The 56,437-nt window shown below is 68.9% G+C and carries 48 protein-coding genes (2 of these 48 cut by a window edge); 19 read left to right on the top strand and 29 right to left on the bottom strand.

Annotation, left to right across the window (positions count from 1 at the left end):
* Positions 1–144 carry the final stretch of an Lrp/AsnC family transcriptional regulator gene (locus CS062_RS05400; RefSeq protein ID WP_233217915.1) on the top strand. Its footprint begins 324 nt before the window's first position, so only the last 144 of its 468 coding nucleotides appear in the window; the start codon falls outside the window, past its left edge; the stop codon is at positions 142–144.
* 58 nt (positions 145–202) lie between these two features.
* Here CS062_RS05400 and CS062_RS05395 read toward each other — a convergent pair whose 3' ends face one another.
* Positions 203–949: a GntR family transcriptional regulator gene (locus CS062_RS05395; protein ID WP_099860418.1), complete on the bottom strand. Its 747-nt coding sequence runs from the start codon at positions 947–949 to the stop codon at positions 203–205.
* Between the two features lie 332 nt (positions 950–1,281).
* Here CS062_RS05395 and CS062_RS05390 point away from each other — a divergent pair, with 332 nt between their 5' ends.
* The gene (locus tag CS062_RS05390) at positions 1,282–1,641 is read left to right on the top strand and encodes an H-NS histone family protein (protein WP_438270453.1); all 360 of its coding nucleotides are present in this window, start codon (positions 1,282–1,284) and stop codon (positions 1,639–1,641) included.
* Between the two features lie 48 nt (positions 1,642–1,689).
* On the opposite strand, the gene CS062_RS05385 is transcribed toward CS062_RS05390, so the two are convergent.
* From CS062_RS05385 to CS062_RS05370, 4 genes are all read right to left on the bottom strand, one after another.
* Positions 1,690–3,810: a M13 family metallopeptidase gene (locus CS062_RS05385; RefSeq protein ID WP_099860438.1), complete on the bottom strand. Its 2,121-nt coding sequence runs from the start codon at positions 3,808–3,810 to the stop codon at positions 1,690–1,692.
* 116 nt (positions 3,811–3,926) lie between these two features.
* Positions 3,927–6,065, bottom strand: a complete 2,139-nt coding sequence (locus CS062_RS05380; protein WP_099860416.1) for an esterase-like activity of phytase family protein — start codon at positions 6,063–6,065, stop codon at positions 3,927–3,929.
* Between the two features lie 233 nt (positions 6,066–6,298).
* Positions 6,299–6,745, bottom strand: a complete 447-nt coding sequence (locus tag CS062_RS05375; protein WP_099860415.1) for a BON domain-containing protein — start codon at positions 6,743–6,745, stop codon at positions 6,299–6,301.
* A gap of 176 nt (positions 6,746–6,921) precedes the next feature.
* On the bottom strand, positions 6,922–8,385 hold the full coding sequence (locus CS062_RS05370) for a CHASE3 domain-containing protein (RefSeq protein WP_099860414.1): 1,464 nt from the start codon (positions 8,383–8,385) through the stop codon (positions 6,922–6,924).
* A gap of 45 nt (positions 8,386–8,430) precedes the next feature.
* Here CS062_RS05370 and CS062_RS05365 point away from each other — a divergent pair, with 45 nt between their 5' ends.
* Positions 8,431–9,063 carry a response regulator gene (locus tag CS062_RS05365; protein ID WP_091729829.1) on the top strand — a complete coding sequence of 211 codons (633 nt, stop codon included), beginning with the start codon at positions 8,431–8,433 and terminating at the stop codon, positions 9,061–9,063.
* Here the strand turns inward: CS062_RS05365 and CS062_RS05360 are convergent.
* The 3 genes from CS062_RS05360 to CS062_RS05350 all read right to left on the bottom strand — a co-directional run bounded on the left by CS062_RS05360 (position 9,041) and on the right by CS062_RS05350 (position 10,182).
* On the bottom strand, positions 9,041–9,457 hold the full coding sequence (locus CS062_RS05360) for a response regulator transcription factor (RefSeq protein ID WP_099860413.1): 417 nt from the start codon (positions 9,455–9,457) through the stop codon (positions 9,041–9,043). The genes CS062_RS05365 and CS062_RS05360 overlap by 23 nt on opposite strands.
* A gap of 178 nt (positions 9,458–9,635) precedes the next feature.
* Positions 9,636–9,950 carry a BON domain-containing protein gene (locus CS062_RS05355; RefSeq protein ID WP_233217922.1) on the bottom strand — a complete coding sequence of 105 codons (315 nt, stop codon included), beginning with the start codon at positions 9,948–9,950 and terminating at the stop codon, positions 9,636–9,638.
* Positions 9,951–9,987: 37 nt separating this feature from the next.
* Entirely contained in the window at positions 9,988–10,182 is a 195-nt protein-coding gene (locus CS062_RS05350; RefSeq protein ID WP_099860411.1) for a hypothetical protein, read from the bottom strand.
* 281 nt (positions 10,183–10,463) lie between these two features.
* On the opposite strand from CS062_RS05350, the gene CS062_RS05345 reads away from it, so the two are divergent.
* Both CS062_RS05345 and CS062_RS05340 read left to right on the top strand, forming a co-directional pair.
* Positions 10,464–10,748 (top strand): hypothetical protein, encoded by a 285-nt coding sequence (locus CS062_RS05345; RefSeq protein WP_099860410.1) that lies wholly within the window; start codon positions 10,464–10,466, stop codon positions 10,746–10,748.
* An 84-nt stretch (positions 10,749–10,832) separates the two neighbouring features.
* Entirely contained in the window at positions 10,833–11,441 is a 609-nt protein-coding gene (locus CS062_RS05340; RefSeq protein ID WP_233217914.1) for a DUF2242 domain-containing protein, read from the top strand.
* Positions 11,442–11,472: 31 nt separating this feature from the next.
* Here the strand turns inward: CS062_RS05340 and CS062_RS05335 are convergent, their stop codons facing one another.
* Positions 11,473–13,695, bottom strand: a complete 2,223-nt coding sequence (locus tag CS062_RS05335) for a M3 family metallopeptidase (protein WP_099860409.1) — start codon at positions 13,693–13,695, stop codon at positions 11,473–11,475.
* A 227-nt stretch (positions 13,696–13,922) separates the two neighbouring features.
* Between CS062_RS05335 and CS062_RS05330 the strand changes: the two genes are divergently transcribed.
* Genes CS062_RS05330 through CS062_RS05320 form a run of 3 tightly spaced genes read left to right on the top strand, consistent with a single transcriptional unit; the run spans position 13,923 to position 16,247 of the window.
* Entirely contained in the window at positions 13,923–14,966 is a 1,044-nt protein-coding gene (locus tag CS062_RS05330) for a Gfo/Idh/MocA family protein (protein ID WP_158238671.1), read from the top strand.
* 47 nt (positions 14,967–15,013) lie between these two features.
* Positions 15,014–15,574, top strand: a complete 561-nt coding sequence (locus CS062_RS05325) for a GNAT family N-acetyltransferase (RefSeq protein ID WP_099860407.1) — start codon at positions 15,014–15,016, stop codon at positions 15,572–15,574.
* Positions 15,575–15,605: 31 nt separating this feature from the next.
* A complete protein-coding gene (locus CS062_RS05320) occupies positions 15,606–16,247 on the top strand; it encodes a glutathione S-transferase family protein (protein ID WP_091729797.1) in 642 nt (213 codons plus the stop codon).
* Positions 16,248–16,262: 15 nt separating this feature from the next.
* Here the strand turns inward: CS062_RS05320 and CS062_RS05315 are convergent, their stop codons facing one another.
* From CS062_RS05315 to CS062_RS05275, 9 genes are all read right to left on the bottom strand, one after another.
* Complete coding sequence (locus CS062_RS05315) at positions 16,263–16,664, bottom strand: hypothetical protein (protein WP_099860406.1); 402 nt, start codon at positions 16,662–16,664, stop codon at positions 16,263–16,265.
* A gap of 13 nt (positions 16,665–16,677) precedes the next feature.
* The gene (locus CS062_RS05310) at positions 16,678–17,391 is read right to left on the bottom strand and encodes a Bax inhibitor-1/YccA family protein (RefSeq protein WP_099860405.1); all 714 of its coding nucleotides are present in this window, start codon (positions 17,389–17,391) and stop codon (positions 16,678–16,680) included.
* A 108-nt stretch (positions 17,392–17,499) separates the two neighbouring features.
* Entirely contained in the window at positions 17,500–18,438 is a 939-nt protein-coding gene (locus tag CS062_RS05305; RefSeq protein ID WP_099860404.1) for a LysR family transcriptional regulator, read from the bottom strand.
* Between the two features lie 286 nt (positions 18,439–18,724).
* On the bottom strand, positions 18,725–19,930 hold the full coding sequence (locus CS062_RS05300) for a trans-sulfuration enzyme family protein (RefSeq protein ID WP_099860403.1): 1,206 nt from the start codon (positions 19,928–19,930) through the stop codon (positions 18,725–18,727).
* Positions 19,927–21,342, bottom strand: a complete 1,416-nt coding sequence (locus tag CS062_RS05295; RefSeq protein ID WP_099860402.1) for a pyridoxal-phosphate dependent enzyme — start codon at positions 21,340–21,342, stop codon at positions 19,927–19,929. Before CS062_RS05295 ends, CS062_RS05300 begins: the two co-directional genes overlap by 4 nt.
* A gap of 290 nt (positions 21,343–21,632) precedes the next feature.
* Positions 21,633–22,520, bottom strand: coding sequence for an ABC transporter permease (locus CS062_RS05290; RefSeq protein ID WP_099860401.1), 888 nt, complete (start codon positions 22,518–22,520; stop codon positions 21,633–21,635).
* A 10-nt stretch (positions 22,521–22,530) separates the two neighbouring features.
* Positions 22,531–23,427, bottom strand: coding sequence for an ABC transporter ATP-binding protein (locus CS062_RS05285; protein WP_099860400.1), 897 nt, complete (start codon positions 23,425–23,427; stop codon positions 22,531–22,533).
* 2 nt (positions 23,428–23,429) lie between these two features.
* Positions 23,430–24,413, bottom strand: a complete 984-nt coding sequence (locus CS062_RS05280) for an ABC transporter substrate-binding protein (RefSeq protein WP_233217921.1) — start codon at positions 24,411–24,413, stop codon at positions 23,430–23,432.
* 23 nt (positions 24,414–24,436) lie between these two features.
* Positions 24,437–25,372 (bottom strand): TauD/TfdA dioxygenase family protein, encoded by a 936-nt coding sequence (locus tag CS062_RS05275; protein WP_099860398.1) that lies wholly within the window; start codon positions 25,370–25,372, stop codon positions 24,437–24,439.
* Positions 25,373–25,610: 238 nt separating this feature from the next.
* On the opposite strand from CS062_RS05275, the gene CS062_RS05270 reads away from it, so the two are divergent.
* The gene (locus CS062_RS05270; RefSeq protein ID WP_099860397.1) at positions 25,611–26,423 is read left to right on the top strand and encodes a glycosyl transferase; all 813 of its coding nucleotides are present in this window, start codon (positions 25,611–25,613) and stop codon (positions 26,421–26,423) included.
* Positions 26,424–26,426: 3 nt separating this feature from the next.
* On the opposite strand, the gene CS062_RS05265 is transcribed toward CS062_RS05270, so the two are convergent.
* The gene (locus tag CS062_RS05265; RefSeq protein WP_099860396.1) at positions 26,427–26,825 is read right to left on the bottom strand and encodes a DNA-binding transcriptional response regulator; all 399 of its coding nucleotides are present in this window, start codon (positions 26,823–26,825) and stop codon (positions 26,427–26,429) included.
* Positions 26,822–27,325 carry a GAF domain-containing protein gene (locus CS062_RS05260; protein WP_099860395.1) on the bottom strand — a complete coding sequence of 168 codons (504 nt, stop codon included), beginning with the start codon at positions 27,323–27,325 and terminating at the stop codon, positions 26,822–26,824. The genes CS062_RS05265 and CS062_RS05260 overlap by 4 nt, the downstream gene beginning before the upstream one ends.
* A 519-nt stretch (positions 27,326–27,844) precedes the next feature.
* Here CS062_RS05260 and CS062_RS05255 point away from each other — a divergent pair.
* The 8 genes from CS062_RS05255 to CS062_RS05220 all read left to right on the top strand — a co-directional run bounded on the left by CS062_RS05255 (position 27,845) and on the right by CS062_RS05220 (position 38,672).
* A complete protein-coding gene (locus CS062_RS05255) occupies positions 27,845–28,897 on the top strand; it encodes a sulfate ABC transporter substrate-binding protein (RefSeq protein WP_099860394.1) in 1,053 nt (350 codons plus the stop codon).
* 52 nt (positions 28,898–28,949) lie between these two features.
* Positions 28,950–29,831, top strand: coding sequence for a sulfate ABC transporter permease subunit CysT (cysT, locus tag CS062_RS05250; RefSeq protein WP_099860393.1), 882 nt, complete (start codon positions 28,950–28,952; stop codon positions 29,829–29,831).
* 1 nt (position 29,832) lies between these two features.
* A complete protein-coding gene (cysW, locus tag CS062_RS05245) occupies positions 29,833–30,723 on the top strand; it encodes a sulfate ABC transporter permease subunit CysW (protein ID WP_099860392.1) in 891 nt (296 codons plus the stop codon).
* Entirely contained in the window at positions 30,720–31,793 is a 1,074-nt protein-coding gene (locus CS062_RS05240; RefSeq protein WP_099860391.1) for a sulfate/molybdate ABC transporter ATP-binding protein, read from the top strand. Before cysW ends, CS062_RS05240 begins: the two co-directional genes overlap by 4 nt.
* Positions 31,794–31,847: 54 nt before the next feature.
* Positions 31,848–32,771, top strand: coding sequence for a CysB family HTH-type transcriptional regulator (locus CS062_RS05235; protein WP_099860390.1), 924 nt, complete (start codon positions 31,848–31,850; stop codon positions 32,769–32,771).
* 173 nt (positions 32,772–32,944) lie between these two features.
* Complete coding sequence (locus tag CS062_RS05230) at positions 32,945–33,892, top strand: CysB family HTH-type transcriptional regulator (RefSeq protein WP_099860389.1); 948 nt, start codon at positions 32,945–32,947, stop codon at positions 33,890–33,892.
* A 178-nt stretch (positions 33,893–34,070) separates the two neighbouring features.
* Positions 34,071–36,854: a TonB-dependent receptor gene (locus CS062_RS05225; RefSeq protein WP_199174171.1), complete on the top strand. Its 2,784-nt coding sequence runs from the start codon at positions 34,071–34,073 to the stop codon at positions 36,852–36,854.
* A gap of 336 nt (positions 36,855–37,190) precedes the next feature.
* Positions 37,191–38,672: a hypothetical protein gene (locus CS062_RS05220; protein WP_158238670.1), complete on the top strand. Its 1,482-nt coding sequence runs from the start codon at positions 37,191–37,193 to the stop codon at positions 38,670–38,672.
* A 344-nt stretch (positions 38,673–39,016) separates the two neighbouring features.
* Here CS062_RS05220 and CS062_RS05210 read toward each other — a convergent pair whose 3' ends face one another.
* From CS062_RS05210 to CS062_RS05200, 3 genes are all read right to left on the bottom strand, one after another.
* Entirely contained in the window at positions 39,017–40,711 is a 1,695-nt protein-coding gene (locus CS062_RS05210) for a S8 family serine peptidase (RefSeq protein WP_099860386.1), read from the bottom strand.
* Between the two features lie 397 nt (positions 40,712–41,108).
* Positions 41,109–41,426: a contact-dependent growth inhibition system immunity protein gene (locus CS062_RS05205; RefSeq protein ID WP_099860385.1), complete on the bottom strand. Its 318-nt coding sequence runs from the start codon at positions 41,424–41,426 to the stop codon at positions 41,109–41,111.
* 3 nt (positions 41,427–41,429) lie between these two features.
* Positions 41,430–42,215 (bottom strand): RNase A-like domain-containing protein, encoded by a 786-nt coding sequence (locus CS062_RS05200; RefSeq protein ID WP_099860384.1) that lies wholly within the window; start codon positions 42,213–42,215, stop codon positions 41,430–41,432.
* A 687-nt stretch (positions 42,216–42,902) separates the two neighbouring features.
* Between CS062_RS05200 and CS062_RS05195 the strand changes: the two genes are divergently transcribed.
* A complete protein-coding gene (locus CS062_RS05195) occupies positions 42,903–43,862 on the top strand; it encodes a sulfate ABC transporter substrate-binding protein (RefSeq protein ID WP_099860435.1) in 960 nt (319 codons plus the stop codon).
* 345 nt (positions 43,863–44,207) lie between these two features.
* Positions 44,208–45,128: a TIGR02285 family protein gene (locus CS062_RS05190; protein WP_158238669.1), complete on the top strand. Its 921-nt coding sequence runs from the start codon at positions 44,208–44,210 to the stop codon at positions 45,126–45,128.
* 9 nt (positions 45,129–45,137) lie between these two features.
* Here the strand turns inward: CS062_RS05190 and CS062_RS05185 are convergent, their stop codons facing one another.
* The 6 genes from CS062_RS05185 to CS062_RS05160 all read right to left on the bottom strand — a co-directional run.
* Positions 45,138–50,564: a diguanylate cyclase gene (locus CS062_RS05185; protein ID WP_099860382.1), complete on the bottom strand. Its 5,427-nt coding sequence runs from the start codon at positions 50,562–50,564 to the stop codon at positions 45,138–45,140.
* A 136-nt stretch (positions 50,565–50,700) separates the two neighbouring features.
* Positions 50,701–51,363: a redoxin domain-containing protein gene (locus CS062_RS05180; RefSeq protein ID WP_099860381.1), complete on the bottom strand. Its 663-nt coding sequence runs from the start codon at positions 51,361–51,363 to the stop codon at positions 50,701–50,703.
* Between the two features lie 74 nt (positions 51,364–51,437).
* Entirely contained in the window at positions 51,438–53,669 is a 2,232-nt protein-coding gene (locus CS062_RS05175; protein ID WP_099860380.1) for a protein-disulfide reductase DsbD family protein, read from the bottom strand.
* Between the two features lie 468 nt (positions 53,670–54,137).
* Positions 54,138–54,584, bottom strand: coding sequence for an SRPBCC family protein (locus CS062_RS05170; RefSeq protein WP_099860379.1), 447 nt, complete (start codon positions 54,582–54,584; stop codon positions 54,138–54,140).
* 98 nt (positions 54,585–54,682) lie between these two features.
* Complete coding sequence (locus tag CS062_RS05165; RefSeq protein WP_099860378.1) at positions 54,683–55,804, bottom strand: L-dopachrome tautomerase-related protein; 1,122 nt, start codon at positions 55,802–55,804, stop codon at positions 54,683–54,685.
* Between the two features lie 119 nt (positions 55,805–55,923).
* Positions 55,924–56,437 carry the 3' portion of an RBBP9/YdeN family alpha/beta hydrolase gene (locus CS062_RS05160; protein WP_099860377.1) on the bottom strand. 107 nt of this gene lie beyond the right edge of the window, so only the last 514 of its 621 coding nucleotides appear in the window; its start codon lies off the right edge, out of view — the gene reads right to left on this strand; its stop codon occupies positions 55,924–55,926.

Raw genomic sequence — 56,437 nt, 5'->3', positions numbered from 1 at the left:
GACTACGTGCTGCGCCTGTCGGTGCGCGACACCCGCGACTACGAACGCCTGCTGCGCGAGAAGCTCTACAAGATCCCCGGCGTGCGCCACAGCAAGTCCAGCTTCGTGCTGCGCTGCCTGAAGGCGAGCTCCTTGCCCCTCTGAGCGGCACGGCACCCAGGCGGCAGCATCTGGGGCCGGCGCAGTCTCCGGTCGGGGTCGCTCATCCGTCGGCCGGCGCGTCGCCCGAGGTCGAACGCGACGCCACCGGCGCCCGCTCGGCCCGCGCCGGCAGTTCGGGCAGCCGCAGCAGGCGGAGCATGTAGGCCCGCGCGGCCGCGACATGGCGGCGCACCGCCTCGCTGGCGGTGGCCGGGTCGGCCTGCCGGATCGCCTCCACCATCGCCCGATCCTGGACGGCCAGCACATCCAGCTCCGAGGTCCAGAGGGCCATGCGCGAGCGCCGGACCGCCTCCAGCAGCCTGCCGCGCGAGGCCTGCATCCCGAGCGCCTGCGCATTGCCGCCCCATCGGGCGAGGTGGTCCTGCAGCGCCTCGTCGGCCGCCAGCAACTCGCGCGCGCGGCCCGAGCGCGCCGCCTCCTCCACCGCCCGCGCGAGCGCCTGGACTTGCGGCGCCCCCGCCGCCTCACGGGCCTCGGCACGCCGGCAGGCCCGGGTCAGCAGCATCGTGTGCAGCGCCTCGCGCACGTCGAAGTACTCCTCGATGAAGCGCGCATCCACCGCCCGCACGACCGCGCCCTTGTTCATCCGCATGTCGACCATGCCGTCCCCCTGCAGCTGCAGCAGCGCCTCCCGCACCGGCACGTTGCTCACCTGGTAATGCGCGCTCAGCTCGTGCAGCGTCAGGTGCTGGCCCAGGCGCCAGCAGCCGTCCTCGATGTCGGCACGGATCTGGTCGCGCAGGCGCAGATAGGTCGGCGCATTGATCGGGTGTGTGGATCGAACCATCGCGGCACTCCGTCCAGCAATTGCGGTGAATGAACGATTCACTCTAAGGAGGCCGCCCGCTGTCTATTCCCGGCGAATCGTGTCGACGATGGCGTTCTTGCCGAAGCGCAATGAATCGATGTCTCGGCCCGGCGCGAGCTGCTCAATCGACGTGTATGTGTTCTGCCGCACTACTGGAATCAGTCGAGATACCCCGCGTCAATGGGACAGGCTGTGTCGTTTCCGCATCGCCCTCGCGAGTGGCGCTACAGTCGCGCCCGGGAGGTCAGCGACGCAGAGGCGAATGCCCATGTCGATTCACCCCGAATGGAGCCAGCCGAATGGCGAAATCCTTGAAACAAGTCCTGAGTCAGATCGAGAAACTGCAGAAGGAAGCCGAGGCGCTGCGCGCGAAGGAAATCTCCGGCGTGGTCGCGCGGATCCGCGAGGCCATCGATCACTACGGCCTGACGCCCGAGGAACTGTTCGGCGCGACCTTGCAACGTCCGCGCGCAGGCCGCAAGGCCGCGGCGAAACCCGCTCGCGCCACCGCCACCGCGACCACCGCCAAGCGCAAGGCGCCCCGCGGCGCCGGCACGCCGAAATACCACGATGGCGCCGGTCGCACCTGGACCGGCGTCGGCAAGCGCCCCACCTGGTTCAAGGACGCGCTGGCCGCCGGCAAGACCGCCGAGGATCTGCTGATCCGCTGACGGTCGCCGGGGAACGGCAGGACCGGGCGGGATGCCCGGGTCCGGCACTCACCAGATGCGGCAGCGCTCCGCGTCGGGCTTGACCATCTTCTGGCCCGGCTTGCAGTGGAAGGCCTGCTCGAACTCCGGCATGTTCACCGCGACGCCGTTGATCCGGTAGCGCCCCGGCGAATGAGGGTCGGTCAGCGCATGCACCCGCGCGTACTCCGGCCGCGCATGGCTGCAATCCCACTGGGCGAAGCCGACGAAGAAGCGCTGCTCCGGCGTGAGGCCGTCGCGGTCCGCCGGCTTCGGCGACATGTCCGCGATCTGCGCCTTCCAGGCCGCGTGCGCCAGCACCAGGCCGCCCAGGTCGGCCAGGTCCTCGCCCAGGGTCAGCTTGCTGTTGATGCGGATGTCGTCGACGACCACGTACTGCGCGTACTGCTTCGTGACGCAGGCGGCGCGCTGCTCGAAGGCCTTGCCGTCCTTCTTGGTCCACCAGTCGCGCAGGTTGCCCTTGGCGTCGAATTGGCGGCCCTCGTCGTCGAAGCCGTGGATCAGCTCATGGCCGATCGTCCCGCCGGTGTTGCCGTAGTTCGGCGCGTCGTCGAGCTTGGGATCGAACAGCGGTGGCTGCAGCACGCCGGCCGGGAAGTTGATGTCGTTCATCTGCGCGTCGTAATACGCGTTGACCGTCTGCGGCGTCATGCCCCATTCGCCGCGGTCCAGCGGCTTGCCGATCTTGGCCAGCTGACGCTTGAGCTCGAAGGCATTGCCACGCATCACATTGCCGGCGAAGTCGTCGCGCGCGACCGTCAGCGCGCCGTAATCGCGCCAGCGGTCCGGGTAGCCGACCTTGTTGACGATCGCGTGCAGCTTCTCCTGGGCGCGCTGCTTCGTGGTCTCGCTCATCCAGCTCAGCGACTGGATGCGCGCGGCCATCGCGTCCTCGATCTGCTTCGTCATCTTCAGCGTCTTGTCCTTCAGGTCGGGGCTGAAGTTGCGGGCGACGAACTCCTGGCCCAGCGCCTCGCCGAGCTGCGCATCGACCAGTTCGACGCAGCGCTTCCAGCGCGCCTTGAGTTGCGGCACGCCCTGCAGCGTCTGGCCGAAGAACTCGAAGTTGGCTTGCACCGCGGCGCTGGAGAGCGTCGGCGCCTGGCTGCTGACCAGCTGCCAGCGCAGGTAGTTGCGCCACTGCGCCAGGTCGCGCTGGCGCAGCTCCTTGGCCATCGCCTTGAAGAAGGCCGGCTCGGTCACGTTGTAGGCCGCCTGCGGGTCCAGGCCCAGCGCGCGCTGGTAGGCCGTCCAGTCGAAGCCCGGCGTCAGCGCCTGCAGCGCGGCCGCCTTCATCGGATGGAAGCCCTTGTAGGGATCGCGCTTGTCGACGCGGCTCAGCGAGGCGCGCGCCAGCGCGGTCTCCAGGGCCATCACCTGCCTGGCCTGGGTGCGCGCCGCGTCCGGTGCGTCGCCGAGCAGCTCGAAGCTGCGCGCGACGTGCGCGATGAACTGGTCCCGCAGCGTGCGGGATTTCTCGTCGCTCTTGAAGTAGTACTCGCGGTCCGGGAGGCTCAGTCCGCCGGCGTAGGCGAAGGCGATGACCCGGGTCGAGTCGGCCATGTCCTGGCCCGAGGTGAAGTGGAACAGCACCCGCTCGTTGTTGGTCGCCAGGTGCAGCGCGGCTAGCAGCGCCGGCAGTTCGCGGCGGTCCTTCAGCGCCTCGATGCGCGACAGCAGCGGTCGCAGCGGCGCCAGCGCGTGGCGGTCGGCGGCCGATTCGTCCATGCAGGCGGCGAAGTAGTCGCCCATGCGCGCCTGGTTGGCGGTGCGCGACGGATCGGCGGCCGAGAGCTTGTCCAGGATGCCCCAGAGGTAGCGCTGGTTTTCGTTGGCCATCTTGGCGTAGACCGACCAGCGCGCCTGGTCCGGCGGGATCGGGTTGGCCGCCATCCAGCCGCCGCAGGCGTACTGGTAGAGGTCGTCGCAGGGATCGGCGTTGCGGTCCATCGCGGCCGTGTCCAGGCTCGGCGTGTAGGGCAGCTGGTCGAGCGGTCCTTCGGTCGCGGCGGGCGCGGATGCGGCCGTGCCGGGTGCGGGGGTCGCGGCCTGGGCGAAGGCGGCGGCGCCCAGGGAAGCGGCCGCGACAAGCGCGGCCGCCGTGGTGCGGGCGAGAGGGTGACGGGTCATGCGCGACAGCCAGGAGTTCTTGCTGGGCGGCATTCTCCGTCAGCGTCCTTCAGGCGCCGAGGTGCCGGACGACACCTCGGGTAGACCCGACCGATGCCGTCCGGACCGACGGCCGGTCAGGGCGCGCTGAAGCTGCTGAGCGCCTTCGGGAACTTGAACAGCCACAGGTGGGTGAGGCGGTCGACCTCATTGCCGCGGGTGACGCGGGCAGTGGCGGCGCCGGCCGCGCAGCTGCCGTCCTGGAGGATCACGCCGTTGGCGTCGACGGTGCACTCGGTCGGATCGCCGGCCAGCAGCTTGCCCTTCGCGTCCACCAGCGTCGACTTCAGGCCGAAGTCGTTGTCGTTGATCAGCGCCAGCGTGTTGCCGTCGACGACCGCCAGGCCTTCGGCCTTCTCGGCCTTCCAGCCGGCGGCGTTCAGGTCCAGCAGCACCGTCTTCCGGAGCTTCACCACCTTGGACCAGCTGACCGCCGCAGCGGTCACCCCATCGATGCTGTTGCGCTCGAGCTCGGGGCCGATCGCGGCGATGTCAGTGGCGCCGGCGGGCAGCTCCACCAGCATCAGGAAGTTGCGCACCGCGCCGGTCGAGTCCGCGCCCTGCTCGATGACGATGAACTTGCCGTTGCCCAGCGAGACCAGGTCGCCCAGCTTGGCGCTGCCGGTGCGATTGCGATCCCACTTCTCGCCCTTGGCGGCGAGCGGGTAGCTGAGCGGATAGGCGTAGAGCCGGGAGGTTTCGGTCTTGGGATCGAACTCGATCCAGCGCGCGAACTGGGCGAAGTCCCGCACCTTCACCTTGTCGGTGGTCTTGCCGTCCTGGTCCAGGTCGCTGCTGTCGACCACCTCGATGCTTTTGCCGGCGGCGTCCACCGGATCGATCGGGCTCTGCAGGAAGCCATGCAGCTTGCCGGTGGCGGCATCCATCGTCAGGCCTTCCATGCCGCGGTTCGGGCGACGGTGCTTCAGCACCTCCGGAAGGCTGCCGGCGGCCGTGCCGGGCGCGTAGCGCTTGACGATCTGGAAGCTCGCCGCGTCGATCTTCACGATGAAGGGGCCGTATTCGTCCGAGGTCCAGAAGGCCTTGCCGGCGGCGTCGTAGACCAGCGTCTCGCTGTCCAGGCCGTTGGCGTCGAAGTTGCCCTTGGTCTGGTCGAACCGGAGGGCGTCGGACAGCGGCACCTCCGCGCTGTTGCCGATGGCGCCGAAGGGCAGCGGACGGCCGGAGACCTTCGAGCCGTCGGGGTTCTTCAGCGGATGGAGGCTGGCGATGACCGCGCCGTCCTTGCCCAGCGTGATCGCGCCGATCGACGGCGCGAAGCTCGGCGCCGGGAACATCTTGGTCGTCGCGACCGCGCCGGTGTCCGGGCGCGGCGCGCTCGGGCTGTCGCCGTTGGGGCCGCGATCGGTGATGCCCCAGAACTCCAGCGCGCCGTCCGCGTTCTTGCCCTTGTAGACCAGGCCCGAGCCGACCGCCGGATAGAAGCCCTTCGGGAAGTCCCTCTTCGCGTCGGCGTTGCTGCCCTCGTAGCTGACGTACTGGCTGTCGGCGGCGCGAATCTGGAACTTGGTGATCGCGACGGCGCCGCCGGCGCTGTCCTGCGTGGCGCTGCTGGTCTCGGTCTTGCCGAGCAGCGTGGCCATCGTCGATTCATAGTGGTCGACCGCGGCGGCGCGGCGTCCGGCGCTCATCGTGCGCCCGGTATAGGGCTGGCCGTAGGCGTCGTTCTGCCCGGCCGGCAGCAGCGCGGCGAAGGCCTTGTCGAAGTCGGCCGCGGCCAGGGTGAAGTCGAGCGTCTTGGTCAGCGCGTCGTGCACCGCCGCCGTGATGCGGATGCCGTTGGTGGGATCGTCGTCATCGTCCAGGGCCTGCAGGAAGACGAGGCGGTTCTGCAGCTTGACGTCGCTCAGCGTGCCGGTGCCGGCCAGGTCCGCCGCGGCGACGGTCGCCGCGCAGGCGGCGCTGCCCACGACGACGCCGCCGACATTGAAGCTCACCGTGTCGCCCGCCTTGCAGGTGAAGACGCCGTTCGCACCGGTCTTGCCGGAGATGCCCGAGGGCGTGGCGAGGTAGCTGACGCCCTCCACCGGCGCGTCCACCAGCCGGGCCTGCATCGGCTGGACGATGGCGGGGATGTCGTAGCCGTCGTTGTCCTTGGTGTTGCAGGCGCTCAGCGCCGCCATCGCAGTCAGGGTCATCAGGGTCCGGCCCAGCCGGCGCAGACGGGGAACGGAACGGGCGGTCGTCTTCTTCATGTCGATCTTTCGTGGCTCGAGGACGCCGCGCCCGATCTCCCTCGACGGGGCCGGGTCGCGACAGGGCGGCACGCTAGGCAGCGCCGATGACAGCCCCGTGAAGCGCGTTAACGAATCGTCACGAATACGACAGGAAGCCGGGAATACCCCGGCCTGGCCAATGGCAGAAAGCCCCGGCACCGCGTCGGGGGACGCGGGCCGGGGCCCCGGTCAGGCGGCTGCAGAGGAGGAGATCAGCCGTTGACCTTGATGCGGTTGTTGACCGACTGGACGCCCTTGGCGGCCAGGGCCATCGAGCCGGCGCGATCGCGCGCGGCCAGGTCCGGCGCGGTGCCGTCCAGCGTCACATGGCCCTTCTCGGTCTCGACCTTCACATCGAGCGCGCTGAGCTTGGGGTCGCCCGCCAGCGCGGTCTTGATGGACGTGGTGATCTGGGCGTCGTCGACCGCGGCGCCGACCCTGTCGGCGGTCCGGTCCATCTTGTTGCCCATGTTGTCCATGGCCTGGCGGGTGTCCTGCTTCGCTTCCTCGGACTTCTGCTCCATCTTGGAGATGCCGTCGTCCAGGCGCTGGCCGGCGGTGCGGCCGTCGTCCTCACGACCGCAGGCGGTCAGGGCGACGGCGGCCACCACGGCGGGCAGCAGCAGGGCAAGCTGGGTGGGGCGGGAAGAGTGCTTCATGGCGAGGCTCCTTTCGGGGATATCGCGGTGTCGCGGAAATTCCGCGGAAGGCCGCGGATCCATGCCGTCACTCTAGGCAGCGGCCCGGCGACGCCGGGTCGGCGGCCGCCGGAAGCGGCGGTCACCGGGCGTCCCGGGCCGCCGTAGGAGCCGGCCTACAGGCGCGGGAGCGCCCGCTACAGGCCGCCGCCGGCCGGTGCCGGGCCGCCCTCGCCGCCGATCCCCCCCATCCCGGCCATGCCCGGTATCGGGAAGTCGATGCGCGGGATTTCCGGCTCGTCGCGCTTGAGCGGCAGCCAGGCGCAGACCTCGGTGCCCTGCCCCGGCGCGCTGCGCAAGCGCAGCTGGCCGCGCTCGGCCTCGACGCGGAAGCGCATGCCCAGCAGCCCGTGCGAGCCGAGCGTGAGCCGGTCCGGCTCGAAGCCCTGGCCGTTGTCCGAGACGACGACCATCGCCTGCGCGTACTCGCGCTTGAGCGTCACCGAGACCTCGGTGGCCCGCGCGTACTTGGCGGTGTTGGTCAGCGCCTCCTGCACCAGCCGGAAGGCGGTCAGCTGCGCGCTGGCCGGCAGTTCGACGGCGGGATCGAGGCTCATCCGGATCGGCACGCCGAGCCGCTCGGACGCCTCGCGGCACAGGATCTCGAGCGCCGGCACCAGGCCGAGCTGGTCGAGCGTCGACGGCCGCAGGTCCTCGATGATGCGGCGCTTTAGCGCGATGCCGCTGTTGAGCGTCTCGGTCAGGTGGTTGAGCCGCTGCATCAGGTCAGGCGCGCCGGCCTGCAGCTTGGGTCGCAGCCGCGCGACGTCCAGCTTGGCCGCGGTCAGCAGCGCCCCGAGCTCGTCATGCAGGTCGCGGGCCAGGCGGGCCCGCTCATCCTCGCGCGCGGTCTGGAGGTGACGGGCCAACTGGGTCAGCTCGGCGGTGCGGCGCGCCACCTCGACCTCCAGCCGGTCGCGCTCGGCGCGCACCTCCTGCGCCTGCTCGGTGCGCTGGTCGTCGAGCGCGCGGCTCTTGCGCACGAACAGCACGAACACGATCAGGCTCAGCAGCGTCATGCCGGCCACACCGATGCGGCTGAGCATCAGCGTGTCGTAGACCTGGCCGGTGCCCAGGGCGATGCGGCGGTTCTCGTCGGCCAGCAACTCGGCCGAGCGGCGCCGGATCTGCTCCATCTGGTCGCGGCCGATGTCGGTCATCATGAGCTCCCGGCCGGCCGCCTCGCGACCGCTCTCGTAGAGCTTGAGCACCTCCTGCAGCTCGCTGAGCTTGGCGCCGACCGCGCTGGCGATCTCCTTGCTGCGGCGCTCGGCGTCCTCCGCCCCGACCTGCGCGTACATCCGCTGCAGCGCGTTCAGGCCCTGGGAGGCGTCCTCCGCGGCGAAGCGGTAGGGGTCCAGGTATTCGGGCCGCCGGGTGATCAGGTATCCCCGTTGCCCTGACTCGGCGTCGGTCACGCGGGCCATCAGCCGGAGCAGTTCCATCCGGGCCCGTCCCAGCGTGTCCAGGCGGTCCATCTGCGACACGGCGCCGAAGTAAGCCAGTTCGCTGATCAGGATCATCAACAGGGCCACGAACACGCCCAGCGGCATCGCCCAGGTCTTGCGACCGAGGTTCGTGACGGTGTCCTTCAGGCTCATCCTCTACACTCCCCGAGCGATTTCGCTCGCTTGACCATCGCCACCATGATCCGAATCGCCATCGTCGACGACCACGCGATTGTCCGCGCCGGGCTGCGGCAATTCCTCTCCGAACAGGTCGACCTGCGTGTCACCGGCGAAGCCAGTTCCGGCCGCGAAGCGCTGGACCTGGCCCGCGCCGGCGAAGTCGACGTGATGCTGATGGACCTCTCGCTGCCCGACCAGAGCGGCGTCGAGACCCTGGCCGCGATCAAGGCCCGCAAGCCCGAGCTGCCGGTGCTGATCCTCAGCGGCTTCCCCGAGACCCACTACGCGACCACGCTGCTGCGCCAGGGCGCCAGCGGCTATCTCAACAAGGAATGCGACCCCGAGGAGATCGCCACGGCGATCCGCACCGTGTTCCGCGGCCGCAAGTACATCACGCCGGCGGTGGCCGAACTGCTGGCCGAGGGCCTCGGCGCTCCCGCCGACCAGGCGCCCCACGAGTCCCTGTCCGAGCGCGAGTTGCAGGTCTTCCTGCGCCTGGCCCGCGGCGAGACCGTCGGCCACATCGCCGACGGCATGTCGCTGAGCGTGAAGACGGTCTCGACCTACCGCTCGCGCGTGCTGGAGAAGCTCGCGCTGAACACCAACAGCGAGCTGACGTATTACGCCCTCAAGAACGGGCTGATCGAGTAGCCGCATCGGCCAGGTCGCCGCAGTAGGCGAGCAGGTCCTCGAGCTCGGCCGACTTGTCGAACACCTTGTGGGCGCCCAGCGCGAGACAGCGCTGGCGCATGTCCGGCGTCGCGTAGTTGCTGAGCACCACCCGGTGCGCCTCCGGCATGCGCTCGCCGGCGGCGCGCAGCACGTTCAGCCCGGTGCCCTGGGCCAGGAAGATGTCGATGATCAGCAGGTCGCAGCCGGGATGGCTCTCCGACAGCCAGTTCAACGCGCCGCGCTCGTCCACCGCATGACCGAGCACGCGCAGGTCCACCATCTCCTCGAGCGTCGCCACCAGGTTCTCCCGGATGACGGCGTTGTCCTCGACGAGGAAGCAGGTGAGGGCGGCGCTGGCGGGCTGGGAATCCATGATGGGGCTCGTGTACGGCTCGAAACCACAAGCGGATGCGCGCGAACGGACGGGATGCGGAGGCACACCGTCCGTTCGCGCGCAGCGCCCGGGGCGGTTGGTCAGGCCGCCGCCGGGCGCGTGTCGGTCGCGCGTCAGCGCTTCAGGCAGGACCTCCGCGGTCCGATCGGTCGCCCGATCAGTTGCGGATGGCGATCTCGTTCTTGACGCGCTTCACGCCCTTGACCTCACGGGCCAGGCGCTCGGCATCGGCCTTCTCGGTGGCGTTCTTGGCGAAGCCCGACAGCATCACCTCGCCCTGCAGCGTCTCGACGTGGATGGAACTGGCGTCCACGGTCTTGGCCTCGACGAACTTGGACTTCACCGCGGTGGTGACCGCCGCGTCGTCGACATACTCGCCGACCGAGGATTGACCGCGGGTGACGGCGCAGCCCGGCAGCATCGTGATGGCGCCCACAGCGGTGGCCAGGGCGAGAACGGTGGCTCGAATCATCATGTTGATCTCCTTGGATTGATGACAGGGCTCGGACTCACGCGGCGTGGCGGTCTGTCGACACGACGGCAGGGGCCGGCTCGGCGAACGTCGCGGGGGCGTGGTCCATCAGGTAGGGCAGCGCCGCTTCCAGTCCCAGGACCGGTTCCTGCTCGCCGACCGCGGTCCACTGGACCTGGCAGGCGATCTCATGAACATGCAGGGCGAGGGAGTGGTGGTCGGCGATACCCATCTGTCGGCTCCTTGTGCACCCCGTGGTGCGCTGGAAGTGACTCTACGTATGCCGAACAGCCGGCCCTGTCGTCCGCATCCGCGATGTTTTGTAGGACAAGCGGAGATCACCGGCGCGGCGTCCGCGGCGCGCCGGTCGTGGTCACGAGTCAATGGCCCTCGGGCGCGTTCGCACCGAGGGTCACGAGGGCGATCACCGCCTGCGGGATGAGGCAATGTCCTACAGGGCGTCGCGGGCGACCCCGACACCCACGGGCACACGCCCTGCCTACGATCGCCGGCATGGAAACCCTGGAAATTGTGAATGCCGAACTGCTGTTGTCGACCCCGCTGACGGTGGTCGTGCGGGCGCGGCTGGATTTCGTGGAGGCCGACGGCCACGAGGCGCAGCGGGAGCTGGCCCTGGTCATCCCGCGCAGCCGCTGCGACGGCGACCGCCCCCTGTGGCCGGCCCTGCTGTCGGCGGCCAGCGAGCATTGGCACCGCTGCCCCGGCAGCGCTCGCCGTCTGCAGGTCTGCATCGACGGCGAATGGGAGACGCTGCTGACCTCTCAGCTGACGCACTGAGCCTGCGCCCGCACACCGGCGCGACGACGACGAGGCGTCGTCCGCTCGAACCCGGATAATCCGCCGCTGGCCGATCACGGCCCGATGACGATGATCCGACGCCTCACTTCCGACTCCCTTCGCCCCTGGGCGATCGCGGCCCTGGCCGCCGCGCTGCTGGCCGGCTGCGGCTCCTTCGGCCCCGGCAGCGCCGCGCGCAGGAACTCCGTCTACCAGAACGAGCGCTTCGCGGCGGACGAGACCTTCTCGCGCCTGTTCGACGCCAGCGTCAACGACACCTGCGAGGCCGCGCGGCGCGCGCTGCTGAGCCAGGGCTACGTGATCAACACCGCGACGCCGGACTCGATCGCCGGTACCAAGCGCTTCCAGCCCGAGGGCGAAGTGCATGTGGAGATCAGCTTCACCATCGTCTGCGTGCCCGAGGGCGGCAGCGGCAAGCTGGCCACCGCCTACGTGTCCGCGCTGCAGGACCGCTACAACGTCAAGCGCAGCGCCAACTCCACCAGCCTGGGCGTGAGCGCGATCGGCTCGATCTCGGTGCCGCTGTCGTCGACGTCGGAATCGCTGGTCAAGGTCGCGTCCGAGACCATCCCGGCCGGGCAGTTCTACGACCGCTTCTTCGCGCTGATGCAGCGCCTGATCACGCAGCAGGGCGTCGAGGACACCAAGGACCTCGACAAGACCGGCGGCTGACGGGCGCCCGCGCGGCGAGCGCCCTCTGCGATCAGGGCTGGGCCGCCTGCTGCGGCGACCCGGCGGTGCGGGTCTTCTCGAGGACCAGCCCCCGGCGCTCCAGCAGCGGCTGGATCTGCGGCTCATGGCCGACGACGCCGCGGAACAGCGTCAGCGCGTCCTGGCTGCCGCCCTGCGACAGCAGCTTCGCGCGGAAGGCGTCGCCCAGCTCGCGCTTCAGGCCGCCATTGGCCTTGAACCACTGCACCGTGTTGGCGTCCAGCACTTCGGACCAGACGTAGGCGTAGTAGCCGGCCGCGTAGCCGCCCATGATGTGGCTGAAGTAGGGCGTGCGGTAGCGCGGCGGCACCGCGTCGTAGTCGTAGCCCTCCTCGCGCAGCGCCCGGGCCTCGAAGGCCATCACGCCGTCCGCCGACGGAATCTGGTCGAGCGGCAGCTGGTGCCAGCGCTGGTCCAGGCTGGCGGCGCTGAGGTATTCGGTGGTGGCGAAGCCCTGGTTGAACTGTCTGGCGGCCAGCACCTTGTCCAGCAGCGCGCGCGGCATCGGCTCGCCGGTCTTGTAGTGACGCGCGTAGTTGGCCAGCACGCTGGGCCAGTCGGCCCACATCTCGTTGACCTGCGACGGGTACTCGACGAAGTCGCGCGGCACCTTGGTGCCGGCCATGCTGGGGTACTTCACGTTCGAGAACATGCCGTGCAGCGCATGCCCGAACTCGTGGAACATCGTCGTCACCTCGTCCCAGGTCAGCAGCGTCGGCTTGCCCTCGGCCGGCTTCGGGATGTTGAGGTGATTCGCCACCACCGGCTTCTGGTTCATCAGGCCGCTCTGGTCGACGTAGGCATTCATCCAGGCGCCACCGCGCTTGGAGGGCCGCGCGTACAGGTCGGCCAGGAAGATCGCCAGCTGCGAGCCGTCCGCATTGAACACGTCGTAGACCAGCACGTCCGGGTGGTAGACCGGCAGGTCGTGGCGTTCCTTGAACCTGAGGCCGTAGAGCTGTCCCGCCGCGTAGAACACGCCGTTCTCCAGCACGTTCTTCATCTCGAGGTAGGGCTTGAGCTGCGACTCGTCGAAGCCGTACTTCTCGGCCCGCAGCTTCTCGCTGTAGAAGCTCCAGTCCCAGGCGGCCAGCTTGAACGAGGGCTGATGTCGCGCGGCCTGATCGCGGTCGATGAGCGCCTGCAGTTCGGCGCCCTCGCGCCGCGCCGCGCCGACCGCCGCCGGCGCCAGCTGGCGCAGCATGCCGTTGACCGCCTGCTGGGTCTTGGCCGTCTCGTCCTTCAGCACGAAGTCGGCATGCGTTGCGAAGCCCAGCAGCCGGGCCCGCTCGGCCCGCAGGGTGACCACGCGCGAGACCAGCGCGGTGTTGTCGAAGCCATTGCCGCGCGAGCCGCGTGCGACGGACGCCTCGTAGATCCGCTGGCGCAGCGCGCGGTTCTCGAGCTGCGCGAGCACCGGCTGGCCGGTCGTGTTCAGCAATGCGATCAGGTACTTCCCGTTCAGCCCGCGGGCCTTGGCGGCCGCCGCGGCGGCGGACACCTGCTCGTCGTCCAGGCCCTTGAGGTCCTCCAGGCTGTCGACGACGACCGCCGAGTCATTCACTTCCGCCAGGACGTTCTGGTTGAAGCGCGCCCCCAGCTGCGCCATCTCGGCGTTGATCGCCTTCATGCGGGCCTTGCCGTCCTCGTCCAGCTTCGCGCCGGCGCGCAGGAACTGGTGGTACTGGCGTTCGATCAGGCGCTGCTCCTGCGCGCCCAGGCCTAGCGCGGCGCGGCGCTGGTACAGCGCCTCGATGCGGGCGAAGAGCCGGGGATTGAGCTGGATCGCGTCGCGGTGCGCGGCCAGCCGGGTCGCGTAGTCCGCCTGCAGCTTCAGCCGCGCGGGGTTGGCGTCCGCGCCGGTGAGGCTCATCAGCAGGGTGGTCGCGCGGCCCAGCGTGCGGCCGCCGCGTTCCAGCGCGACGATGGTGTTGTCGAAGGTCGGCGCGGCCGGGTTGTTGGCGATCGCGGCCACTTCGGCCAGTTGCTCCGCCATGCCCTGGTCGAGCGCCGGACCGATGTCGGCATCCGGGATCCGGTCGAACGGCGGGTATTGCAGCGGCAGCGGGCTCGGCGCGAGCAGCAGGTTGGGCGACGGCGCGCCGGTCGGGGCCGGGGTCGCGGCGACGGTCGGTGCGGCGGCGGGCGTGGCGGTCTGCGCCAGGACGGGCGCGGCGAGGACCACGGTAGCGGCCAGGACGAAGGGAATCCTCATGGGAGACGGGGCCCGCGGGGGACACAGGCGTTCGTGTTGTGCGAGCCCGCCACCTTAGCCGATGACCCCGCCGCGAACGAAGGGCATGGGCGCCGTCCGCCCCCGTGGCGAACCCTGCCCCGGGACAACCCTGAGGCCTTCTCCGGCAAGACGTCACGCCGGCGTTGGCGATTAGCATGGCGGCTCACTTCCGCCGCTCGCGGGACCGGCCCGCGGCCCCTCGCCCCATGTCCGCATCCACCTTCCAGTGGGCCGTGATCGGCCCGGGCGCGATCGCCCATCGCTTCGCCGATGCCGTCGCCCGCCTCGACGGCTGCCGCCTGCATGCGGTCTGCGGCCGCGATGCCCATCGCGCGCAGCAGTTCGCCGAGCGCTGGTCCGCGCCTGGAGAGCCCGCCGTGCTCGCCCACACCGATCCGGCGGCGCTGCTGGCGGATCCGGCCATCGACGGCGTCTACGTGGCGACGCCCCACGGCCAGCACTACGAGCCCGTCCTGGCCGCGCTGCGTGCCGGCAAGGCGGTGCTGTGCGAGAAGTCGCTGGTCCCCAACCAGGAGATGGGCCGCCGTCTGGTCGAGGCCGCCCGCACCCATCGGAGCTTCCTGATGGAAGCCGTCTGGACGCGCTTCCTGCCGGCCTACCAGGCACTCGCGGCCTGGCTGCGCGACGGCCGCCTGGGCGCGCTGCACGGGCTGCAATCGAGCTTCTGCTTCCCCGCGCCCTATGACCCGGACAGCCGCATCTTCAGCCCCGCGCTGGCCGGCGGCGCACTGCTCGACGTCGGCATCTACAACATGACCGCCACCCGCTGGGTGCTGCAGCACGCGCTGGGCGAGGTGCCGCCGCTGGTGGACCTGCAGGTGAGGGCCAGGCTCGCGCCGACCGGCGTGGATGCGCGACTGGCGGTGATGCTGGACTTCGGCGACGGGCTGGTGTCGCAGTTCCATTGCGCGGTGGACAGCTTCGCGCCCAACACGATGCAGGTGCTCGGCGCGGCCGGCGCGATCGTGCTGCCGGAGACCTTCTGGGAAGCGACGCGCCTGCAGTGGCTGCCGGCGCGCGGCACGGCCGAGACGATCGAGCGCCCCTTCGAGATCAACGGCTTCGAGAACGAGATCCGCGAGGCGATGCGCTGTGCCCGCGCCGGCGAGATCGAAAGCCCGGTGGTGCCGCATGCGGAGACGCTGGCGGTGCTCGGCTGGATGGATCGCATCCGTGCCCTGGCCGGGGTGCGCTACCCATTCGACGACGACTTCCCGCCGACGCGCTGACGCGGCCGCGGGGAGAGGACCATCAGAAAAGCAAGCAGCGAGCCCCCATGGAGACACGACCCGGCGCCTTTTCCGACTCGATCCCCGTGCCGCTCCCCGACAGCCCGGCGCTGCGGATCGAGCGGGCGGCGCCCGACGACCTGCCGCGCATCGAGAACCTGATGCAGTTCTACAACTACGACCTCAGCGAGTGGACACCGGTGGCGTTCGCGCCCGAGGGGCGTTACCAGCTGCGGCCGAAGGCGCCGTACTGGGCGCAGCCGGACGTGCATCCGTTCCTGATCTGGGTCGGCGACGAACTGGCCGGCTTCGCGGTCGTCGACCGCGACTGCGAGGACAGCCGGTCCGACCACAACATGGGCTACTTCTTCCTCGCGCGGGGATATCGGGGCCACGGGTTGGCGGCGCGCGCGGCCGGCGAGGTGCTGGCGCGCTTCCCCGGGCGCTGGGAGGTCTACCACTTGATGGCCAACACCCCGGCCGCGCAATTCTGGCCCGGCGTCATCCGCGGCCGCGCCGCTGGCGAGATCGATCGCGAGGTCCGCACGCTCCACGGCGACGAGTGCTGCCTCTACCGCTTCACCGTGGCGCTGCCCGCCGGCGCCTGAGCCCATCCCCTTCCATCACGAAAGTTCCGCCATGCAGCTCATCGGCATGCTCGACTCCCCTTACGTCCGCCGCGCCGCGATCGCGATGCAGCTGCTGGGCCTCCACTTCGAGCACCGCTCGCTGTCGGTGTTCCGCACCTTCGACGAGTTCAGCCGCATCAACCCGGTCGTCAAGGCGCCGACCTTCGTCTGCGACGACGGCACGGTGCTGATGGATTCCACGCTGATCCTGCAGTACGCGCAGTCGCTGTCGCCGGGCCGGGCGCTGCTGCCGCCCAGCGACCCGGCGCTCAAGCGCGCGCTGCGGCTGATCGGCCTGGCGCTGGCGGCGACCGACAAGAGCGTGCAAGCGGTCTACGAGCAGCAGCTGCGCCCGGACGACAAGCAGCATGCGCCCTGGCTCGAGCGGGTGGGCGCCCAGTTGCGCGCCGCGCTGCTGGAGCTGGAGGCGGAAATGGGCAAGGCACCGCTGTCGGCCGAGCGCGACGCGATCGGGCTGGCGGGCATCACGATCGGGGTGATGTGGGAATTCGTCCGGCAGATGACACCGGAGCTGTTGCCGCCGGCAGAGCGGTTGCAGACGCTGATCGCCTATGCGACCGAGGTCGAGCAGCTGCCGGAGTTCCGCGCCGCGCCTCACGGCGACGGCCTCGTCCAGCCCTGCGGAGGCTGAACAAGGCCGGGCGCATCAGCGTGTCGCCGTCGCGGTGCCGCCGCCGGTGCGCGGCAGGCTCTTGATCAGGTGGTGGAGCAGCAGCGCGATCACGACCAGCACGGTCAGCCCGAAGGCCCAGGTGATCCACACCACCGGCACCAGCCAGCCGATCGCGGTCCCGGCCATCGGCGCACCGGTGCCCGCGATCTCCATCAGCCACCGCACGAAGGACTGCAGCAGCTCGAGCAGGCCGGTGTCGAGGAAGGGCTCGGCCCAGGCCGGGAACTTGAACTCGACCGCGGCCTTGCCCAGCTCGGTGGCGCGGCCGGTGGAGAGGGCCTCCACCGTCCAGCGCACCAGGCTCGCCGCGGCCCACGCCAGCCCGCTCCAGAGCAGCGCGAACACGCCGGTCACCGACCAGAGGAAGGTCTTCATCGGGCGCCGCGCGTCAGTCGTCGCTGGAGCCGGCGAAGCCGAAGATGCTCAGCAGGCTGGTGAACAGGTTGAACAGCGAGACGAACAGGCTGACCGTCGCCATCACGTAGTTCCGCTCGCCGCCGTTCACGATCATGCTGGTGTGGAACAGGATCATGCCGACCGACAGCAGCGCCACCACGCCCGAGACGACCATCGCCAGCATCGGCAGCTGGAAGAACAGGTTGGCCAGCGACGCCAGGATCGCGATGATCATGCCGGCGAACAGGAAGCCGCCCATGAAGCTGAAGTCCTTCTTGGTCGCCAGCACATAGGCCGACAGCACCAGGAAGGTCGCACCGGTGGTGCCCAGCGCCAGGGCGATCGTGTTGGCGCCGCCGGGCAGGTTCAGGATCGCGCTCAGCAGCGGGCCCAGGGTGTAGCCCATGAAGCCGGTCAGCGCGAAGACCAGCGGCACCGAAGCAGCGGAGTGCTGCGTCTTGTGGATCGCGAACAGCAGGCCGAAGTAGCCGATCAGCGTCAGGATCATGCCCGGGGCGGGCAGCTTGAATGCCACCGCGGCCGCCGCCACCGCGCCGCTGAACAGCAGCGTCATCGACAGCAGCGCGTAGGTGTTGCGCAGCACGCGCGCCACGTCGGCGCGCTGGGTGAAGACCGAATCGCCACCGTTGGCGGTGGCGGGCGTCCAGGCCGTGGGGGACGCCGGATGTCGTTGGTAGTCGCTCATGACTGGTTCTCCTGGATCCGAGTGAGCCGTTGGACGGAACGCGCGCTCTCGCGCGCACGAACCGCGGACCTTAACGCCAGCTTCACTTCGGATAAACCTGCTTCATTCTCATTCCGCTGAAGCAATTTCCGATTCGTTGTCCATCACCGGTTCCTGCATGCCGCGACGCTGCAGCAGCTTGGACACCAGCGGATGGTTCTGGCCGCGGCGCGAGTAGATCCCGTGCACGTCCTCGACGACCTCGGTCTGTCCCAGCAGGTGCAGGCCGGCCATCATCGACAGGTCGTCCGCGCCCAGCCGGCTGACCGGAAAGACGCCCAGGCCCCGGGCGGCGAAGACGCTCATCAGCGCGCTGTCCTCGAACTCGCCGACGATCTGCGGCCGGATGTGGTGCTGCTCGAACCAGCGCTCCAGGCTCGCGCGCAGCGAGGCGTGGCGCGTCGGCAGCAACACCGGCAGCGTCTCCAGCACGTGAGGGAAGCCCTTGTTCGGCGCACGGCGGGCGCGCTCGACCAGCTCGGCGGGGCCGTACCAGTCGACCGAGGTGCTGGCCAGCAACTGGCTGGTGATGCGCAGGGTGGGATTCACCGGCGCGGGCTGGTCGGTCAGCACCAGGTCCAGATGGTGCAGGGCCAACTCGCCGATGAGCTGGTCGACCTCGCCTTCGTGGCAGACCAGACGCAGGTTCGGCGTATCCAGGACGGGCGCCAGCAGGGCGTGGGCGGCCAGTTTCGACAGGCCGTCGGACAAGCCCACCGACAGGCGCTGGACGCGCTGGGTGGCCGCCTCGTGGACCTCGTGCGGCACCATCTGGCCGATCTGGAAGATCTCCTCGGCGCGGGCGAAGGCGGCCTGGCCGGCTTCGGTCAGCACCAGGCCGCGGCCCTCGGGCTTGAGCAGCTGATGCCCCAGCGATCGCTCGAGTTCCCGCACCTGCGCGCTGATCGTCTGCACCGCCATGCCGAGCCGGTCCGCCGCGCGGGCGAAACCGCCCTCCTTGGCGACGACCCAGAAGTAGTGCAGATGGCGGTAGTTGAGGGCGGACATGGCAGGGCCTCCGAAAAAAACGAAGCCGGATCATAAACAGCTTCGCTTAAACGGAAGTTAAGAACGTTCATGCGAAGGTTTTTCCGACAGACAGACGGAGTCGGCGGATGCGGGTTCGAACCATGGCGGTCCGTCGCATCGCGCGGATGACGCGCGCATCTTCACGCATTCTTCACGTCTCGCTTCGATTCTTGTGCGGCCAGCGGTTCGGAAAAGCAGAACGCGCCGGCGGCCTCGCGGCCCCGGCGCGTTCGACTGGCGCGGGATCACCGCGCATCGTTGAGGGTCAGACGGCGTCCAGGCCCGCCTTCAGGTCGTCGCGCAGGTCCTCGAGGTCCTCGATGCCTGCGGAGATCCGCACCAGCGAATCGGTGATGCCCAGCCGCGCTCGCGTCTCGACCGGGATCGATGCATGGGTCATCAGCGCCGGCAGCGAGATCAGGCTCTCGACGCCGCCCAGGCTCTCGGCCAGGGAGAAGATCCGCACCCGCTCCAGGAAGCGACGCGCGCCGGCCAGGTCGGTATCGAGCTGGACGCTGATCATCCCGCCGCCCCCGCGCATCTGGCGCTGGGCAAGCGCCTGCTGCGGATGACTCTCCAGGCCCGGGTAGTGAACGCGACGCACCTTGGGCTGGCCTTCCAGCCAGCGGGCCAGTTCAAGCGCGCTCTCGTTGTGGCGCGCCATGCGCAGCGCCAGCGTCTTCAGACCACGCAGGGCCAGGAAGCTGTCGAACGGGCCGGCGATCGAGCCGACGGCGTTGTGCAGGAACTCCAGCTGCTCGCGCAGCGCGGCCTGGCGCTGCTCGCCGCCGACCACGACCACGCCGGAGATCACGTCGCTGTGCCCGTTGAGGTATTTCGTCGCGGAGTGCATCACCGCGTCGAAGCCCAGCTCGAGCGGGCGCTGCGCCCAGGGGCTGGCGAAGGTGTTGTCGGCGATCGCCAGCGCGCCGTGCGCGCGGGCGATCCTGGCGACGGCGGCCAGGTCGGTCAGCTTCAGCAGCGGATTGCTGGGCGTCTCGATCCAGATCATCTTCGTCTCGGGCCGCAGGGCGGCGCGGACGTTCTCCGGATCGCTGCTGTCGACATAGGTCACCTGCAGGCCGGCGCTGCGCTTGCGCACGCGCTCGAACAGCCGGTAGCTGCCCCCGTACAGGTCGTCGCCCGCGACGATGTGGGCGCCGGCGTCCAGCGTGTCCAGCACGGTCGCCATCGCGGCCAGGCCGGACGAGAAGGCGTAACCCTGCACGCCGCCTTCCAGGCTGGCGATCGCCCGCTCATAGGCCTGGCGGGTCGGGTTGTGGGTGCGGCCGTATTCGTAGCCCTGGTGGACGCCGGGGCTCTGCTGGCGGTAGGTCGAGGTCGCGTAGATCGGCGGCATCACCGCGCCGGTCAGCGGGTCGGGGCGTTGGCCGCCATGGATCGCGCGGGTATCGAAGCGCAGGTCGGCGTCGGCGGGGTGGTCGTTGTCTTTCTCGGAGGCGTGGCTCATGACAAGCCCTTTCGCAGGTGGTTCAACAGGTCGAATCGGGTGACGAGGCCATGGAAGCCGCGATCGTCGGCGATCACGGCCACCAGGCCCTTGCGCAGCTGCGCGATCAGGTCGGACAGCGGCGCCCCCGGCGGCAGCGTCTGCACATCATGGCTCATCGCGCTGTCCACGCTGTCCTTGAAGTGGCGCGCGTCCATGTGCATCTGGGCGAGCAGGTCCGACTCGTCCAGCAGGCCGACCAGCTTCCCGTCCTTGAGCACCGGCAGCTGCGAGACCTCGGCCTGGCGCATGCGCGAGAAGGCGGTGGCCAGCGTGTCCTCGGGGCTGACGCTGATGACGGCGCCGTCCTCCGGACGCCGCGCGATCAGGTCGCGCAGGTCGCCCTTGCTCTCGCGCTTGAGCAGGCCCTGGTCGAACATCCACGGGTCGTTGTAGACCTTGGACAGGTAGCGGGTGCCGGTGTCGCAGACCAGCGTCACGACGCGCTTGGGCGTGGTCTGCGCGCGGCAGTACTTCAGCGCCGCGGCCAGCAGCGTGCCGGTGGAGGAGCCGGCCAGGATGCCTTCGGCGCGGTACAGGTCGCGGGCGGTGGCGAAGCTCTCCTCGTCGGTGATCGCATAGGCGTGGCGCACGCCGCTCAGGTCCGCGATCGGCGGCACGAAGTCCTCGCCGATGCCCTCGACGGCCCAGGAGCCGGCCTCGCCGAAGCTGCCGGTCTCGATGAAGTCCTTGAGGATGGAGCCGGCCGGATCGGCGAGCACCACGTCCAGGCCCGGCCGGACCTTGGCGAAGAAGCGCGACAGGCCGGTGATCGTGCCGCCGGAGCCGACGCCGCAGACCAGCGCGTCGATGCGATGGCCCACCTGCTGCCAGATCTCGGGACCGGTGGTGGTCTCGTGCGCGAGCGGGTTGTTGGGATTGTTGAACTGGTCGGCGTACCAGGCGCCGGGAATGTCCCGGACCAGGCGCGCGGCGCGGTCCTGGTAGTAGTCGGGATGGCCCTTGCCGACGTCGGAACGGGTGATGTGCACCTCGGCGCCGAGCGCCTTGAGCTGCAGCACCTTCTCGGCCGACATCTTGTCCGGCACGACCAGCACGACGCGGTAGCCCTTCGCGCGCGCGACCAGCGCGAGCCCGAGGCCGGTGTTGCCGGCCGTGGCTTCGACGACGGTGCCGCCGGGCGGGAGCAGGCCGTCGCGTTCGGCCGCCTCGATCATCGACAGGCCGATGCGGTCCTTGATCGAGCCGCCGGGGTTCTGCGATTCGAGCTTCAGGAAGAGCTGGCAGGGGCCGGTGTCGAGCCGGTTCACCGGCACCAGCGGCGTGTTGCCGATCAGGTCCAGCACGGCGGGCCGGTCGGGCCGGTCGATCGCTGGCGAGGCGGGGGTGGAAGAGGTCTCCTTGGCACTCATGGGCGCTCCTTGTGATCCTGGTGGGATGGTCCGGCGACGCATCCGGCGGGGTGATGCCGGGTGCGGGCAAACCGCGCAGCCTATCCGCCGGGAGCGGGTCGCTCCAAGCGCGGTTATCGCCGCAGCTTATCCGCTTCGCTTCGTTCCCGGCCTGGCGTCGCGTCCCTACCCTTCATCCCACTCGTCCAGCATGAGGAAGCCCAAGACCCAGCCATGAACTGACCCTTGTCATCCGATGCGAGCAGCGCCCCGGCTTCGGCCGGGGCGTTTGTTTTCCATCGGCCGAGCCTTCAACGCTGCATGCCCCACCGCCTGACCGTCACGCGCTCGATCGTGCTGAACACCAGCCGCTCGACCAGCCAGCCGATGAGGATCACCAGCGCCAGGCCGGCGAAGACGCGGTCGGTCATCAGCTCGTTGCGGTTCTGGAAGATGTACCAGCCCAGGCCACCCTGGCCCGAGGACGCCCCGAAGAACAGCTCCGCGGCGATCAGCGTCCGCCACGCGAAGGCCCAGCCCACCCGCAGGCCCGACAGGATCGACGGCAGCGCTGCGGGCAGCAGGATCTGCGCGACATAGCGCGGCCCTTTGAGGCCATAGTTCCGGCCCGCCATGCGCAAGGTCTCGGGCACCGCCTCAAAGCCCGCCGACGCCGCCAGCGCCAGCGGCCACAGGACCGCATGGACCAGCACGAAGATCAGACTCCCCGAACCCAGGCCGAACCACAGCAGCGCCAGCGGCAGCAGCGCGATCGCCGGCAGCGGATTGAACATCGCCGTCAGGCTGGACAGCAGGTCGCGGCCCCAGCGCGACGAGGTCGCCAGCGCTGTCAAGCCCAGCGCGAGCGCGACGCCCAGTGCATAGCCCTGCAGCAGCAATCTCAGCGAGATGAGCGCCCGCTGCAGCAACTCCCCGCTGGCGAGCCCCTCCCACAGCGCGCGCGCGGCCGCGGTGAAGGTCGGCAGCAGCAAGTCATTGCCTGCGGCGCGCGCGGCGATTTCCCACAGCCCGGCCAGGAGCGCCAGCAGCGCCGCCTGGCGCCAGGCGCTCGAGTCCAGCGCGCGCCGCCACAGCCGCACCTGCGTCGCATCGACCGGCACGACATCGGCCAGCACCAGCTCCCGCTCAGCGCGCGCGGGAGGATCCAACCGAGCGGTCGGCAGCGCAGTCACAGTCATCGGAAGGTCCTCAGTTCAGGGCCGCGGCCCGTTCGGCGGCCACCGGCTCGCTGAACGCATCGACCGCCGCCGGACCGCCGAACAGCAGTCGTTCGATGCGATTGGCCTGCGCGGCACGCTGCGCCGGCGTCAGCCCCTGCGCATTCAGCTCCGCCCGCACACGTCCCGGATGCGGCGACAGCACCAGCACCCGATGCCCGACGATCAAGGCCTCCTCGATCGAATGGGTCACGAAGAGCAGGGTGAAGCGTTCCTGCTCCCACAGCGCCAGCAGCTCGTCCTGCATCCGACGTCGCGTCAGCGCGTCCAGGGCGGCGAAGGGCTCGTCCATCAACAGCACGCGCGGCTTCATCGCCAGCGCGCGGGCAATCGCGACGCGCTGCTTCATGCCGCCAGACAGCTGATGCGGAAAGGCCGACGCGAAGTCCGCCAGGCCCACGCGGGCGAGCCAGTGCCGCGCCTGCTCCAGCGCCGCCTTGCGCGGTGACGAACCCGAAGCGATCAGCGGGAACGCCACGTTCTCCAGCACCGTCTTCCAGGGCGGCAACTGGTCGAACTCCTGGAATACCGCGATGCGGTCGGGCCCGGGTCCGTCGATCGGCCGGCCATCGACGAGGATCCGGCCCTCGGTGGGCGAGAGGAAGCCCCCGACCGCCTTCAGCAGCGAGGACTTCCCGCAGCCCGACGCGCCGAGCAGGACGAAGCGCTCCGACGGCAGCACATCGAAGCCGACGCGGTGCGTTGCGCGGATCGGGCCGCGTTCGCCGCGGTAGTCGAGGCTGACGCCCTCCACGCTCAGCCGCGAGGGCTGCGCCAGCCGCCCGTCGGCCACCTGGTCGCCGGCCTCGCAGGCCGCGCAGTCGCGGCCGGTGTCGATCGCGTCGAATGGCTCCAGCACCGCGCTCATGCTCAACTCCCCGCCGCGTTGTGCGGGTCGTCGAAGAAGTAATCCTGCGCGGAGGCCGGCTTGTTCTTGATCGCGCCGATCCGATGCATGAACGATGCGAGCGCGAAGGTGTTCTGGGGCGTGATCTTGAACTGCACCTCCGGGTTCTTGATCACCTTCAGCAGCAGGTCCTTGGGCACCTTGGAGTTCTCGTTTCGGATGTAGATGTCGGCCGAGCGCTCCGGATACTTGGCGATGAAGTCCGCCGCCTCGGCCAGCGCACCGACGAAGGCCTTGTAGGTCTTCGGGTTGTCGCGCCGGAACTTCTCCGTCGTGTACAGCACCGTGGCCGACGCCGGCCCGCCCAGCACCTGGTAGCTGCTGAGCACCACATGCACATTCGGATTGCCCGCCAGGCCTTGTTCCTGGAAGGGCGGATTGCCGAAGTGGGCGTTGATCTCGGTGCCGCCCTTGATCAGCGCGGCGGTCGCTTCCGGATGCGGCAGGGCGACCTGCAATCGGTCCAGTCTGTTGAACTGCGCATCGCCCCAGCGCTTGGCCGAAGCCAGCTGCAGGATGCGCGACTGCACCGACACGCCCACCGCCGGCAGCGCGATGCGGTCCTTGTCGCTGAAGTCGTCGATGCTCTTGACGGCGGGATTGCTGCTGGTCAGGTAATACGGGAAGTTGCCCAGCGAGGCGATGCCGCGCACGTTCTGCCGACCCTGCGTCTTGTCCCATAGCGTGAGCAGCGGGCCGACGCCGGCGCCGGCGATGTCGATGCTGCCGGACAGCAGCGCCTCGTTGATCGCCGGACCGCCGGAGAGCTGTACGCGCTCGACCTGGATGTCGACGCCGGCGGCCTTGCCGTGCTTCTCGATCAGCTGCTGGTCCTGGGCCACGTTGAGCAGCAGGTAGACGATGCCGAACTGCTCGGCGATGCGGAGCTTGCCTTCCGCCAGCGAGGCGGTGCCGGTCAGTGCCAGCGCCACGCCGAGCGCGGCCATCAGGGGCTTCTTGAGGAGAGGAGTCATGGCAGGGGAATGTCGCCTTCGATGGTGGTGCGGTGGAGATGGCGGCGCATGGCGTCCGGACAGCCGGTGGCCAGGTGCAGCAGCGAACGGTTGTCCCAGAACACCAGGTCGTGCGCCTGCCAACGGTGCCGGTAGACGAGGGTCTCGCGGCTGCTGTGCTGGAAGAGCTGCGCCAACAGGTCCCGGCTCTCGTCCTCCGGCAGGTCCAGGATGCGCGTCGTGAAGTGCTCGCTGACGAAGAGGGCGCGTCGTCCCGTCTCCGGGTGGGTGCGCACGACCGGCTGCGCTACCGGCTTCACTTCGGCGATCTGCGCCGGCGTCAGCTTCGGGCGCCAGGGATTGCGCGCCCGCAGTTCCTCGTACTTCGCCAGGTAGCTGTGCTCGGCGCGCCTGCCGACGATCGCGGTCTTCAGCGCCAGCGGCAGGCCGTCATACGCCAGATGCTGGTTCGCGAACAGGGTGTCGCCGCCCTCCGCCGGCAGCTCCTGCGCATGCAGCAGCGAGCCCAGGCTGGGACGCTCCTTGTAGGACAGGTCGGAATGCCAGTATTGGCCCGCATCGCCCAAGCCGATCGGCTGGCCCTGCGCGTCCCGGAGGTTGGACACCTGCAGGATCTCCGGATGGCCCGGCAGCTGGAAGTTGCGCAGCACATGGATCTGCAAGGGCCCCCAGCGCCGGCTGAAGGCGATGTGTTGCGCTGGCGTGATCCGCTGGTCGCGGAAGACCAGGACATGGTGGTCCAGGTGAGCGCGGTGCAGCCGGGCGAAGTCGGCCGCGTTCAGCGGCCGCGTCAGGTCGAGCCCCAGGACCTCGGCGCCGAGCGGCTCGTCGAAGGCATGGATCTCGAAGGTCTGCGACGGCACGTCGGCGTCCTCCGCGAACGCGACGGGCCGCGGCGGCGGGGCGGCAACGGGTGGGGCGAGGGCTGTCATGAGCGCCGACTCTAGGCAGCGGCCTTCCTCGCTGGAACGAAGGTCCTGGCATGTCCAAGCATGCGAATCGCATATCGGCGTCAGCCGCGATCGCTGGGTTGGGCAGCCCGTACGGGTGTCAGATGCCCGGCGTCACTGACCTGAAAGCCCTGTTAGCAATCCATTTACACATACCTGCGTATAGTGATGGGCTTCCCTATCCAGGCAGGGACAACAACCAGAAGGAGCCGTAGCCCCCATGAAACAAGTCATCTGCGTCAAGTGGGGTACCGCTTACGGCCCGGAATACGTCAACCGCCTGTACGGCATGCTGCGCCGGCATGTGACCGGTGAATTCCGGCTGGTCTGCCTGACCGACAACGCCGAGGGCCTGCGCCCGGAGGTGGACGCCTACCCGCTGGAGGAGCTCGGCTGCGAATGGCCGAAGAAGTCCCTGGGCAAGTGGCGCAAGCTGGTGATGTGGAGCGCCGACCTGGGGCCGAAGACCGGCCTGTCCGGCCCGGTGCTGTTCATCGATCTGGATTCGGTGATCGTCGACAACATCGACGGCTACTTCACCCACGGTCATCCCGACGACGTGGTGCTGGCCCGCAACTGGGCCAAGCCGATGCAGCGCCTGGGCCAGACCTCGGTGTTCCGCTTCCCGGTGGGCAAGTACCCGCACATCATCGAGAAATTCCGCGCCGATCCCCAGGCCGTCGCCGACAAGCACGGCTTCGAGCAGCACTGGGTGACGGCCTCGGTGCCCGGCGGCATCAAGTTCTGGCCGCATCTGTGGACGCGCCACTTCCGGCTGCACTGCCTGCCCGCGTTCCCGCTGCGCTATTTCAAGCCGGCCAAGCTGCCGGCCGGCGCGCGCATCGTGACCTTCCCCGGCGGACCGAATCCGGCCGACGTGATGCTGGGCCGCTGGAACACCCAGGACCCGCCGCACGAGAAGCCGTGGGACCACTTCCGCGCCGCGTTCACCGGCGGCGTGAAGCATCGCTGGCGCCACCTGCGCAGCTACGTCTTGCCCACCCCCTGGCTCACCCAGCATTGGGTGGAATGACCCTCAGGGCGGGGATTCGGGACGAGCCAGGTCCTGGATGACCTCCAGCGCGGTCTTGACCTTGAAGGGCTTGAGCATGATGCGCCGCACCTGCAGCTCCTTGTAGAGCTGCGCGGTGGGCAGGTCGCAGGCCTCGGCGGTCAGCGCCACCGGGGTGGTCGGCGGGCAGCGCAGCGCGCCGGCCCGCACGCTCTGCACCAGCGCCAGCGCATCCAGCCCCTGGCCGATGTCCAGCAGCAGGCCGTCCATCGACTGGTGCTCCAGCAGGCGGTGCGCCGCCTCGAGGCTGCTCGACTCATGCACCTCCGCGATCCGCAGCTGCCGCGCGACCATCGCGACGGTGCGGCGGAACAGCGAATGGGGGTCGACCAGCAGCAGCTGGGGCGACGTGGCGGCCCTCATGGGCTCGACTCCGCGTCCTTCCCGAGCAGCTCCGAGACCACCACGTCCCGCAGGCTCATGAGGATCGCCAGGTCGGTGTCGTCCAGCGTGCGGCGGCGCCGGTCGATCAGGCACAGGGTCCCGACGCGGATGCCGGGGCGGATCTCCAGCGGCGCGCCCGCGTAGAAGCGGATGTTCGGCGGCCCCAGCACCATCGGGTTGTCCGCGAAACGCGGATCCTGGGTGGCGTCGGGCACCACCGTCACCTCCGACACATGGATGGCATGGCCGCAGAAGCTGCTCTGCCGGTCGGTCTCGCACACGGCCAGTCCGAAGCGGGCCTTGAACCACTGACGGTTGTCGTCGACCAGGCTGATCAGCGCGATCGGTACGCCGAATTCCTCGGCGGCGAACTCGACGATGCGGTCGAAGCGCTCTTCGGGCGGCGTGTCCAGGATCAGCAGCTCGCGCAGCGCCTGGATCCGTTCGGCTTCGTTCGCGGGAATCGGGGCAGTCATCATGGAGGCGGTTCCTCGCTCTTCCGGTGGGGTTCGCCGGTGGGGTTCGTTCTCCCTGCGCGGTCCACAACCACCGCGCCACGAAGGCGCAGCCTAGCCGACTCACCCACCGCCCGCCAGCGTTCTCGTCCATCTGAGGGAGGACGGCGCGGCACGACGTCGCCATGGGGCCGCCCATATGAGCCGGCCGACGCTGCTCACTTGCATTCCGCATTGGCGGCGGAGGTCGTCCCGCACCAGACTCCGTTCCACGGGGCGCGCCCATGTCGCCCCCGCCGGCGGCGGCAGTAGGGCCGCCGGGAAGGCATGGTGAAAGCCCAGGTCGCGACCGGGCGCCGCCCTCGGGGTCTTGGGGGAGGCGCTTCCGGCGGAGCCCGATCGCGGTCCTGGCGCCTTTCAGTCGCTCCACCGCATATTCGATATGCGAGATAAGCAAATGCTCAAACAATCGTTCCTGGAATAAGGACTGTTTGGCAAGCTTCGCAGCCCGACCTTCACGTCGCCGGCCCTCGCCTGCTTGCCATGTCCCAGACCCACGCCTCCAAGAACCGCTCCCTGTTCTCCAACACGCGCCGCCAGGCGCTGCTGCTGGCCGCCGCGGCGCCGCTGCTGGGCCTGCCGATGGTGGCCTCGGCCGAGCAGCCGACGACGCTGCTGAACGTCTCCTACGACGTGGCGCGCGAGCTCTACAAGCAGATCAATCCTGCGTTCGTCGCCGCCTACAAGGCCAAGACCGGCCAGACGATCACGGTGAACCAGTCGCACGGCGGCTCGTCCAAGCAGATCGGTTCGGTGATCGGCGGCCTGGAAGCGGACGTGGTCACGATGAACCAGGCCACCGACGTCGACACGCTGGCCGAGAAGGGCCTGACCGGCGCCGACTGGCGCAGCAAGTTCCCCAACGGCGCCGCGCCCTACAGCTCGACCATGCTGTTCCTGGTGCGCAAGGGCAATCCCAAGGGCATCAAGGACTGGGCCGACCTGGCTCGTCCCGGCATCTCGGTGATCATTCCCAATCCCAAGGTGACCGGCAACGGCCGCTACGGCTACCTGGCCGCCTGGGGCAGCGTCATCGCCAAGGGCGGCACCGACGCGCAGGCCAAGGACTTCGTGTCCAAGGTGCTGGCCAACGTGCCGGTGCTGGACGGCGGCGGCCGCGGCGCCACCACCACCTTCACCCAGCGCGGCATCGGCGACGTGCTGCTGACCTTCGAGTCCGAGGCCGAGCTGATCGAGAACGAATTCGGCAAGGGCAACTTCGAGGTCGTCGCGCCCAGCATCTCGGTCGAGGCCGACGCGCCGGTGGCCATCGTCGACAAGGTCGCCGCCAAGAAGGGCTCGACCGCGCTGGCCAAGGCCTACCTGGACTTCCTGTGGACGCCCGAAGGCCAGGAGATCATTGCCCAGAACAACTTCCGTCCCCGCGATCCGGCGATCTTCAAGAAGCACGAGAAGCGCTACGCGCCGATCAAGCTGTTCAGCGTCGACCAGACGCTGGGCGGCTGGGCCAAGGTCGGCAAGACGCACTTCGCCGACGGCGGCACCTACGACCAGATCATGGCCGCGCGCCGCTGATCGGCGCCCGCGTTCTCCACCCGCCAACGCCGACCCCTGACCGACTGATCCGATGAACACCGCCGTGCTCCCCGCGACGCAGGCCGCCCCGGCGCCCGCCCGCAAGCGACGCCGCGTGCTGCCCGGTTTCGCACCGACGCTGGGCTTCACGCTCTTCTATCTCTCGCTGCTGGTGCTGATCCCGCTGTGCGCGGTCTTCCTGAAGTCCGCCAGCCATGGCGTCGAGGCCTTCTGGGCCGCCGCCACCTCGCCCCGGGTGCTCGCGTCCTACCGGCTGAGCTTCGGCGCGGCGCTGCTGGGCGCGTTCATCAACGTGATCTTCGGCTTCATCCTGGCGTGGTCGCTGGTGCGCTACGACTTCTGGGGCAAGAAGCTCGTCGACGCGCTGATCGACCTGCCCTTCGCGTTGCCGACCGCCGTGGCCGGCATCGCACTGACGGCGCTCTATGCGCCCAACGGCTGGATGGGCAGCTGGCTCGAGCCGCTGGGCATCAAGGTCGCGTTCACCCCGCTGGGCGTGCTGGTGGCGCTGATCTTCATCGGCCTGCCTTTCGTCGTGCGGACGGTGCAGCCGGTGCTCGAGGACCTGGACACCGAGCTCGAGGAAGCCGCCGCCTCGCTGGGCGCGCACCGCTGGCAGGCCTTCCGCCTGGTGGTGCTGCCGATGCTGACGCCGGCGCTGCTGACCGGCTTCGCGCTCGCCTTCGCGCGGGCCGTGGGCGAGTACGGCTCGGTCATCTTCATCGCCGGCAACATGCCGATGGTCAGCGAGATCACGCCGCTGATGATCATCACCAAGCTCGAGCAGTACGACTACGTCGGCGCCACCACGATCGCGGTGGTGATGCTGGTGTTCTCGTTCCTGCTGCTGCTGGGCATCAACGGACTGCAGGCCTGGAGCCTGCGCCGCAACGGACTCGACGGGAAGCGCTGACATGGCCGGATCCGCCGCCACCCTCGGCCGCGCGCGCAGCGCCGGCCATTACCAGGGCAACCCCGCCACGGCCGAGAAGCGCTGGGTGCGCTACACGCTGCTGACGCTGGGGCTGGCCTTCTTCGCGCTGTTCCTGCTGCTGCCGCTGGCCGCCGTCTTCACCGAGGCGCTGCGCAAGGGCTGGGACACCTACCTCAGCTCGCTGATCGAGCCCGACGCCGTCTCCGCGATCAAGCTCACGCTGATCGCCGCGGTCATCTCGGTGCCGCTGAACATCGTCTTCGGCGTCAGCGCCGCCTGGGCCATCACCAAGCATGACTTCCGCGGCAAGCAGTTGCTGATCACCCTGATCGACCTGCCGTTCTCGGTCTCGCCGGTGGTGGCCGGCCTGATCTACGTGCTGATCTTCGGCGCGCAGGGCTGGTTCGGCCCCTGGCTGGCGGAGCACGACATCAAGATCATCTTCGCCGTGCCCGGCATCGTGCTGGCCACCATCTTCGTGACCTTTCCCTTCGTCGCCCGGGAGCTGATCCCGCTGATGCAGGCCCAGGGCCGCGACGAGGAGGAAGCCGCCACCGTGCTCGGCGCCAGCGGCTGGCGCACCTTCTGGCATGTGACGCTGCCCAACATCAAGTGGGGCCTGCTCTACGGCGTGATCCTGTGCAACGCGCGCGCCTTCGGCGAGTTCGGCGCGGTGTCGGTCGTCTCCGGCCACATCCGCGGCCAGACCAACACGCTGCCGCTGCAGGTCGAGATCCTCTACAACGAATACCAGTTCGCCGCGGCCTTCGCCGTCGCGTCGCTGCTCGCGCTGCTGGCGCTGGTCACGCTCGGGCTCAAGCAGTTCGTCGAGTGGCAAGCCTCGCGCAATGTGATCAAGGAAGAAGCATGAGCATCCAGGTCCGCAACATCCACAAGTCCTTCGGCAGCTTCACCGCGCTGGGCGACGTCAGCCTGGACTTCCCCACCGGCGAGCTGACCGCGTTGCTGGGTCCGTCGGGCTGCGGCAAGACCACGCTGCTGCGCATCATCGCGGGCCTGGAAACGGCCGACCGCGGCCAGGTGCTGCTGGACGGCGCCGACGCCTCGGACACCCACGTGCGCGAGCGCGAGGTCGGCTTCGTGTTCCAGCACTACGCGCTGTTCCGGCACATGACGGTCTTCGACAACGTCGCCTTCGGCCTGCGGGTGAAGCCGCGCAAGCAGCGGCCGAGCGAGTCCGAGATCAAGCGCAAGGTCCACGAGCTGCTGCAGCTGGTGCAGCTGGACTGGCTGGCAGATCGCTATCCGCCGCAGCTCTCCGGCGGCCAGCGCCAGCGCATCGCGCTGGCCCGGGCGCTCGCCGTCGAGCCGCGGGTGCTGCTGCTGGACGAGCCCTTCGGCGCGCTCGACGCGAAGGTCCGCAAGGAACTGCGCCGCTGGCTGCGCCGGCTGCATGACGAGCTGCACATCACCAGCATCTTCGTCACGCACGACCAGGAAGAGGCCCTGGAAGTCGCCGACCGCGTCGTGCTGATGGACCACGGCCGCGTGGAGCAGGTCGGCTCGCCGACCGAGGTCTACCAGCGTCCGGCCACGCCCTTCGTCTATGGCTTCCTTGGCGCGGTCAACCGCTTCGAAGGCCGGGTGGACAGCGGCATCGTGCGCGTCGGCGACCAGACGCTGGCGCAGGGCGCCGGCGCCGCGATCGAAGGCGCCCAGCAAGGCCTGGTGCAGGCCTATGCGCGTCCGCACGAACTGGTGATCATCCCGACCCAGGATGCGCCGGGCCTGCCCGCCACCGTCGAGCGCGTGCTGGCCTTCGGCGCCGCGGCGCGGGTGGAACTGCGCGGCGCGCAGGGCGAGCACCTGGAAGCCGAACTCAGCCGCGAGCAGGCCGAGGCCCTGCAGCTGGCCTCGGGCCAGCAGGTCCGCCTGCAGGCTTCGCGCCTGAGCCTGTTCGGCATCGACCAGGCGGCCTGACCGCACGACAGACACCTCCACACCAGCGAGCCGTAGAGCGAGCGGTCCACGACCATGAACCTGCAGCAGTTGCGCATCGTCCGGGAGGCGGTGCAGCAGAACTTCAACCTGACCGAGGTGGCGGCGGCGCTGTTCACCTCGCAGTCCGGCGTCAGCAAGCACATCAAGGATCTGGAGGACGAACTCGGTGTCGAGCTCTTCCAGCGCCGCGGCAAGCGGCTGCTCGGGCTGACCGAGCCGGGCAAGGAGCTGGCGGTCGTCGTCGACCGCATGCTGCAGGACGTGCGCAACATCAAGCGCCTGGCGCAGCAGTTCAGCAGCGCCGACCAGGGCCAGCTGACGATCGCCACGACGCACACGCAGGCGCGCTACGCGCTGCCGCAGGTCGTCGCGCGCTTCAAGGCCGCATACCCGCGCGTGCACCTGGTGCTGCACCAGGGCAGTCCGCAGGAGATCGTCTCGCTGTTGCAGTCGGGCGAGGCCGACATCGGCATCGCCACCGAGGCCCTCGGCAAGGACGACGCCTTCGTCACCTTTCCGTTCTACGAATGGCGCCATGCGGTGGTCGTGCCCGAAGGGCATGCGCTCACGCGCCAGCCGCTGACACTGGAAGCGCTCGCGGAGCAGCCGCTGATCACCTATCACGAGGGCTACACCGGCCGGGCCCGCATCGACGCGAGCTTCGCCGCCGCGGGCCTGGCGCCCGACCTGGTCATGTCGGCGCTCGATGCCGACGTCATCAAGACCTACGTGCAGATCGGGCTGGGCGTCGGCGTCATCGCGGCGATGGCCTTCGAGCCGGGGCGTGACTCCGGCCTGCAGCTGATCGACGCGAGCCACCTGTTCCCGGCCAACACGACGCGCATCGCGCTCAAGCGCGGCCATTACCTGCGCGGCTTCGCCTATCGCTTCCTGCAGGAATGCGTGGCCGAACTGACCGAGGACGCGGTCCGCGAGGCGATGGATCCCGACGCCTGAAGCGCGGCGCGCCTGCATTGCTCATGCGTGCGCCGCGGGATTGCTTATCGGAATTTGTTGGAGGACATCGGCGGCGCGGATTCGAATAATCAATCCGCATAAGCAAGCCGCTTTCGCGACGTTCGCCGAATGTCGTCGACGCTGGCGAGCCATCCCCGATGTGACTGCCGACGATGAACTTCCAGCAACTCCGATCCGTCCGCGAGGCCCAGCGCCGCAACTTCAACCTGACCGAGGTGGCGCAGGCGCTGCACACCTCGCAGCCCGGCGTCAGCCGGCAGATCCGCGAGCTCGAGGATGAGCTCGGCATCGACATCTTCGTGCGCGCCGGCAAGCGCCTCACCGGCCTGACCGAGCCCGGTCGCAACGTGATGCCCATCGTCGAGCGGCTGCTGCGGGAGGCCGAGAACCTGCGCCGCGCCGGCGAGGATTTCGCCCGCGCCGACAGCGGCCATCTGCGCATCGCCGCCACCCACAGCCAGGCCCGCTATGCGCTGCCGCCGGCGGTGCGGGACTTCCGCGACACCCATCCCGAGGTGAGCCTGCAGTTCACGCAGGGCTCGCCGCAGCAGGTCGCGCGGCTGCTGATCGATGGCGAGGCCGACATCGGCATCGCGACCGAAGCGCTGGCGCTGCATCCACAGCTGCTGACGCTGCCGTGCTACCGCTGGACCCACACGGTGCTGGTGCCGCCGGGCCATCCGCTGGAGGCCGAGGCCGCCGCCGGCACGCCGCTGACGCTGGAACGGCTGGCGGAGTTCCCGGTCATCACCTACGAGACCGGCTACACCGGCCGCTCGCACATCGACGACGCCTTCGCCGCTGCCGGGCTCGAGCTCAACGTCGTGCTGGTCGCGATGGATGCGGACGTGATCAAGACCTACGTCGAGCTGGGCCTGGGCGTGGGCATCGTCGCCGCGATCGCCTATGACGAGGAGCGCGACCGCCATCTGCGCGCGATCGACGCGCGCCACCTGTTCGCCGACAACCTGACGCGGCTCGCGGTGCGGCGCGACGCCTACCTGCGCGACTACGTCTACGCCTTCATCGAGACCTTCGCGCCGCCGCTGACGCGCGACCTGGTCGAGCAGGCGCGGCTGTCGCCCAACGGGTCGGACTGAAGGTCCGGCTCACGCGTCGGCGCGGACGCAGGCTGCGGGCCAGCAGGGGTGCCGAAAGAATTTCCGCATGTGCATAACGGGACCGCACGACAAAGCAAAGCAGAAACGATTGCTTCATCGGCGCGAGGACGCTTCCTAGAGTGACGGGCTCACCTGTTCACTCCCACGAGGAAGTCACTTGAAGCAGTTCGTCGAGCATGCGGCCCGCCTCACCGGATCGGCCGCCACGTTGGCCGCCGCCCTGGCCGCCGCGTTCCCCATCGCCACCGTGCAGGCCCAGACCGCGGTAACGCCGTCCGCGCAGGACGCCAGCCCCGCCAGGGATCCCAAGGACCCGAGGGCGGCCGTCGACGCGAAGGACGCGCCGCTGCCATCGGTCCTGGTCACCGGTTCGCGCATCTCGCGCATCAACAGCGAGGGTCCGAGCCCGGTCACGGTGATCAAGGCGGAGGACCTGGACCGCCTCGGCTACAAGAACGTCTCGGACGCGCTGAGCGGCCTGACCGAGAACACCGGCTTCACCCAGGGCGAGGACTTCGGCAACACCTTCACGCCCGCAGCCAATGCGATCAGCCTGCGCGGCCTCGGCCCCAATCACACGCTGGTGCTGGTCAACGGCCGTCGCGTCGCCGACTACCCGACCGCCTATGAAGGCTCGGTCAACTTCGTCAACATCGCCAACATCCCGTCCGCGCTGATCGACCGCATCGAGGTGCTGAGCGGCGGCGCGTCCTCGGTCTACGGCTCGGACGCGATCGCCGGCGTCGTCAACATCGTGCTGAAGAAGCGGGTCGAGGGCGTCTCGGTGAACCTGCGCGCCGGCGGCACGCAGCGCGGCGGCGGCGAGAACGCCCGGGCCCAGATCACCGGCGGCTTCGACGGCGGCCGGTTGCAGGGCGTGTGGGGCATTGAGGTCAGCGGCCGCGAGCCGATCTGGAGCCGCCAGCGCGACTTCATGGCGGACACCACGCTGAGCGGCGCGGCGCCGACGGTGGTCTTCGGTCGCCGCAACGCCACCGGCGGCGCCTACCTGACGCCCAGCGATGGCTGCGCCGCGGCGAGCGGTCTCTTCGAGGGTTCGGTGGCGCCGTACCAGGCCAGGAACGGCACCTACTGCGGCAGCGGCCGCGCCTCGCCGACCTACTGGACCACGCAGACCGGCAACCGCAGCGCGCAGGCGGCCGGTGGCCTGACCTGGCAGCTCGATGGCGGGCTGGAGCTTTTCGCCGAGGGCCAGTTCGGCTGGGCGCGGACCGAGAACAACACCCGCGGCCCGAGCTGGACCTCGGATGCCGCCGGCAAGGGCTACTTCCGCAATGCCGCGACCAACCAGCTGGAGATCTGGACCCGGCGCTTCGCGCCCGAGGAGCTGGGCGGCGTGGACCGCTTCAACCGCCAGTGGCGGGACGCGACGCACAACCTGGCGGTGGGCGCGCGCGGCGAGCTCACCGGCAGCTGGACCTTCGAGGTCGCGGCCAACAGCTCCTATTACCTGAACCGCACCACGACACCGCGCCTGACGGCCGGCATCGAGTCCCTGCTGCTGGGGCCCCGCATCGGGACCGACGCCAATGGCGTGGCGATCTACTCCGCGGATCCGGCCCGGCTGTTCCGCCCGCTGACGCCGCAGGAGATCGACAGCGTCAGCGACCGCAGCTGGACACGCAACGCCAGCTGGAACCAGCAGCTGAGCGCGTCGGCCAGCGGGGAGTGGTTCCAGCTGCCCGGTGGTCCCGTGCGGGCCGCGGTGGTCGCCGAGGCGGGTACGCAGGGCTTCCGCAACGAGGCCGACCCGCGACTGGGGCAGGGCGTCTTCTACAACACCAGCGCGTCGCCGACAGTGCGCGGCACGCGCGAACGGCTGGCGCTGGGCGGCGAGCTGAACGCGCCGATCACCCGGCAGCTGACGGCCACCGTCGCCGCGCGCCATGACCGCTATGAATTCGCCGGTCGCAGCGACGGCAGCACGACCTACAACGCCGGCCTCGAGTTCCGGCCGCTGTCCACTCTGCTGCTGCGCGCGCAGCATGCGACCAGCTTCCGCGCGCCGGACATGAATTACATCTTCGCGCAGCAGACCAAGGGCTATTACTCGTCCTCGACGGACTACTACCGCTGCGCACAGGCCGGCCAGCCGCTGTCGCAATGCGACTTCGCCGGCGTGTCGCCGGGCTTCAACTATGTGCGCACCGGCTCGTCGGACCTGAAGTCCGAGCGCGGCCGCTCCTGGGGATTGGGCGCGGTGTGGCAGCCGGTCTCGTCCTTCGATCTCTCGGTGGACCTGTGGAAGATCGCGATCCGCGACCTGGTCACCGACCTGAGCGCCGACGGCGTGCTGCGCACCGAGGCGGACTGCCGCACCGGCGTGAAGGACCCGCAGTCGCCGACCTGCCAGGACGCGGTCGCGCGGGTGCGCCGCAATCCGCTGGACGCGGTGGTGCGGCCCGGCGAGGTCGCCGAGATCCGCGTCAACCCGATCAACGCGGCCAACGAATCGACCTGGGGCGTGGACGTCGGCGCGCGCTACCGCTGGACGACAGCGAGCTGGGGCCGCTGGACCGCGGACGCGAAGTACACGCGGGTCAAGAGCTTCAAGTACCAGCAGTTCGCCGGCGACGACAACCGCAACCTGGTGGGCACACCGGACTTCAGCGACTGGCCGAGCAAGCTCAACGCCAGCCTGTCCTGGGAGCTTGGCGACTGGACGCACACGCTGGCCGCGCAGCGCAACGGCCGCATCGCCCGCGAGGAGCAGGACGGCTGGCTGGGTCCGTACTGGAACGTCAACGCGAGCACCGCCTGGCAGCTGGACAAGCGCACCCGCGTCAGCCTCATCGTCAACAACCTGTTCGACAAGATCCGCCGCGATCCCAGCGCGACCTGGCCGTACTACCCGGTCGGCTACTACCTGCCGCATGGGCGGCAGGGCTGGATCGAGCTGGACTACCGCTTCGGCGGTTGAGTCGGCGGTTGAATCGCCGGTTGAGCGCGGCGGGCCGTCCCGTCGATCCGACGGCCGGCGCGACCGCTCGCCGGCTTGCGGGCCGCTCCTCACGGGTCACCTTGTCCACCTTCGCCTGAACGGCCTGAAGGCGACAGTAGCAGGACGCTCGCTGAGCGCCGATTGGATCTGGAGCAGACCTTAACCAACACGGGATTTCTGGCCATGAGCCAACGCCCGAATATCTCACCCATATCTCGAGCGCTCCTCAAAACTAATGATTCGATCGATGGCGTGCGCTGGACTCGCCACGACAATGCTGCACAGACTGGTGAAGAAATCTAAGGGAGTGGTTCTATGTTGATCAGTCCTTGGCTCAAGAGTGCACTGCTGACAGGAGCTTTTCTCATCATGACCGACCCCGTAGTTGCCCAGACCCAGGCCGACTTGGAAGCCGCCACGCTCAAGGCCAACATCGCCGAGCAGCTGAAGAAGGAGGCCGAGGCGAGAAAAGCAGCGGCGGTGGCCGATGCGGATGCCAAAGCGGCAAAGGCCAAATCGGAGATCGACGCGGCCAAGGCGAAAGCCGATGCGGACAAGGCAGCGGCCGACGCGAGCAAGGCAGCGGCCGACGCCGACAAAGCAAGGGCGGACGCAGCCGCCACCGCAGCAAAAGCCGCGAATGACCTTGCTAAGGGGAAGGCAGACACCGATAAGGCCCAGGCCGACGCGGAGAAGGCTCGCTTCGATGCTGTGAAGGCAGGTCTTCCGACCCCGCCTGACCCCACAAAGTACAAGATCGATAAACCGGCGGCGCCGACGCTCAGCGCAACGGTTGCCAAGCTGACCTTCAATCAGGCGAAGTCGCTCAGCTCGACCATCGCGGCCAGCGTGGCAGAGACACTTGCTCCCTTTGTTGTGCAGCCAGGCTCGACCGTCAAGGGCCCTGACACCACTGAGCTTAAGAAGGTAGCGCTCCTCGCTGACGATGGCAAAGGTAGAACGCTGCTGGCGCTATCCACCGCCACGAAGGAAGCGCTCGTCGGCGTAGACGCGCGCGTCAAGGAGACGATGCTTGATCTCAAGGCCAAGAAGACGAATCAGCCGGCCCCAGCTTTTGGACCGGGCGCGCTGCTGATGATTGGCTCGCTTCTCGAGAATGTTGTGTCCTACGCGACGATCCTCAGGACCCAGTATGGCTTTGCCACTGTGTCGGTCACGTCAAATGCGGAGGCCGCATTGCAAGCGCTGGTGCAAGGTGACCTCGCTAGGTGGGAGGTGCGGGTCGTGGACACCGATGCGCTGTTGCCCCTTCCCCCGAACAGCTCCGACCTCGGGGCCAAGCTGAAGGCCCTGCGGGCCACGATTTCAGCCGCTCACGTCGAAGCGCGCGACACGGCTCGCCTGGTCAAGCAAACACGAGAGAATGTCCCGGCGGGAGAGACCGAGGCGGCCAAGAAGGCCCGAATGGCTTTTGCTGACGAGGTCGAGCGCAAAGCTACGGAGCTGGAGCAGACGGTTGATGAAGCGGAAAAGTTCGTTGCCGCGCTGCTGGTGACGGATGTGCAAGGCAACACCCCGTTTGATGCCGCGCAGCGAGGCGAAGCGTTGGCCGATACGTTGACGAAGGTGCAACGCAAGCTCACGTTCACGCTAAAGGTGATCACCTCGGACGCCGATACGGTTGCAACGGATCGGCTCTTCGCCGGTTTCAAAGTATTCGCGGGCAATACAACCGTCGCGCGATGGAAGCTAACCAACAGTGATGGCGTCGTCGCCGGAGCGGGCGCGGAGATGTTGTCCAGCGCTCCCGCCAGGATTACCCTGACCGGGGAATAGCTGTCCGCTCGTGCTCTTGCAGCCGAGTGCCCGGCTACGGCCGTGAGGGCGGTAACACTTCGATGTAGTCGACCAGCCCCATCAGATCAGGGACTCTTGGCGTGAGCGGCCCGCTGACGCCAAGCAAGTCGGCGGCGGGTACGCCAAGCACCGCCTCGAACTGTTGAGGCTGTCCCCGAACACTGACGGCGAATCGCCCCGTCCGGACGATGTCGAAGCCCAGGTCTCGCAGCACGTCGGCAGCCTGTTGCACTCGCGTCTGCTCTGGGCGCGTGGCGCCGGAGACTCCTGAAGACGGAGCCACCCGAAGATTGACTACGACGTCCTGGGGGTCCACCGCGCGATCATAGTTTGTCGATTTCTTTCAAGGCAGCCTTGACGTTCACGAGGCCCCAGCCGGTGGCGATGTTCGGCTGGCCCACTGCGGGAACGCCAAAGGCGTTTCGCCCCCGTTCCACCGCAACGGCACCTGCCTGGAGGCAACTCTTGATCCTGTCGGGCGTCATCGTCTTGCCATGCGCCGAGGCGTACTGCATCAACAGCGCGACGACGCCGGCCACCTGGGCGGTAGCGCTGCTAGTGCCGCTGTCGTAGATCCAGCCGTCGTCAGCCTCTGTCTCGTCAGCTTCAGGGAATGCAGGGCCATGCCGCGCGACGTCGGCAATGGAACCAGGCGGCACTGGCAACGGAAGGTACACCCCCCTCGGGGAGAGTCCGCAAAGCCCGGACACGTCGGGGACGTTGCGGTTCCCGTACAGGTCGCTCCGAAAGCCGCTGGCGAAATCGCTCGCCTCAAGTGAGCCGTCCTGGGGATTTGCGTAGACCCCCCCGACGGCGACGACGCGAGGATGACTAGCCGGCCAGTACCGCTCACCATTGCCAGCCGCGCACAGGACGGTGGCGCCGTCCTCCTCAATGACAGAGCGGATGCTCAATTCCAGCAGATTGAAGCTCTGTTCGTCTGGCCATCCCCACGAGCAAGAAATGATCTTTGCTCCGTCGTCAGCGGCGCGTTCGATGGCGCCAGCAATGTCGTCTTGCCGGTAGCCCCGAAGGGTGCAGCCGGGTGCGACGTTCAGGATATTCCAGGCCATAGCTGTGCCATGACCTGTCTCGTCTGCTCCCGAGTCGACGGACTCGAAGTCATACGGGCGCCGCATGAAAAGCGGGTGCTGCCGGAAAAAGCCCGAATCAATGATGGCAACCTTGACTCCGTGGCCATCGAGAGAGCCGTCATGACCAAGTGCGCGACGGACCTCCGCGTCCTGCAGCACTGGGTAGCCAACTGCTGGAGGCCTGTCGGCTATCGATGGTCTGGCCGGTGGCGTGAACGTGAAGTCGTCGATGGACGCGTGGATGCGTGAACCGGCAATTGACAGGGATTCGCGCGGGGCTGCAAACAGATCGGCGGGTTCGGGAGACTGTCCCTGTATGGAGAACAGTCGCAGGGCCCGGTCGATGACCGGGCGCCTCGCAGCACCGATTCCCAACGAAACGGACAGGAGGTCTTGAACCAACTGCGCGGGCCCGCTGGCCGTGATGCCGAATCGACCCACGCGCACGATCGACATGCCTTCGCTTAGCAGAAAGTCGACTGCATCTACCAGGTGCGACTCGTCCGGTTTGGCGTCATGCAGGGCCACCTCTTGCATCCGCCCTCGCATGTCACGCAAGCGAATGCCGCCGCGAGTGCGAGGACTGATCGTCACGGTCACTTCCTCTTCCAACTCGGTGACCCTGTAGCGCAGCCGCTCGTCGCCCAGGACGGCTTGCACGATACCGGCATGCGAGTTGGCAAGCAGCGACGGCAACCGCCTATCGCCGTCGCGCTCACGAGCCGCGCGAGATCTGACTTCTAGAGATGCGCCTTGCAGGAGCTTCGTCGCAACATCCGAGGCGTGCACCAGGGCGTCGATGGAGCTTCCATGCAGCCCCACCGCGCGTCCGACGGACTTGGCTCTACGCGAGCCGGTCGACAGCGAGAAAGCGGCCAGGTTGGAGAGCAGGTGCGTGGCCGATGCCTTTGTCCCCTTTGGCATGTCGATTCCCTGTTCGAAGGAAATCGGATGTTGTCAGACGGTCGAGCCCGTGGGGAAAGCCGGGTCAGCAAAATTGTTGATGACAGGCACCGTTGCGCTTGGGTTTTGGTGCTTCCGACTCTGCACGGCTCGACGGACTTTATTTGCGGGGGTACGACTGACACCAAGTCGTTGAAGAAGTTCGACGGACTTTCACGCCGCTAGCTGGTGCTTGAAAATCAACAACTTACGAGCTCCGATTCCGACGGACTTTATTTGTTGCAGTCAGTTGTTCCCCGCCGCAAATAGCTCATGAAAATTTCCCGTGCGGCGGGGCCTTGACTGCAAAACTCCAGGCAGTTAATGAAAATACGGCCGTTGCCGTGGCGCTATCAGGTCAGGCCGATTGCCGGCCGGTCTAATGGCGATCAGTGGTCAGCGCGTCACGAACGGCGAGCAGAAACTCCCGCGTGGTTGGTCGAAACGCCGTCGGGATGATGTCCGGCCTGAAGAACTCCTGGAACCGGTCTTCCATCCCTTCATCGCCCGTGGCCAGGAACGCGTCAATGTCGCGGACCAGCGGGCGGACAAGGTCCGCGTCACTCTCTGACCGGAACGCGGCGACAACCGCTTCCAGCGAGTCGCCGTGGATGTCGAAGTCCTGGTGGAACCAGCCACCCATGAATGCCGCTAGGTCGGGGAAGAGCTGTTGCCCCTTGGAGATGATGATCGGCATGCTTCAGGGGATTGGGTAAGAAGTCAGAACGAAGTAGACGCGATTCTGCTGCTGAACCCGCCGCAAGACCACCGTCAGCCTGGTCATCTGCTGGAACTGGCCGGTCGCACGAACGACACCTTCGCCGACTGAAACATTGGCCTGATAGACCGCCGTGAAGGGGCGGCCGCCGACTCTCGCGGTTTTGGCCCACGCCTCAATGCCAGCGCGGTGAGCTCGCATCGCGGCCGATACATGGCGCTCAGCCTCGGCAAGCGTCCGGAAAGTCGAAGCGGCTGGAATCCGAGTCTCAGCGGCTAGACGGGCGCGAAGTTGCGCCTCGGTCCGGCCGACATGCTTCAAGATCGTGTGGCCGCCGGCGGCCTCTTCCGCGGCCAAGCTGATCCCACCGCGGCGCACAGCAATGACGCGGAGCGCGCCGACGCCGCCGGCGATGAGGGGGATCGCGATGTCGGCGCTTAGACCGATCATCTCTGCGGTCTTCGGATCGGCCCCCAGGGCCGAGGACAGGGACTTCGCCGCTTCGGCGGTCAGCGTCGACGTGTCCTTGCCCGAAACAATCTGGCGCAGCGCTGACGATGATGTGTCAAGGCCATGAGCCCCGAGCGCCGCACCCGCTACCTTGGTTACCGCAGTGGGCTCGGGCGCCAACAGAAGGCCGCCGGCTCCAATGAGTTCCAACGCGCCGGCAGCGAGCTTTCCCAGTCCCCAGAGGCGGTTGGAAAGCTTTGCCTCCTCGTCGATCGTCTCGCCGGACAACACGGCGGCAAGCTGGATCGGAGTCAGCACGATCTGTACGCCCTGATCGGAGTCCTCTGCGACTGCCGGTAGTCCTGCGCGAAGGACCGGCGGAGACATGCCGAGCGGCCCTGGCGTTGGCGACAGCTGCAGACACATCGTTCCTACGTCAATCGGCGGTGAGTGTGTCGCGCAGGTAGGTCCGGGTACCCTTGATGTCGCCATGTGACTCTCGACTCGATAGAACGGGAGGGGTGTGCGAGATGTGGCGAAACAGCTCACGGATTCGCTGCGCTCGACCCGCTGATTCTGGTTCCCCAGAATCGGTCGCTGGGCTCACTAAAGTCACCTTGAGTCCTCAGAGGGGCACAGATGCCTAACGGACTCGAATGCTTCACCTATGCGTCCGGCCGTCCGCTGTACATGCCATGTATGTTTATGGGGCAGCTACGAGAACGTTAGGACAAAAAAAAGCCCCGCGAAAGGGCCTTGGGGTTGGTCTGACGGTCAATCCGCCGCAACTATGTATGGAGCGTTGGGGGGAATAATCACGAGGGAGCGGCCCTTTTTTCAAGGAAGGCTGCAAAGCAAAGCAGATCTTCTTCGTTCCCTTGGTCGGTGCGCTTGCCTACATTGAGCGCTCCCCTCAACCCCCGTGAAGAGAAGACTCCCGTGAACGCACTCCGACGCACCGTCTCGCTGCTTGCCACCGCCGCTCTGCTGGGGGGTGCCGCGCTGATGCCTCAAGCCCATGCGCAGGGCTCGGTCACGCTGCTCAACGTCTCCTACGACCCGACGCGCGAGCTGTACCAAGACTTCAACACTGCGTTCGCGAAGTACTGGAAGGCCAAGACCGGCGAGACCGTCACGGTGAAGAACTCGCACGGCGGATCGGGCAAGCAGGCGCGCTCGGTCATCGACGGCCTGGACGCCGACGTGGTGACGCTGGCGCTGGCCTACGACATCGACGCGCTGCACGACCACGGCAAGCTGCTGCCGGCCGACTGGCAGAAGCGCCTGCCCAGCAACGCCTCGCCGTACACCTCGACGATCGTGTTCCTGGTGCGCAAGGGCAATCCGAAGCACATCAACGACTGGCCGGACCTGGCGCGTGGCGGCATCGACGTGATCACGCCCAACCCGAAGACCTCCGGCGGCGCGCGCTGGAACTACCTGGCGGCCTGGGCCTATGCGCTGAAGCAGCCGGGCGGCAACGCCGAGTCGGCCAGGGCCTTCGTCAAGCGCATCTATGCCAACACCAAGGTCCTGGACTCGGGTGCGCGCGGCTCGACGACGACCTTCGTCGAACGCGGCATCGGCGATGTGCTGATCGCCTGGGAGAACGAGGCCTACCTAGCGGTGAAGGAACTCGGGCCGGACAAGTTCCAGATCGTCACGCCGAGCCTGTCGATCCTGGCGGAGCCGCCGGTGTCGGTGGTGGACAAGACGGTGGACCGGAAGGGCACGCGCAAGGTGGCGCAGGCGTACCTGGAGTACCTGTACTCGCCGGAAGGCCAGGAGATCGCCGCGAAGAACTACTACCGCCCGCGTGACCCGAAGGTCGCCGCGAAGTACGCGAAGCAGTTCGCGCCGGTGAAGCTGGTCACCATCGACGAGGTCTTCGGCGGCTGGCGCAATGCCCAGAAGACCCACTTCGACGACGGCGGCGTCTTCGACCAGATCAACGAGAAGCGCTGATCCGGCGCCTCGAGCAAGAACCCCTGTTTGTCTCCTCGGTCGGTCTCGGGCGCCGCGCAAGCGGTGCCATGGGCAATCAGACCGTTCGCTCTGTGCGAGCAGCCCCGCTGGCGATGGCCGGTGGGGCTTTTTTTCGTTCAATGCGGCAGCGGCGCGTCCGCGGCGGCCACAGGGAGGCGCCGCCAGCGCGGGCGTCCGCCCATGGACGAGCGGAACTTCCGGCAGGCCGGTACCGCCGGCCATCGCCCTTCGAAGACGCGATGCGAGTGACCGACTACCGTTCCTTGGCCCCAACGCGAGGGCGGAGCGCCCGGCGCGGGTAGCGGTACCCGTATGCTCCCGGCCGTGAACACCCTTGCTCCGATCCGCGCGTGCGCCGTTGCGCTACTGCCGCTGGCCGCCTCGCTCGCCGGGGTGTCCGCACACGCGCAGGGCGGCGCCTCCGGACCGGTCGCGGGATCGACGGCGGTCACGGTGACGACGATCACCTGGCTGGCCTCCGACCACGCGCCGCAGATGACCGGGGCCGACGCCAGCGGCGTCACCGGCCGCGTGATCAGCTACCTCGACAAGCGCTGGCCCGGCGTGCGGCACGAGATCGTCTTCGCCAACGCCAAGCGCAGCTGGCAGATGATCGAGAACGGCGAGCCGGTCTGCCGCGCCAATGTGGTTCGCACGCCCGAACGCGAACGCGCCGCCTACTTCACCAACACGCAGCTCACGCCGCCGCCGCAGCTGATCGTGCGCCGTGAGCTGCTCCAGCGCCTGCCGCGCAACGGCGCTGGCGAAGTGCTGCTGCCGCGGCTGCTCGCCGACACCTCGATGCGGGGCGCGCTGATCGATGGCCGCAGCTACGGCCCGGTGCTCGACGACATGCTCGCCGCGCGGCCGGCCGACAACGCCGTCTCGCTCTACTCGCCCAAGGACTTCGGCGCGCGCCTGCTGCAGATGATCAGCCTGGGTCGTGCCGACTATTCGGTGGAACTGGACATGGCGCTGGTCATGGCCGGTCGTCCAGCTGACTTGGTCAGCGTGCCCATCCAGGGCGCGAGCGACCTGGTGATGGCCGGCATCGCCTGCTCGCGCACGCCCTGGGGCCTGGCCGCGATCCGCGGCATCGACAAGGCCTATGGCCGTCCGGAAGGCGCGGCCAGCCTGCGCAAAGGCCTGATGCATTGGCTCACGCCGGAAGCCCGGCTGCACTACGCCGCCCGCTTCGACGCGTTCTATCGCGAACGCGCCAGGCCCTCGCGCATCGACCCCTGAGGCCGCCGCTCAGGCCTGGTGCTCGACGCGATTGCGGCCGCCATCCTTCGCGCGGTACAGCGCCTGATCGGCGCGGCCGAGCAGTTCATCCACCCGCAAGTCCTCCGGACGCAGGGCCGTCACGCCGAAGCTCGCCGTCAGCGACGCCGGCGGCAAGCCCGGCTGCAATGCCATGCCGCTGGTCTCGATGTGATGGCGCAGCCGCTCGACCAGCTGCATCGCATGGGCCAGCGAGGTCTGCGGCAGCAGCAGCGCGAACTCCTCGCCGCCGAGCCGCCCCAGCAGGTCCTGCTTGCGCACGACCTGCGCGCACAGCTGCACCAGGCGGCACAGCGCCGCGTCACCGCGCGCATGGCCCAGCGTGTCGTTGATGCGCTTGAAGTGGTCGACGTCCATCATCACCAGCGCCATCTCCAACCCGTAGCGCCGGCTGCGCGCCACTTCCGCCTCGGCATGGTCGAGGAAGCAGCGCCGATTGGCCGCGCCGGTCAGCGCATCGGTCGTGGCCAGCCGCTGCAGTTCGAGCTCCAGCCGCTTGCGGTCGGTGAAGTCGACCAGCGTGCTGAGCACCGACGGCTCTCCGTCGTACACGACCGGCACCATCGACAGCAGCATCCACAACTCGCCGCCGTCGGCCGCGAGCAGGCAGACCTCCTCGCCCTGCAGCCGGCCTTCCTCCTTGAACTTGAGCTGCATGCGCTCGCGGTCGGCCGGGTCGCGGTAGAAGCTGATCGCCGGCTTGCCGACCAGGTCGTCCAGCGACCGTCCGGCGATCAATGCCGACGGACCGTTCGCATACACGATCAGCGCATCGCGCTCCCGCGTCACCACCATCGGGATCGGCGCGTGATCGAGCACGGCGCGCAGACGCTCCTCGCTGTCCGCGAGCTCGCGGGTGCGCTGCGTCACGCGGCGCTCCAGGTTGGCGTTGAGCTCCTGCAGCTCCGCCACCAGCCGCGCGTTGTCGACCGCGTTCACCACGTTGGCGCAGAGCAGCTCCAGGAAGCTCACCCGCGCCTGGGTGAACACGCCGGCCGCGGCCGCGTTCTCCAGATAGAGCGCGCCCACCGTCTGGCCCTGCTTGAGCAGCGGCAGCGCCAGCACCGAGCGCGGCGGCGCGGCATGCCGCTGGAAGTAGTCCTCCATCGTCGCCAGGCCGCGCGCATCGACGATCAGCTCGCGCCGCCCGTCGCCGAGCACGCGTCCCATGAGACCCAGCGGCAGCTGCTCCCCGGCACGTTCGAGCGGCAGTTGTTCCAGCAGGTGCAACTGGGGCTGCTCGCCCAGCGTCGCCTCGGCCTGCAGCACCCAGCGGGACGCGCTCGCGGTGCCACTGGCCAGCACGATCGCCGCGCGCTGGGCGCCGGCGTTCTCGGCCACGACCTCCAGCAGGCGGCGCAGCAGGCGCGGCAGATCCGGCTGGCTGCTGATCGCTTGCACCGCCTTGGTCAGCGTGCTGAGGTCGGCGGCATCGGCGCGGATCTCCTGGTCTTCAGCGGCAACGCCGGCCGACCGGCCCGGCATGTCGGACAAGGGCGCGAGCGCCAGTGCCTCGCCGGCGAGCGCGACCACGCCCCAGTCCTTCCAGGCCTGCCGCAGGCGCTGGCCTGCCCGGTCGGCGCGGGTCGGGTCGCGTTCGCGCCACCAGTCGACCTGCGCGCGCAGCACGGCCGCGGCATCGAGCGGCGTGCCCTGCGGCCCCTCCGCCGCCGACAGCGCGCGGTCCAGGGCCGCGGCGATCTGGTCCTCCGGCTCGCCCGCCAGCATCGCCTGCTGCGCCCGCAGCAGCGCGACGCGATCGGCCAGGTGTCCCGGCCCCGCGTCCTGCCAGCGCTGCAGACGCCGCAGCGCGTCGTCCTCCAGCGCCTGGTCACGCGCGCCGCCGGCCATCGCGACGCGCTGCGCCGCCCAGGCGGCGATGAACAGCAGCAGCGATTGCGCATGCATGCCGCGGCCCGCCGCGAACAGGGTGCGGGCCTCGAGCGCCAGCCGCAGCGCGGGCTCCGGCCGGTCCGCCACGAAGTGCAGGACCGCCTGCCAGCCGTGCAGGAACATCAGCCCGGTCTGGTCCTGGCGCTCGCCATAGGTGCGCGCCAGCACCTCCAGGCCGTCGAAGCCATCGGCGGGAAGCCGCGGCTGCTGCAGCGCCCGCACCAGGGCCAGCAGCGCATCCTCGTAGTCGGCCGCGACCGGCTGGCGCATCGCGCGCAGGCGCTGGCCATGGGTGACCAGTTGCTCCTCCAGCGCCGGCAGCGGCGTGCCGGCCAGGAAGGCATGCGCGTCGTGCACATACAGGCCCAGGCCCGCATGGCGCAGGTTGCCGAACTCCAGCCCGTTGCGATGCGTCTGCATCAGGCCGTCCATGCTCACGCGCAGGCCCTGCACCCAGTGGCTGAGGAAGGCATGGAAGGAAAAGCCGGCATGCGCGTAGACCTGCATCCAGCCGTGCCGGCTCACCAGTTCGGTCGACATGCGGCCCAGGTCATGGGCGAAGCGGTAGTCACCCAGGAACTCCGCGCACATCAGTCCGAGCACCGAGTACGCCGACAGCGCCTGCGGCACATGGCCGTGGTCCACCATCAGCCGCACCTGGAACAGCGTCAGCAAGGGCAGCAGCGCCGGCCGCACGATGTAGGCGGCAGCGGTCATCTTGGCGGCGATCGAGATCAGCAGCAGGCGCTGCTCGTCGCGCATCGGCGCACGCGCGGCCAGCGTATCGAGTCCGATCGCAGCGATCTCCCGCTGCAGATCGGCCAGCAGCTCCATCACCCGCGCCATCGCATCGGGCCCGGCGGCGCTCGGCAGCTCCGCACCGAGCAGCTGGAACAGCGCCAGTCCCAGGTCGACCGTCTCGGCCAGCCGTCCCTGGGCATAGAAGGCCTCCATGCGGACCTCCAGCAGCCGCGCGCGCTGCGCGTTGTCGACGGCATCGGCGAGCGCCGATTCGAGCAGCGCATCCATCCGCGACGGCCGACCTGCCAGGTAGGCCATGCGCGCCGCGTGATGCAGCCAGGCGGCGCGCTGCGGCGCGCTCGGCGCCAGTTCGAGTGCGAGCTCCGCGTAATCGGCGGCCGGCTCGAAGGCCGCGGCATCCATCGCCTGGAATGAGGCCTGCGCGTTGAATGCAGCCAGCGCCAGGCGCTCCGCCTCTTGCGCCGGCTCGCACAGCAGCAGCCGGGACGCGTTCAGGTGATGCAGGACGGTATAGGGCAGCGGCAGGTCGGCATTGGCGGCGAGGTGGCTGTCGCGCAGCAATCGACCGATGCGCAGTTGCAGCGCCGGCCGCTGGTCGGTCGCGATGCGCTGCAAGGCCGCTTCCTGCACGCGGTCATGGGCGAAGGCGTAGCGCACGCCCTCGCTGGCCTGGCCCTGCAGCTGCGGTGCATAGCGGTACAGCGCGCTGGCCGGCACCAGCAGCTGCGCCTGCAGCGCCGGCAGCAGGTCGGTGGCCAGCACGTCGGCGGGCACGTCCAGCGCGGTGGCCAGGCCGTCCAGGCCGAAGTTCGCGCCCAGCAGCGCGGCCACGCTCAGCGCCTGGCGCGTCGCATCGGGCTGGCGCTCGAGCTGCTGCAGCATCAGCGCGACGACGTTGTCCGCCGTGCGCGTCGCCGCGATCCGCTCGAGCGCATGGTCCCAGCGCTGCGTCGTGGCGTCGTAGTGGATCAGGCCGCGCCGCACCAGGTCCTCGAGCAATCGGCGCAGGAAGAACGGGTTGCCGGCGGTCCGGGTCTGGCACAGGCGCGCGAGCTCGTCCAGGCCGGCATCCTCGCGCTCGGGATCACGACGCAGGCTGTCCGCGAGCAGGCGCCGCGTGTCGTCCAGCCCCAGCGGTCCGACCCGCAGCGGCGTGAAGCGCTCGCCGAGCTGCTGGCGGAGCTCGGTCAGCTCCTGCGCGATCGGATGCCCCGGCGGGATCTCGTTGTCCCGGTAGGCGATGACGAACAGGGTGTGGCGCAGCGTCGCGTCGTTCAGGCACTCGCGCAGCAGCCGGCGCGAAGCGCGGTCGGCCCATTGCCAGTCGTCCAGGAACAGCGTCTGCGGCTCGCCCTCGCGCGCGAGCGCCGCGAAGCCCTGGCTGATGCTGCGCAGGAAGCGGTTCTCCGCCTCCGCCGGGCCCACCGGCACGAGCGGCGCATCGGGCGCGAGCAATGGCGCCATCTCCGGCAGCGCCTGGGCGAGCAGCGCGGCATTGGCGCCCAGGCGGTCCCGCAGGCGATCGCGCCAGGCCGATTGTTGGTCGTCGGGGAGCGACAGCACCTGCGCGACGCGCTGCTGCAGCAGGTGCAGCAGCGGCCCGTAGGGTCGGTCCTGCCCGTACTGGTTGAACTTGGCGGCGGCGAAGTGGCCGCGCTGGGCGAGCAGGCTGCGCTGCGCGGCCAGGACCAGCGCGGTCTTGCCGATGCCGGAGAAACCCGCCACGGCGACCAGCCCCGGCCCGCCGGCCTGTCCCTGCGCGGCATCGTCGAAGGCCTGCCCGAGCTGCGCCTGCGCGGATTCGCGGCCGTAGAGCCGACCGCTGGGCTGGAAGCGCACGGCGGCATCGCCATGGCCGGGTTCGAAGCCGGGCAGGCCGCGGCCCTGTTCCAGCGCCGCCTGGCAGAGCTGCAGGTCCTGGCGCAGTGCTTGATGGCTCTGGTAGCGGCCTTCAGGCTCCTTGTGCAGGCAGTGCGCGACGACCTGCGCCAACGGCGCGAAGACCTGGTGATTGCGGGTGGTGGCCATCGGCGCGGCCAGCGCCAGGTGCGCATGCACCGCCCGCGCCGGATCCTCGACGCTGAAGGGGGGCGCACCGGTCAGTGCTTCCAGCAGCGTGGCGCCAAGGCTGTAGAAATCGGCGCGGTAGTCGACATCCCGGCTCATCCGGCCGGTCAGCTCGGGCGCGAGCGTCGCCAGCGAGGCCTCGATCAGCTCGGCGCGCTGGACCAGAGGCCGTTCGCGCTCGATCTCGGCGGCCAGGCCGAGGTCCGCGATCAGCGTCCGGCCGGCATCGCGGCCGGCGCCAGGCAACAGCAGCACCTGGCCGGGCCCGAGGTTGCGGTGGATCAGCCCCTGGCCATGCAGATGCTGCAGGGCCTCGACCAGATCCAGCGCGATCCGGATCAGCGCGTCGTTGTCCAGCGTGCCGCGGCGCAGACGCTGCCGCAGCGTCTCTGCACCCAGCTCGGGCAGCAGCAGCGCCGGACGCTGGTCATGCTCGACCAGCGCGCGCGGGCGCAGCACGAAGGCGGGGTCCAGGCGCTGGGCCAGTTCGAATTCGCGGCGCAGCCGGGCGATGGCGGCCGCGTCGGGTCGGGGGTCGCGCAAACGCTTGAGCAGCGCCAGCCCGCCCCGGCCGTCGCCGACCTGGAGGACCTCGCTCCGCCGGCCCTGATGGATCGTCCGCTCGGCCTGCCAGGCTTCTGGATCGGCCGCCTCCCACGCTCGTCTGTCCGTCATCCCGTCCGCTCTCGGTTGTCGACGCACTGTAACGGGAGACCGGGGCGGCACGGCGTCACCGGGCCGTCAGAACCGCGACGAATGCGGCCGGAAGCGGAAGAAAGCGACAGATCGGCGCGCGGCGCGCGCCGCGGCGTCAGCTGCCGTACTTGATCGAGCAGCCGTAGGGCTTGGTGCTGGCGTGGGTGATCTTCTTGCCGGCGGCCAACTCGCCCAGTGCGGTCTTGACGTAGGGATCCGCCTTGGGGATGTCGTCGGCCTTGGCGGTTGCGATGCTGTCGATGCCGCCCTTGTAGACCAGCACACCCTGTGGATTGACGATGAACAGATGGGGCGAGGTCTGCGCGCCGTAGCTCTTGCCGATCTGGCCGCTCGGGTCCAGCAGCACCTGCGTCGGCGCGGCGCCGCGGTCCTTGTTCAGCTTGATCGCCGTCGGACCGTCGACATGGCCCTGCTGGCCCGGTGCCGACGAAATCACCTGCAGCCACACCACGCCCTGCGCCGTCGCCTCCTTCTGCAGCGTGGGGATGTTGCCGCTGCCGTAGTGCTTCTTCACGAAGGGGCAATCGTGGTTGGTCCACTCCAGCACGACGGTCTTGCCCTTGTAGCTGTCGAGCGAGACGGTCTTGCCTTCGGCCGTCGTCGCGGTGAAGGCGGGTGCGGGCTGGTCGAGCTGTGCCTGGGCCCGGGCCGGGCCGCCGGACGCCAGCAGGACCGTCGTCGCGGCGCCGGCCAGCACGGTGCGGCGCGACAGCACGCCACGCAGGAAGGAGCTCTTGGAGGTCATCGGGAAGGTCATGTTGCAGGTCTCCAGGGATGAAATCGAAGCAGGGGGCGGTCGGAGCGAGCCTGAGGATCGTCCGGGAAGCGCTCTCAGGCGGCGCCGCCGCGCAGCGCGGCGGTGACGATGCCCGGAGTGAGCAGTTGCGGCAGCACCTGGGCGTCGCTGCCGGTGCCGGCCGGATAGAACAGATAGAGCGGCACGCCGCTGCGCTCGTGCTGCTTCAGCAGCTCGGTGATGCGGGGATCCTGGCGCGTCCAGTCGCCCTTCAGGTAGGTCACACCTTCCCGGACGAAGGCATTGCGCACCTCGTCGGTGGACAGGGCCACCCGCTCATTGACCAGGCAGGTGATGCACCACGACGCCGTCAGGTTCACGAACACCGGCCTGCCCTGCGCGCGCAGCTGGGCCAGCCGTTCCGGCGAGTAGGGCTCATGATCGGCGCCCGCCGATGGTCCGCTCGTGCTGCCCGAACCGCCGCCTCTGGCCGCGACGTCCTCAACCGCCACGTTGCCGAGTGTCGGCACGAGCGCCGCCGCCGCGACGACCGCGGCCAGGGCAGCGCCCGCGCCGGTCCGCTGCCAGCGCGGCGTCGCGTGCCGGCTCACCGTGCGGATCCATGCAGCCAGGGCCAGCAGGCCCATGCCGGCCAGCGCCACCAGCACCCCCATCGGTCCGGCCTGCTGCGCGATCACCCACACCAGCCAGATCGCCGCCGCGAACATCGGAAAGGCGAGCGCCTGCTTGAGCACGTCCATCCATGGTCCCGGCCGAGGCATGCGACGCTGCAGCGCCGGCCACCATGCCAGCGCCAGATAGGGCAGTGCGAGCCCCAGACCCAGCGCCAGGAAAACGGCCATCAGTTCCACGGCCGGCTGCGCCAGCGCATACGCCATCGCCGCGCCCATGAAGGGCGCGGTGCAAGGCGTCGCGACGACGGTCGCCAGCACGCCGGTGAAGAAGCTGCCGGTCAGACCCGGCTTCTCGGTCAGGCCTTGTCCGATGCCAGCGAAACCGGCGCCGACCGACAGCAACCCGGCCAGCGACAGACCGAGCACGAACATCAACCAGGCGAGCAGCAGCACGAACAGCGGTGACTGGAACTGGAACCCCCAACCCACGCCTGAGCCGGCGCCTCGCAGGGCCAGCAGCACCGCGCCGAGCGCAGCGAAAGCGGCCAGCACGCCGGCGGCATAGGCGAGCCCCTGACGGCGATGCGTCGATGCGCTGCCGTGCAGGAAGCCCAGCGCCTTGATGGCCAGCACCGGGAATACGCAGGGCATCAGGTTGAGGATCAGGCCGCCGACCAGCGCCAGGCCTATCGCGGCCCAGAGGCCGAGACGGTCGGCCTCGGCAACATCGCCACCAACGCCTCGATTCGCGGCCGTGGCCGTGGCCGGTGGTGGCGAAGCATTCTTCGTGTCCGCAGCATTCGTCGTATTCGCCGACGAAGTGCCGCCCCCCAGGTTCACGCTGCCGGTGACGGGCAGGCTCACCGCCCAGGCTTGGTCATCGATCAGCAACAGACCATCCAGCGGCTTTCCGGGCGGGGCCGGCTCGTCACCGACCGGCATGCGCAGCCGCCATTGCTGGCCGTCGCGATCCAGCTGTGGCTTCGCCGCATGTTGGATACGCCCCCAGGCCTCGGGCAGGAACAGCGCCTGTCGAAGCTCCTTGGCCGGCGCGCTGCCGGACTTGCCCGCGGACGGCCAGCTCACGATCAGGTCCCGGCCTTCGAGCCGCGCGGCGGCAGCGAAGGGCGCCGGACCTGGCAACGCGGCGCGCGCGGCAGCCAGCGCGCCGTTCTCAGTCGACGGCTTGGGAGCGGCCCCGACCGGCAGGGAGAGCGACAGTGCGGCTTGTTGCGGGATGCATTCCTCGCGACAGACCAGCCAGGTGGCATCGGCGCCGACGGTCGTGGTGGTGCCGGGGGTCAGGCTTTGCGGGAGCCGGATCTCGGTCAGCAGGAGCACCCGGTCTTCGTACCCATAGTTGGTGATCGGGCCGACATCGAAGCGCTTGGGAGCAGGCCAGAGGATGTCGCTGCCGGCAGCGCCCGGGGGCAGCTTCCATTCGATGCTGGTCGGCTGGCCCGAGTCGCCGGGGTTCTTCCAATAGGTGTGCCAATGGGGGGCGATCTTCTGCTCGAGCGCCACGAGCATCGTCTGACCCGGCGCGACCTGGCTGCTGGCACTGATCAGCCGGACCTGGACCTCATCGGTGGCGGCGCGATCAGACGGCGTCGCGGCGAGCGACGCGGCCGTGAGGGCCGCGAGGAGGATGGCCGCGAAAGTCGGCGGAAAGACGAGGCGGAAAAGACGCATGGACGCGATGCTAGGGAATGGGGCCGACCCTCACAAGGCGTCGACCTTCCTTGTTTCCTTACTTCCTGGGTTCGAAGAATCCGTCATCGCTGTGATCCGGGATTCGCTCGATCCGTGACACCCCCCAATCCACGACTCGACCCCAACTTCGACGACCACGAGCATGTCTGGGGCCGGAACAGGGCTTGGGGGTCCAGGAGGGATCCCCCATGCCCTGTGGAGAGCCCGCGCTTGGCGAAACGAAGTCGGGAGGCACTCGACCGAGCCGAAAAAAATGCGGAGAGCCTGACAAGCCCTGACATGGAAAACGCGGCGCCGGAGGTCGGAGGCGCTCAAAAAATCAGGGGATCGGAAAACAGCGCGTCAGGCCCTCAAAAGGGACATCGCTTCCACGCGCCAATCCCGCCGAAAAAATTCGCAGACCCTGACATCCGCTGCCAGCGCCCACCGCCGATCCGCTCGGCGCATTCAGCCGTTCGGAATATCCGGCTCGACCAGTTGGGTCAGCAGTGCCAGCGATTCCTGCCACCCCAGATGACAGGCTTGCGACGGGATCACATCCGGGATGCCTTCCTGGGTGATCTGCATCTCGGTGCCACAGAAGACCGGCGTCAGCTCGACGGTGGTGGTCATCAGGCCCCGCAGGTTGGGATCGTCGAATTTGCTGGTGTAGCGCAGTCGCTGCCCGGGCTGCAGTTCGAGGTAGTCGCCACCGAAGGTATGGGTGGCGCCCGCCGAGAGGTTGGTGAAGGACATGCGCCAGCTGCCGCCGACCTTCGGCTCCATGTGATGCATGGTGCCGGTGAAGCCGTGCGGCGGCAGCCACTTGCACATGGCCGCCGGGTCGGTGAACGCGCGGTAGACGCGTTCCGGCGGCGCCTTCAGGACGCGGTGCAGACGGAGGGTGAAGGGCATCGGTGTCTCCTGGCGTGGTGCGCGACTGGGAGACGGACCATAGCCCTGGATCGTGTCCGGCGCGAGACCCTCACCCCTGACAGGGATTCCCCGCAGGCTCAGCGCGCGGCGTCTCCGGACCAGACGCGCAGGATCCGATAGGGCGGCTTGCCTTCATCACGACCGCCGGTGAAAGCCGGCGTCTTGTACAGCTGGTTCACCGAGATGTAGAGCCAGGGCGAATCGCTCAGGTGCACGCTGTCGGGCCAGTCCAGCCGCGGGTCGCGCACCAGCGGCACGAGGCGTCCGTCCGGACCCAGCCGATCGATGCCGCCCTCGTTCACGTTGGTGAAGAAGTGGCGTCCCCGCGCATCGGTGGCAGCGCCGTCGGAAACCGGTTTCGGACCGACACGGCGGATCGCCGAAGCCGTGTCCGCATCGGACACACCGGGCCGAAGCAGCCGCGTCGGCACCGCATACCAGCTGTGGCCGTTCATCGCGCCGAAGAACAGCGTCTCGTGATCGGCGGACAGCGTGATGGGATTCACCGCGACATTCGCCGGCTGCCCCTGGAACTGGATCGCCTTGCCAGCGATGACCATGCGCGCCTGCGGCTCCGCCTGCAGCGACGCGTGAGCGCCGAAGCGGCGGGCACGTCCGGTCGCGATCTCGACGGCGATCAGACCGGGATTCGCGATGTCGGCCAGGTAGACCCAGCCGCCGCGGTCGTCGACCACCAGGTCCTGCACGAAGCTCCCCTTGGGCGCGATCTCCGGCGGCAGTTCGATGCGATGGACCTGCTGGCCGGAGTCGGCATCGAAGGCCCAGAGCCGTGTCTTGCCGAGGTTCAAGCCCATGTCGACGGTCCAGATGCGGCCACGGCCATCGGCAATGATGCCGAGCGGCGTATCGATGCGATCGCCGCTGGCCTTGGCGGTACCGCGCTGGAGCTCGGGGGTGGGCCAGGGCCGGAAGCTGTCCCGGCCGGTGATCTCGATCACCTGCGCCTGGGAAGGCGCGTCCAGCGGGTGCACTGTCGCGAAGAGCCGGCCGCCGGGGCCCGGCGCCACGTTGCCGGGACGGACCGGCAGTTCGGCGACGACTTCCAATTCGCCGGGCGTCGCGGCCCCTGCGGGCGAGGCGAGCAAGGCGGCTAGGCCGAGGGTCAGGACGCTTGCCAGGGCGGCGGCACCGCGGATCGGATGGCGGCGTGCGGAAGGCTTCAGATGGCGACGGTTCATGGGGTCCTCTCGTTCAGGTGATCGGTGGAGACGGGACGCAGTGTTCCGCCGAGCCGGCCTTCAATGAACGAGCGAACGATTGAACCTATTTCAAAAGGACCTTGAAGCCGAACACCGCTTCAGACCGAAAACGACCACTCCAGGATGCTGGCGCGGGCTGGTCGGCGCTCGCGTGCGGCGCGGGCACGAGCGGCCTCCACCCAGCGCTTGGCCAGGGGGAAGGGGCCGAAGCCCGATTCGCTGTTGATGTGGCCGACCAGGCCGATGTTGCTGTAGCTGCTGCCCCAGCGTGTCGCCCAGCGCAGCGCGCTGGAGGCGCTCATCCATGGGTCGTTCTGGCTCGCGATCAGCGCCGTCGGCCGGCCGAGCCGCTGGTGCGGCAGGCTCTCCGCCAGACCGAACTTGTCAGGCTCGGCGGGAGCGACCAGCAGGGCCTCGCGCACCGGCGAATCCGGATGGCGCTGCAGGTGATGCGCCAGCGCCAGGCAGCCGAAGCTGTGCGCCACGGCGATCCACTCGCCAGGGCCGGCGCTGTCGATCCGCGCATGGATGCGATCGGACCAGCGCTCCAGGTCAGGTTGGCTGAAGTCTCGCTGGCGCACCCGGTGCGCGTCGCGGTACTGCTGCTCCAGC

This window comes from Roseateles chitinivorans, from assembly GCF_002761755.1.
Taxonomy (GTDB): Bacteria; Pseudomonadota; Gammaproteobacteria; order Burkholderiales; family Burkholderiaceae_C; genus Roseateles; species Roseateles chitinivorans.
The sequence above is the reverse complement of the archived record's forward strand: the minus strand, read 5'-3'. Positions and strand labels throughout refer to the sequence as shown.

What these genes read in the sequence shown, in the direction of transcription:
- CS062_RS05290 (WP_099860401.1), bottom strand. Translation starts at nt 22,520, where the DNA reads ATGACTGTGACTGCGCTGCCGACCGCTCGGTTGGATCCTCCCGCGCGC.
- CS062_RS05335 (WP_099860409.1), bottom strand. Translation starts at nt 13,695, where the DNA reads ATGAGGATTCCCTTCGTCCTGGCCGCTACCGTGGTCCTCGCCGCGCCC.
- CS062_RS05220 (WP_158238670.1), top strand. Translation starts at nt 37,191, where the DNA reads ATGTTGATCAGTCCTTGGCTCAAGAGTGCACTGCTGACAGGAGCTTTT.
- CS062_RS05395 (WP_099860418.1), bottom strand. Translation starts at nt 949, where the DNA reads ATGGTTCGATCCACACACCCGATCAATGCGCCGACCTATCTGCGCCTG.
- CS062_RS05340 (WP_233217914.1), top strand. Translation starts at nt 10,833, where the DNA reads ATGACGATGATCCGACGCCTCACTTCCGACTCCCTTCGCCCCTGGGCG.
- CS062_RS05255 (WP_099860394.1), top strand. Translation starts at nt 27,845, where the DNA reads ATGTCCCAGACCCACGCCTCCAAGAACCGCTCCCTGTTCTCCAACACG.
- CS062_RS05165 (WP_099860378.1), bottom strand. Translation starts at nt 55,804, where the DNA reads ATGAACCGTCGCCATCTGAAGCCTTCCGCACGCCGCCATCCGATCCGC.
- CS062_RS05360 (WP_099860413.1), bottom strand. Translation starts at nt 9,457, where the DNA reads ATGGATTCCCAGCCCGCCAGCGCCGCCCTCACCTGCTTCCTCGTCGAG.
- CS062_RS05355 (WP_233217922.1), bottom strand. Translation starts at nt 9,950, where the DNA reads ATGATTCGAGCCACCGTTCTCGCCCTGGCCACCGCTGTGGGCGCCATC.
- CS062_RS05195 (WP_099860435.1), top strand. Translation starts at nt 42,903, where the DNA reads ATGCCTCAAGCCCATGCGCAGGGCTCGGTCACGCTGCTCAACGTCTCC.
- CS062_RS05240 (WP_099860391.1), top strand. Translation starts at nt 30,720, where the DNA reads ATGAGCATCCAGGTCCGCAACATCCACAAGTCCTTCGGCAGCTTCACC.
- cysW (WP_099860392.1), top strand. Translation starts at nt 29,833, where the DNA reads ATGGCCGGATCCGCCGCCACCCTCGGCCGCGCGCGCAGCGCCGGCCAT.
- CS062_RS05175 (WP_099860380.1), bottom strand. Translation starts at nt 53,669, where the DNA reads ATGCGTCTTTTCCGCCTCGTCTTTCCGCCGACTTTCGCGGCCATCCTC.
- CS062_RS05370 (WP_099860414.1), bottom strand. Translation starts at nt 8,385, where the DNA reads ATGAGCCTGAAGGACACCGTCACGAACCTCGGTCGCAAGACCTGGGCG.
- CS062_RS05230 (WP_099860389.1), top strand. Translation starts at nt 32,945, where the DNA reads ATGAACTTCCAGCAACTCCGATCCGTCCGCGAGGCCCAGCGCCGCAAC.
- CS062_RS05350 (WP_099860411.1), bottom strand. Translation starts at nt 10,182, where the DNA reads ATGGGTATCGCCGACCACCACTCCCTCGCCCTGCATGTTCATGAGATC.
- CS062_RS05320 (WP_091729797.1), top strand. Translation starts at nt 15,606, where the DNA reads ATGCAGCTCATCGGCATGCTCGACTCCCCTTACGTCCGCCGCGCCGCG.
- CS062_RS05310 (WP_099860405.1), bottom strand. Translation starts at nt 17,391, where the DNA reads ATGAGCGACTACCAACGACATCCGGCGTCCCCCACGGCCTGGACGCCC.
- CS062_RS05385 (WP_099860438.1), bottom strand. Translation starts at nt 3,810, where the DNA reads ATGACCCGTCACCCTCTCGCCCGCACCACGGCGGCCGCGCTTGTCGCG.
- CS062_RS05270 (WP_099860397.1), top strand. Translation starts at nt 25,611, where the DNA reads ATGAAACAAGTCATCTGCGTCAAGTGGGGTACCGCTTACGGCCCGGAA.
- CS062_RS05210 (WP_099860386.1), bottom strand. Translation starts at nt 40,711, where the DNA reads ATGCCAAAGGGGACAAAGGCATCGGCCACGCACCTGCTCTCCAACCTG.
- CS062_RS05170 (WP_099860379.1), bottom strand. Translation starts at nt 54,584, where the DNA reads ATGCCCTTCACCCTCCGTCTGCACCGCGTCCTGAAGGCGCCGCCGGAA.
- CS062_RS05180 (WP_099860381.1), bottom strand. Translation starts at nt 51,363, where the DNA reads ATGACCTTCCCGATGACCTCCAAGAGCTCCTTCCTGCGTGGCGTGCTG.
- CS062_RS05295 (WP_099860402.1), bottom strand. Translation starts at nt 21,342, where the DNA reads ATGAGTGCCAAGGAGACCTCTTCCACCCCCGCCTCGCCAGCGATCGAC.
- CS062_RS05285 (WP_099860400.1), bottom strand. Translation starts at nt 23,427, where the DNA reads ATGAGCGCGGTGCTGGAGCCATTCGACGCGATCGACACCGGCCGCGAC.
- CS062_RS05325 (WP_099860407.1), top strand. Translation starts at nt 15,014, where the DNA reads ATGGAGACACGACCCGGCGCCTTTTCCGACTCGATCCCCGTGCCGCTC.
- CS062_RS05380 (WP_099860416.1), bottom strand. Translation starts at nt 6,065, where the DNA reads ATGAAGAAGACGACCGCCCGTTCCGTTCCCCGTCTGCGCCGGCTGGGC.
- CS062_RS05185 (WP_099860382.1), bottom strand. Translation starts at nt 50,564, where the DNA reads ATGACGGACAGACGAGCGTGGGAGGCGGCCGATCCAGAAGCCTGGCAG.
- CS062_RS05300 (WP_099860403.1), bottom strand. Translation starts at nt 19,930, where the DNA reads ATGAGCCACGCCTCCGAGAAAGACAACGACCACCCCGCCGACGCCGAC.
- cysT (WP_099860393.1), top strand. Translation starts at nt 28,950, where the DNA reads ATGAACACCGCCGTGCTCCCCGCGACGCAGGCCGCCCCGGCGCCCGCC.
- CS062_RS05205 (WP_099860385.1), bottom strand. Translation starts at nt 41,426, where the DNA reads ATGCCGATCATCATCTCCAAGGGGCAACAGCTCTTCCCCGACCTAGCG.
- CS062_RS05235 (WP_099860390.1), top strand. Translation starts at nt 31,848, where the DNA reads ATGAACCTGCAGCAGTTGCGCATCGTCCGGGAGGCGGTGCAGCAGAAC.
- CS062_RS05375 (WP_099860415.1), bottom strand. Translation starts at nt 6,745, where the DNA reads ATGAAGCACTCTTCCCGCCCCACCCAGCTTGCCCTGCTGCTGCCCGCC.
- CS062_RS05260 (WP_099860395.1), bottom strand. Translation starts at nt 27,325, where the DNA reads ATGATGACTGCCCCGATTCCCGCGAACGAAGCCGAACGGATCCAGGCG.
- CS062_RS05315 (WP_099860406.1), bottom strand. Translation starts at nt 16,664, where the DNA reads ATGAAGACCTTCCTCTGGTCGGTGACCGGCGTGTTCGCGCTGCTCTGG.
- CS062_RS05275 (WP_099860398.1), bottom strand. Translation starts at nt 25,372, where the DNA reads ATGACAGCCCTCGCCCCACCCGTTGCCGCCCCGCCGCCGCGGCCCGTC.
- CS062_RS05330 (WP_158238671.1), top strand. Translation starts at nt 13,923, where the DNA reads ATGTCCGCATCCACCTTCCAGTGGGCCGTGATCGGCCCGGGCGCGATC.
- CS062_RS05365 (WP_091729829.1), top strand. Translation starts at nt 8,431, where the DNA reads ATGATCCGAATCGCCATCGTCGACGACCACGCGATTGTCCGCGCCGGG.
- CS062_RS05280 (WP_233217921.1), bottom strand. Translation starts at nt 24,413, where the DNA reads ATGGCCGCGCTCGGCGTGGCGCTGGCACTGACCGGCACCGCCTCGCTG.
- CS062_RS05265 (WP_099860396.1), bottom strand. Translation starts at nt 26,825, where the DNA reads ATGAGGGCCGCCACGTCGCCCCAGCTGCTGCTGGTCGACCCCCATTCG.
- CS062_RS05345 (WP_099860410.1), top strand. Translation starts at nt 10,464, where the DNA reads ATGGAAACCCTGGAAATTGTGAATGCCGAACTGCTGTTGTCGACCCCG.
- CS062_RS05305 (WP_099860404.1), bottom strand. Translation starts at nt 18,438, where the DNA reads ATGTCCGCCCTCAACTACCGCCATCTGCACTACTTCTGGGTCGTCGCC.